Here is a 53,211-nt window from a genome sequence, read left to right as displayed (position 1 = left end):
CGCTCCCTGAGGTCGACGAGGCAGCCGATACGGGCTTTTTCGCCGCGATAGAGGATGTCGCGGCCGCGCGCCTCGACGGGGATTTCCTCGCCGCTCGCCAGCGCCACGAGAATCTCATGGCTGTTGTCGTCGTTGAGTTTCATCATGTCGACGACGGGGATCGTCTCGCCATCATGCAGGAAGTCGAAGACGGAACGGCCGATGATTTCGAGAAGCGGCAGGCCGATCATCTTGCCGAGCTGCTCGTTGCCATCAACGATGATACCGTCCCGGTGGATCAGGATCGCCTCGAACGTGGCGTTCGCCAGCGCTGCAACGCGCTCGGATTCCTCGTTGTCGCGTCGGAGCTCGGTCAGTTCTCCCCGGCTGCGCTCCTCCTCCTCGACATTATCCATCAGCCGGTTGAAGAGGCCGGTCAGCTTTTCCGCCTCGTCGCCCTTGACCATGGGAAGGCGCTTGCGCAGGTCGGCATTGCCGCCGAGAAGATCGGCCATTGCATCCTCCACATGTCCGACGCCGAGGCGGGTTGCGTGTTCGGCAAGGTTCAGCCCGTCCTCTTCGTCCTTGGCCGAAACGCGGATGTGCATCAGCCGGTCGGCCGCCCAGAAGAAGGCGTAACCGAGACCGAAGGACCAGTAGAAATTGACGCCAACGCCGACCAGCTGCACGTGCAGCTGTGCCAGCCTGCCGCCAGCCGGAAGCTGATCGACCGGCGCGAGAAGCGCCAGGAGCAGGGTTCCGGCGACACCAGCAAAGGCATGCACACCGATGGCGCCGACCGCGTCGTCGATCTTGAGCGTTCTCTCGACGAAGGCGTTGCCGAAGATCGCCACTGCGCCGCCGATGGCACCGACCATCAGCGCGTTTGCCGGATCGAGGATATGGCAGCCGGCGGTCACCGCCACCAGCCCGCCGAGCATGCCGGAGTTCGACTTTTCGGGAAGGATGACGCCGTCCTGGTAGAATCCGATGACATAACCGACGCAGGTGCCCATGCCGCCGGCCAGCACCGTGTTCATGATGATCGGCGCTAACTGGTCGGACACGCCGAGCGTCGAACCGCCGTTGAAGCCGATCCAACCTATGAAGAGAAGCAGTGCGCCCGTGGTCGACAGGACGGGGCTATGGCCGGCGATCCTGACCGGCGTTCCGTCGGCATTGAACTTGCCGATGCGCGGGCCGATGACCATGCAGGCCGCAAGCGCCACCCAGCCGCCGGTCGAATGGACGACCGTGGAGCCGGCGAAATCGACAAAACCCATCTGCGACAGGAAGGCGGATGCGTTCGGGAACAGCGCGGCGCCCCAGACCCAATGCACGAAGACCGGATAGATCAGCCCCGACATGAACAGCGAGCCGAACACATAGGCCGGCAGCTTCATGCGCTCGGCAACGGCGCCCGACACGATCGTCGCGGCGGTGCCGCAGAACATCACCTGGAAGACGAAAAAGGCCGACTGCCAGCTGTCGAGATCCCGCAGGAAATAGAACTCGCTCTGCTTCCCGAACAGGAAACCGTTCGAACGGCTGAAAGCGATCATGAAGCCGACTGCGGCGAACGCGACGACGCCGAAGACGAAATCGAGAAGGTTCTTCTGCGCGACGTTGATCGAGTTCTTCGAGCGCACCATGCCGGCTTCGAGCAGAAGGAAACCGACCTGCATCATCATCACCAGTCCGGCGGCGACGAGCATCCATGTCATATCCAGTCGGGAAGCCTGTGAAAGGAGATCATCCGCGAAGGCAAAGCTTGGAATAAGGCCACCGGAAAGCCCGGAGCCTATAAAGAGCATAAAATATGACCAGCGAGATCGCATTAAAAGTCGACCGCAGAAAAGACATCGGAACAGATGCTTCAAGCTATCGCTAATGATTTAATTTTGAGTGTGACTCACAATTTTTGCGATCACAATGCGGAACGCATGTCACGCAGAGCGCGACTTTTCCCCATCGGAAAACAGCGCCGGACCATTCTGGTCGATGATCTGCTGAGCCTTGCGGACGGTATATTCGACCGCGTCATCCATGGAGGTGAACACGTCAGCGCGGACGAAGGTGCGCACCAGCGTCTCACCGTTCACATCCTTCTCGATACGCCCTGCCAGCCGGAACTGCGAACCCTCGCGGATCGGCGCCGGATGGATGATGCAGCCGCTATGTTCGACCGGTTTTGCGGAAGCAGCAGGTGCTTCGGCAGCTTTGCCGCCGCCGGAAAACATCGAGAAAATATTAGACAGGAACGAAGCCATGGCGGCTGCCTAGCATATTCCCGCGCCGCCCGGAAGCAGGGCACCCAAGGAAAAGTCACAATCCAACGTCTTAGATCCACCCGCACGATTGAGGAGCCTGTCCGCATGAAATGGAAGATCGCCACAGCATTCCTCCTAGCGGTCATCGCCGCGCTTTGGATCGGCAATACCTCCCTGTTCTCCCGCTTTCCGACCGACAGGCCGCTCAGGATCATTGCCCATCGCGGGCAGCACCAACTTTTCGACGCCTCCCATGTCGAGAACGATACCTGCACCGCAAGCCTGATGCTGCCGCCGACGCATGCTTTTCTGGAGAATACCATTGCCGGCATGAAGGCCGCCTTCGATGCCGGCGCCGATGTGGTCGAACTCGACGTGCATCTGACGCCGGACAAACAATTCGCCGTCTTCCACGACTGGACGCTCGATTGCCGCACCGACGGCAAGGGCGTTACCGAACAGACGCCGATGCCGGTCCTGAAGACACTCGACATCGGCTACGGCTACACCGCCGACGGCGGCCGGACCTTTCCGTTTCGGGGCCAGGGCAAGGGCCTGATGCCGACTTTGACGGAAGTCTTCTCCGCCCTTCCGGATGGACGTTTCCTGATCAATTTCAAGAGCCGCCGCCGGGAAGAAGGTGAAGCTCTGGCAACGCTTCTCAAGACCGACCCCGGCGCGCGGGCAGCGGCGTTCGGCGTTTATGGCGGAAACGAGCCGACCGAAAAAGCGGTGGCGCTTGTCCCCGGCCTTCCCGGCTATTCCAACCGCACGGCCAAATCCTGCCTCCTCAACTACCTGGCGTTCGGCTGGAGCGGCCATGTGCCGGAAACCTGCCGCAATACCCTTGTCCCGGTCCCGGCCAATCTTGCCTTCCTGCTCTGGGGCTGGCCGGAGCGTTTCTACAACCGGATGCAGGCGGCCGGGTCGGACGTCGTGCTGATCGGCCCGTTCGAGGCTGGCGATGCCGGATCTTCCGGCATAGACGACCGGGATGCGTGGGATCTGGTGCCTTCAGGCTTTCCGGGCCTCGTCTGGACCAACGTGATCGAGAAGACACGGCCCGAGGTGGAGCGCCGCGGCTTCTGCGCCCTACCCTCCCGACCGCAGATCTGCGGTTAGGCCACTAATCTGCGCCAGATACACTTCCCGCCGTCACCAAGCCCGCCTATCATCTCCCCTGGGTTCGGAGGGAGCGCCGGATGCAGAGGAGATTGTTGTCATGGCGGACGGTCATTTATGTCTGCGCGATCCTGATCGCCGCCTTCGGAGTGCTGCTGATGTCCGGCCCGCGCATGCCCGCTGACGGTTTTCCCACTTTCGACAAAGCCCGCCTCGGCGCCGATATCGACGCGTATCTCGGCGCAAGCGAAAGCCGTTTTCCGGATATAAGGCCCGGCGCCGCCAAACACGTCGTCTGGGCCGATCCGGCGACGAAGGCAAAGACATCCGTTGCCATCGTCTACCTGCACGGTTTCTCAGCTTCGGCCGAGGAGATACGCCCACTGCCCGACCGTGTCGCGGCAGCGTTCGGCGCCAATCTCTATTTCACCCGGCTCGCCGGCCACGGCCGCAGCGGCGAAGCGATGGGCGAAGCAAGCCTTAAAGACTGGTTGGCGGATTTTTCCGAAAGTCTCGCGATCGGTGAAGCGCTTGGCAATCGCGTCATCGTCATCGGCACCTCGACCGGCGCCTCGCTTGCGACACTGGCGCTTGCCGATCCGAAGATCGCATCGCGCATCTCGGCGGCCGTGTTCGTATCGCCGAACTACGGCATCAACAGCTTTGCCGCATTTCTGCTGACGACACCGGTCGCGCCGCAGCTTTCAAAACTGCTGCTTGGTGAAAGCCGCAGCTTCACGCCCTATAACGACCGCCATGCCGCCCACTGGACGACGCGCTATCCGACAAAAGCCCTGCTGCCGATGGCAGCGCTGGTGAAACTCTCGGTCGAGAGCCCGGTCGAGCAGGTCAGGACGCCGGCGCTGTTTCTCTATTCGTCGCTCGATCAGGTCATCCGCCCCGACAAGGTACGCGAGGTTGCCGGCCGCTGGGGCGGGCCTCACGGGCTTTTCGATGTCGGCCAGACCGGCGATCCCGGCAATCACGTGATTGCCGGCGACATCATCTCGCCGGCGACCACCGCACCGCTTGCTGAGCGGACCGTGGCCTGGCTACAGACCGTGCTCAGATGACGAGGTTCGCCAGGATCTCGTTCTCGGTAATGTCCTGATAGCCCATGCCGGCGGCTTCGAAGCGTTCGAGCAGGCTAGCGAAGTTCTCCGGCCTTGCGGTTTCGATACCGATCAGGATCGAGCCGAAATTGCGTGCCGATTTCTTCAGATATTCGAACCGGGCGATGTCGTCTTCCGGCCCCAGAAGGTTGAGGAAGTCGCGCAGCGCGCCAGGGCGCTGGGCGAGCCGCAGGACAAAATATTTCTTGACGCCGGAATAGCGCATGGCGCGTTCCTTGACGTCCGGCAGGCGCTCGAAATCGAAATTGCCGCCCGAGACGACGCAGACCACCGTCTTGCCGGCCAGCTTTTCGCGTCCGAGCATTTCGAGCGCGGTGATCGACAGGGCGCCGGCCGGTTCCAGCACGACACCTTCGACATTGAGCATTTCGGTGATCGTCACGCAGATGGCGTTTTCCGGCACCAGCAGGACCTGATCCGCCGAAAAGCCCTTCAAAGCTTCGAAATTCAGGTCGCCGATCCGCGCCACCGCAGCACCGTCGACAAAATTGTCGAGCTTGGCGAGCGTGATCGGCTCGCCGGCTTCAAGGCTTTTCTTGAGGCTCGGCGCGCCCTCCGGCTCAGTGAAGAGAAAGTCTTCCCGCTTGACGATGTCCTTCAAATAACCCGTCGTTCCGGAGGAAAGCCCGCCGCCGCCGACCGGCAGGATGATCAGATCGGGTGTTACGCCGTCGGGCAGTTGTTCGAGCAGTTCGGCCGCGACCGTCGCCTGGCCCTCGATGATGTCGGCGTCATCGAAAGGCGGCACCATGACGCCGCCGGTCTCTTCCACGTGGGCGCGGGCTGCCGCATAGCACTGGTCGAAAATGTCGCCGATCAGCCGGATGGTGATGAAGGGGCCGCCGAACATGCGGGTCTTGTCGATCTTCTGCTGCGGCGTCGTCACCGGCATGAAGACCACGCCCGGCACTTCGAAATGGCGGCAGACGAAGGCGAACCCTTGCGCGTGATTGCCGGCCGAGGCGCAGACGAAAGTCTTGCCCTTGGCACCCGACGCGATCGCCTTGCGCAGGAAGTTGAAGGCGCCGCGGATCTTGTAGGAGCGGACAGGAGACAGGTCCTCGCGCTTCAGCCAGATTTCGGCACCATAACGGCGGCTGAGGTGCTCGTTCATCTGCAGCGGTGTCTCGGGAAAAATCTCCCGCATCGCAACTCTCGCGTCGTTCACGCCCGCTTTCGTCACGCCCGCCTTGGTCACGTCTGCCTTGGTCAACTCTGCCTCGGTCACATCGGCCATCCATTGAATTTCAAGAATGGTCCCGCTATGCCATAGGCTTACGGCTGAGACAAAGCTTCTTTCAGTTGCCGCGAAATTCGGGACAACCATTTTTGAACGCCAATCTTTTCCGGTCGGTCATCTACATGACGGCGCTCTGCGCACTCTACCTGTCGCTGGCAATGTTCCTGCCGGCTATGGTGGACCTCTATTACGGGCACCGCGACTGGCAGGTCTTCGCCATGTCCGGCTTCATGGTCGGCGGGCTTGCGGCGGCAGCGGCACTCGCGACCCATGGCCCCCCGCCGGTCTTCAACAAGCGGCTGGGTTTCCTGCTGGTCAACGTGTTGTGGGCGATGTTTTCGGTGGTGGGCGCGATCCCGCTTTTTCTTGCCGAACACGAACTCTCGTTTGCACAGGCGCTGTTCGAATCGATCTCCGGCATCACCACTACCGGCTCGACGGCGATCGTCGGGCTGGATACCATGCCGCCCGGCATCCTGCTTTGGCGCTCGCTGCTCTCCTGGCTCGGCGGCATCGGCATCGTCGGCCTCGGCCTGTTCGTCCTGCCGTTCCTGAAAGTCGGCGGTGCCTCGATCTTCAAGCTCGAATCGTCGGAGACAAACGACAAGCCCTTCGCCCGGCTTGCGAGTTTCACCCGGGCCTTCCTGATCGTCTACGTGCTGCTGACGCTTGCCTGCACCGTCGCCTACGATCTTGCCGGCATGGACCATTTCGATGCGCTGAACCATGCGATGTCGACGATCGCCACGGCCGGTTTCTCGACGCACGACATGTCGTTTGCCTATTTCGACAACAACGCGCTGCTGGTCTTCGGCACCGTCTTCCTGGCGATCTGCAGCCTGCCGTTTTCGGTGCTGATCCTGCTTGCCGTACGCGGGCGGCTGGATACGCTGCGCGATCCGCAAATCCTGGTTTTCCTTGGTTATCTCTGCGTCATCTCGATCGCCGTTGCGGTCTACCATCACCTGAGGAGCGGCATCGAACTCGACGACGCACTGATCCATTCGTTCTTCAACATCACCTCGATCCTGTCGACAGGCGGCTTTGCGAGCGACGACTACACGCTCTGGGGACCATTCGCGGTGCTCGTCGCCTTCTTCGCCACCTTCATGGGCGGCTGCTCCGGTTCGACTGCCGGCGGCATCAAGGCCTACCGTTTCGTGGTGATGGTCAACGTCATCCGCGCCGGGCTCAACAAGCTCATCTATCCGAACGCGATCTATCCGGTGCGTTACGGCAGCCTGACGGTGGATGCGGAGACCCAGCGTGCAGTCTTCCTGTTCGTCAGCCTCTACATTTTCCTCTGGGTGGTCGGCAGCATCGGCATGACGCTGTTCGGCTACGATATCCTGACCGCCACGTCCTCGGTCATCACCGCGCTGTCGAATGTCGGTCCCGGCATCGGCCCGATCGTCGGCCCCGTCGGCAACTTTTCCACGATCAGCGATCCAGCGCTCTATCTACTGTCGCTGATGATGCTGCTCGGGCGTCTCGAAATCCTGACCGTGCTGGTCCTGCTGACGCCGGTTTTCTGGCGGCACTAGCCCGGCACGCGCAGGAATTCGACCGGCCCGCCCGGCTCGTCATCGTCGAAGACGGCGCAGGTCAGCTCGTCGCCGAACACGCAGCCGCTGTCGATATTGGTGCGATTGCCGATCGTCTGCGGATTGCCGGGAAGCGGCGTGTGGCCGTGGCAGAGATGCCGGCCCCAGAATTCGCCGTCGTCGTCGCTCGCAAATCGCTTCCAGATCAGGTCGCGCTCGCGTTGACCGTCGAGCGGCAGCGTCTCGTCGACGCCCGCATGCACGAAGATGCGATGCTCGTCGACATGCATCAGTGGACGATGCGCGCACCATGACAGCACCTCGGGCGGCACGTAACCGTCGAAGGAAACCATCGTCTCGCGGCCGCCATTGTCGATCCAGAGGATCTCGTCGTGCCCACCGTTCTGGTGGGCGCGGACCATCATGTCCTCATGATTGCCCTTGAGCGCCGTCCACCGCCATCCCTCCTTGCGCGGGCCCGCCATGACGAGGTCGAGCACGCCTCTGCTCTTCGGCCCGCGATCGATATAGTCGCCGATGAACACCACGTGCCCGCTGGGCGCATGGTCCTCCACCTGCGCGAGCAGTTCCTTCAACTGTGCAAGACAGCCATGGATATCGCCGATCGCAAAGGTAAAGCCCAAAGCACACCTCCATCGAAGTGGATATCAAACGGTCTTCATGGAAAACGGTTGCAGGCAAGGTCAGGTTTGGTGCGGACGGCGGGGATCGAACCCGCATGACCAAAGGCCGAGAGATTTTAAGTCTCTTGCGTCTACCAGTTTCGCCACGTCCGCATGGGCGTCCTGTTTCTTGAACTTGCGCGACGCCGTCAAGCACCGAAATTGCGGAAGCGGTTCGCGGTCACGAAAAAAGCGAGACGGTCGGATGGCGGGACGCGAAAAGGGCGCGGAGATCTCTCGCCACGCCCTTTCGGAGATTATCGCAATTCGATCAGCCGGCGAGCTTGGCAGCCAGCTTGGCGACGTGGGCGCCCTGGTACTTGGCGCCTTCGAGTTCGATTTCCGAAGGCTGGCGCGAGCCGTCGCCGTTGGTGATCGTGCTGGCGCCGTAGGGGGAGCCGCCCTTGACTTCTTCCGTGCCCATCTGGCCGGCAAAGGCGTAGGGCAGGCCGACGACGGCCATGCCCTGGTGCAGGAAGGTGGGGATGAAGCCGAGGATGGTGGATTCCTGGCCGCCGTGCTGGGTGGCGGACGAAGTGAACACCGAGCCGATCTTGCCGACCAGCTTGCCCTGTGCCCAGAGGCCGCCTGTCTGATCCCAGAAATTGCGCATCTGCGAAGCGACCGTGCCGAAGCGGGTGCCGGCACCGACGATGATCGCATCGTATTCGGTGAGTTCGTCGACGGTTGCGATCGGAGCCTGCTGGTCCATCTTGTAATAGGAAGCCTTTGCGAGCTCGTCCGGAACCAGTTCCGGAACGCGCTTGACCGTCACGTCGGCGCCTGCCGACGTTGCGCCTTCCGCAACGGCATAGGCCATCTTTTCGATGTGGCCGTAAGCGGAATAATAAAGCACGAGAACCTTTGCCATGATCTTCTCCATTCGATGTCTGGTGTGTGAACAAGGCCGTCTGCGGCCAGAACCAGACCCATATGTAACGGCTTCACGGATCGGCGACAGCCCGTGCGAGGTCTACGCACTGTTCAACATTTGGAGACGATATTTCGCTTGCGGATCATAAATTCGTAACGGACCTCCTTTCTGCGCTCATCACGACAAAATCGCTTCTGCCTTGAAAAATTTGGGCTTAGGAGTGTGGCATTTACGGAGGAATTTCCATGTCCGAAGCGCCCCAGCCGTCCTTGATCGTCACCGCCGCCATGCTCGCCATCGGCGACGAACTTTTGTCCGGCCGGACGAAGGACAAGAATATCGGCCATCTCGCCGATCTGCTGACGCTTTCCGGCATCGACCTCAAGGAAGTGCGGATCGTCGCCGACGAGGAGGATGCGATCGTCGAGGCGCTGAACGCGCTGCGCGGCCGTTACGACTACGTCTTCACCTCGGGCGGCATCGGCCCGACCCATGACGACATCACCGCCGATGCGATTTCGAAGGCCTTCGGCGTGCCCTGCATCCACGATCCCGAAGCGATGAGGCTGCTTGCCGACATGTACAAGCGCCGGGAGATGGAATTCACCGAAGCCCGCCAACGCATGGCCCGCATGCCTGAAGGCTCCATGCACATTCCCAACCCGGTCTCGACCGCCCCGGGCTTCATCATCGGCAACGTCTACGTGATGGCCGGCGTGCCGCAGGTCTTCCAGGCGATGGTCGACAACGTGTTGCCGATGCTACGCTCGGGCACAAAAATGCTGTCGCGGGCGCTCCCCTGCCCCTATGGCGAAGGCGATATCGGTACGCTTCTGTCGGCCGTGCAGAAAGCGCACCCGGAGACCAGCATCGGCTCCTATCCGAAATATGACGGGCAGCGGTTCTCGACCGAAATCGTGGTGCGCGCCCGCGATCCGCAGGTTCTCGATGCGGCTGCGCAAGCCGTGGCGGAGATGATCGCCGGCATCGACCGGGCCAAGATCGCCACCAATCCGACAGCCGACGCCTGACCCGCGGCACTCTGTTTCCTCATTGCCGGGGTGCCCTCCTTGACCGGGATCAAAGTGCGACACACGTATTTATGAGACACTGGTTTCCAATTCCGTGGAACCAGTTGATGAGGAGACACAGCCATGGCCTACAGGACCATTCTCGCCGTTCTCGACACCCCTCAAAACGCTAGGCAGATCACCGATTTCGCGATAGCGCTCGCCGAGCGGTTTTCCGCCCACCTGATCGGCGTGCATGCCGAAACGCTCGCCGCCGTGCCGCTGATCGCGCCGATGGAAATTCCAGACCCCGCCGCCGTGCAGATCCTTCAGGACGCCGCGCAGAAGGAAACCGCCGAGGTCGAGCGGATTTTCAAGGACCAGGCGTCTCGCGATGGTCTTTCCATCGAATGGCGCAGCTTCACGTCGTCGGCCGGTTACGGCTCCCATTCGGTGATGGATACCGCCCATGCGGTCGACCTGATCGTCGCGAGCCAGAGCGACCCGGCCCATGCCGATCATCGCGCCGATATCGAAACATTCCTCTTCGACAGCGGCCGGCCGATGCTGCTCATCCCCTACACGATGAAGGTGCCGCAGCCGATCAAACGGGTACTGGTCGCCTGGAACGGTTCGCGGGAGGCGGCGCGGGCGACCTTCGATTCGATGCCGTTCCTTAAAGCTGCCGAAAGCGTCGAGGTGTTCTGCGTCGATCCGAGCGACCGTGGCGGCCAGACGCCGGAAATGGCGGGCGCCGAGATCGCCGCAACCCTTGCCCGGCACGGCGTCAACGTAACACTGTCGACGCAGGGAAAGAGCGGCATCTCTGCCGCAGCGGCGATCGAGAACCATCTCTCGGAAGGCAGCGTCGATCTTCTGGTGATGGGCGGCTACGGCCATTCGCGCTGGTGGGAAATGCTGTTTGGCGGCGTTACCCGCAGTCTGCTCGATTCGATGACGGCGCTGACTTTGCTTTCCCGCTGACAAATCCTTGCGTCGACCGGGGAATTGCCGCTATTAGCGAGAGCCAACAATATGCTCTCGCAAATGGTGGCCAGCCCTATGTCTCTTCCCGAAAAAGCCTTCCCCGTTTCCTGGGACCAGTTCCACCGTGATGCCCGGGCACTTGCCTGGCGGCTCGCCGGCCTTGGCCGGGAATTCCGTGCCATCGTCTGCATCACCCGCGGCGGCCTTGTGCCGGCGGCGATCATTTCGCGCGAACTCAATATCCGCTTGATCGAGACGGTCTGCATCGCCTCCTACCACGACTACGTCAACCAGGGCGAAATGAACCTCCTGAAGGGAATCACGCCCGAACTGACGGTCGACGAAGGCGCCGGCGTCCTGGTCATCGACGACCTGACCGATACCGGCAAGACGGCGTCGGAAGTGCGCGCCATGCTGCCGAAGGCCCATTTCGCCTGCGTCTATGCAAAACCCTCCGGTGTGCCGACCATCGACACTTTCGTCACCGAAGTCAGCCAGGACACCTGGATCTATTTCCCTTGGGACATGGGCTTCACCTATCAGGAGCCAATCGCCAAGGGCGCCAAGGGCTGATTCTTTCCGGCCCCTTTCAAAAATCTCGGTCCTTGTCACGAGCCCGCCCGGTTAAAAAACCGCGCGGGCTTGTCTATTACTAGTGGCCGCAGATTCTTGATGTGTCTCAATATGGTACGGCTCAGCCTTCAAAACCCTGCTGAACCGGGCTTCTGGCACCGGCCGCCGCTCACGAAATATTTCTCGGCTTCGTAACACAAGTTTCAGGCCATCCCTGCAACTGCCTGAGAATCCTCGGCTATTTCTTCATCCCCGTTATCCACAGCCAAGAACCACAATATCTTGTGGTTATAAAAGCGTTGCAATCTACGCCTTGACGAATCTCTCGGCTCGTTCGACAGTGTTCCTTACGTTGCGGCGGCGACTGGACCGGAATTACGAGGCCGGTTCTTCTTCGAGTTTGACGGGAAAAGATCACGCAGTCCGGCTATGAGGGGCGGGCTGCTATCAGGGTCTCCGTGCGTGCTCGATTTTCCGCTCCGAAACAACGGCTGGGACTGGCGGAAAGATTCTGTTAATACTATATGTAGTAGTGTTGCAGCCGTTATCACCACAACATACAGGTTGGCATCGAAAGATGATTCACCTGGGATCGGGAACATTCAACCGGCTGCGCGCGTCGAACGTGTGGGCTGGAGCGGCACATCTGCGCCTTATCATCAGGCGCCAACGGACGAGGATTTAAGGCAATGCGCATCGAACGTCGTTTCACCAAGCCGGAGACAGGTGCTTACGGGGAAATCGAATTCCGCAAGGGGATCAGCGAGATCCGCAATCCGGACGGCTCGATCGTCTTCCGGCTTGCCGATATCGACGTGCCGGCGCAGTTCTCCCAGGTTGCGACGGACGTTCTGGCGCAGAAGTATTTCCGCAAGGCCGGCGTTCCTAAGATCCTGAAAAAGGTCGAAGAGAATGACGTCCCCTCCTTCCTGTGGCGCTCTGTAGCTGACACGGAAGCGATGAAGGCGTTGCCTAAGGAAGAGCAGTACGGTTCCGAAACCGACGCGCGCCAGGTCTTTTCGCGCCTTGCCGGCACCTGGACCTACTGGGGCTGGAAGGGCGGTTATTTCACCTCCGAAGAAGACGCGGCCGCCTTCATGGACGAGCTTGCCTACATGCTCGCAACCCAGCGCGTCGCCCCGAATTCCCCGCAATGGTTCAACACCGGCCTGCATTGGGCCTATGGCATCGACGGCCCCGGCCAGGGCCATTTCTATGTCGACCCCTTCACCGGCAAGCTCACCAAGTCGAAGTCGGCCTATGAGCATCCGCAGCCGCATGCCTGCTTCATCCAGTCGGTCGAAGACGATCTCGTCAACGAGGGCGGCATCATGGACCTTTGGGTCCGCGAGGCGCGCCTCTTCAAATACGGCTCCGGCACCGGCTCCAACTTCTCGATGCTGCGCGGCGCAGGCGAAAAACTGTCCGGCGGCGGCCGTTCGTCGGGCCTGATGAGCTTCCTCAAGATCGGCGACCGCGCTGCGGGCGCCATCAAGTCGGGCGGCACCACCCGCCGTGCAGCCAAGATGGTCGTCGTCGACATCGACCATCCGGATATCGAGGAATATATCAACTGGAAGGTCAAGGAAGAGCAGAAGGTGGCAGCCCTCGTCACCGGCTCAAAGATCGTCTCCCGCCACCTGAAGGCGATCATGAAGGCCTGCCTGAACTGCGAAGGCGGATCTGGCGACGATTGCTACGACCCGCTCAAGAACCCGGCCCTGAAGCGCGAGATCAAGGCTGCCAAGAAGAATCAGGTTCCGGAAAACTATATCGGCCGCGTCATCCAGTTCGCCCGCCAGGGCTACAAGGACCTGGAATTCAAGACCTATGACACGGACTGGGATTCGGAAGCCTATCTCACCGTCTCCGGCCAGAACTCCAACAACTCCGTCTCGCTCAAAGACGACTTTTTGCGCGCTGTCGAGCAGGATAGCGACTGGAACCTGACCGCCCGCAAGGACGGCCGGGTGATGAAGACGCTGAAGGCCAAGGATCTCTGGGAACAGATCTCCTACGCCGCCTGGGCGTCCGCCGATCCGGGCATCCATTTCAATACGACGATGAACGACTGGCACACCTCGCCGGCCGGCGGCCCGATCCGCGGCTCGAACCCGTGCTCGGAATACATGTTCCTCGACGACACGGCCTGCAACCTCGCTTCCATGAACCTGCTGCAGTTCAAGGACAAGGCAACCGCCCGCATCAACATCGCCGATTACGAACATGCCACGCGGCTGTGGACCGTCGTGCTCGAAATCTCGGTGATGATGGCGCAGTTCCCGTCGCGCCAGATCGCCGAACTTTCCTATCAGTACCGCACGCTCGGCCTCGGCTACGCCAATATCGGCGGCCTCCTGATGTCGACCGGCATCGCCTACGACTCTCCGGAAGGCCGCGCCATCGCCGGTTCGCTGACCGCGATCATGACCGGCATTTCCTATGCGACGTCTGCTGAAATCGCCTCCGAACTCGGCCCCTTCCCGAACTTTGCTCCGAACCGCGACAGCATGCTGCGGGTCATCCGCAACCATCGCCGCGCCGCCCACGGCGAAACCTCCGGCTATGAGCAGCTGTCGGTCAACCCGGTGGCGCTGATCCATTCGGAAAACCCGGACCAGGATCTGGTCGCCCATGCCAAGGCTGCCTGGGACAAGGCGCTTGTCCTCGGCGAACAGCACGGCTACCGCAACGCGCAGGTCTCGGTTATCGCCCCGACCGGCACGATCGGCCTCGTGATGGATTGCGACACGACCGGCATCGAGCCCGATTTCGCGCTCGTCAAGTTCAAGAAGCTCGCCGGCGGCGGCTACTGGAAGATCATCAACCGCGCCGTTCCGGAAGCCCTGCGCACGCTCGGTTATTCGGAAAGCCAGATCGCCGAGATCGAGGCCTATGCCGTCGGCCACGGCAACCTCAACCAGGCCCCCGGCATCAACTCCGGCTCGCTGAAGGCCAAGGGCTTCACCGACGAGAAGATCGAAGCCATCAACGGCGCCACCAAGGCCGCCTTCGACATCAAGTTCGTCTTCAACCAGTGGACGCTTGGCGCAGACTTCCTGAAGGGCACGCTTGGAGTCACCGACGAGCAGCTCGCCGACGTGAGCTTCAACCTGCTCGAACATATCGGCTTCTCCAAGAAGGACATCGAAGCCGCCAACATCCATGTCTGCGGCGCGATGACGCTCGAAGGCGCTCCCTTCCTGAAGGCCGAACATCTGGCCGTCTTCGATTGCGCCAATCCCTGCGGCAAGATCGGCAAGCGTTATCTCTCGGTCGAAAGCCATATCCGCATGATGGCGGCTGCCCAGCCGTTCATCTCGGGTGCGATCTCCAAGACGATCAACATGCCGAACGACGCGACCGTCGAGGACTGCGGCTCCGCCTACATGCTGTCCTGGAAGCTCGGCGTAAAGGCGAACGCGCTTTATCGCGACGGCTCGAAGCTCTCCCAGCCGCTCAACTCGTCGCTGATTGCCGATGACGATGCGGAAGACGCCGTCGAGGAACTGCTGGCCCAGCCGGCGGCAGCCCAGGCGGTGACGATCACCGAAAAGATCGTCGAGCGGATCATCGAAAAGGTCGTCCGCAGCCAGGAAAAGCTGCCCGGCCGCCGCAAGGGTTATACCCAGAAGGCGAAGATCGGCGGCCACACGATCTTCTTGCGCACCGGCGAATACGACGACGGCCGTCTCGGCGAAATCTTCCTCGACATGAACAAGGAAGGCTCGGCCCTGCGCGCCTTCATCAACAACTTCGCGATCTCCGTCTCGCTCGGCCTGCAGTATGGCGTGCCGCTCGAGGAATATGTCGATGCCTTCACGTTCACCAAGTTCGAGCCGGCCGGCATCGTCACGGGCAATGACGCGATCAAGAACGCCACGTCCATCCTCGACTACGTGTTCCGGGAACTGGCGATCTCCTATCTCGGCCGCCACGACCTCGCGCATGTCGACACATCGGACTTCTCCAACACCGCGCTCGGCCGCGGCGTCTCGGAAGGCAAGGCGGATGTGGTCTCCAAGGGCCTGACCCGCGGTTACAAGCCGACCCTCGTCTCCGGCACCGGCGGCGACCGCCCGGCCGACATCAAGGGTGCGACGACCGCCGCCCCTGCCCGCGCCTCGGCCGGCACCAACGTCACCGCCTTTGCCGGTGCAGCCGCCCGCAAGCTGGAACCGACCGTCGCCATCTCCACCTCCGAAATCGTCTCCTTCAAGCGGGACTACGAGGAGCGCGCCAAGGAACTCGCCGAAGAGATCGTCGAGGAATTGACCGAAGAACAGGCAGCCACCACGGCCCTCTTCTCCGACAAGGCCGCCGACGAGGCAGCGACCGCGAAGACGGAAGCCAAGAAGGTCGAAAACGAACGTCGCATGCGCTCGATCGCCCAAGGCTACACCGGCAACATGTGCGGCGAGTGCCAGAACTTCACGATGGTGCGCAACGGCACGTGCGAGAAGTGCGACACTTGCGGTGCGACGAGCGGCTGCAGCTGATGAATGTGAATGGCTGATCGGATCGTGAGAAACGGTCGGTTTGTCCAGAATCAGCCTCATCGAGAATTTTTCAGGCACTCCGGTGCCTGAAAAACTATATGCCTTTGCAAGACCCGGTGCGGGAGATTGCGCAGCAGGCGGACGTAAGGCCGATCAACTTCGGCATCTACGCCGAAGATGGGATTGAAACGATCCCCGGCCGTCCGAGGTGGGCGAAGCCAGCTTTGCCCGGCGTGCCCGCACACTCGAGCCAGATAATTCCGACACTTGAGATCAAAACCATTGGCCGTGTAGCGCTATGGCAATTTTGCGCCGCGGCCATTGCCAGCGCAGTTCCGCGTGCCGGTAAAAGCGAGCATCCCGTTACGGCACGTATTTGATTGCAAGCTGGTCCAGAGCGCTCATAGTGTATCACCCGGCCGACCGGGAGGTCTATCATGGAAGGAGCGACGGGCATGCCTGGAAACCTCGATGATATCCGCGACCAGCAGCGCGACACATGGGATCGTTTTTCCGCGGGCTGGAAAAAATGGGACGAGCCGGTTCTCCGCTGGCTGGCCCCGTTTGGTGATGCGATGCTGCGGCTCGCGAACTTGCACGAGCACTCGCACGTCCTTGACGTTGCCGCCGGCACCGGCGAACCTGGCCTTACCGCGGCCGCGATGGTGCCGCGTGGAAGAGTGACGGTAACCGATCTCTCCGAGCGCATGCTGGCGGTAGCCGCCGAGAATGCGGCGCGCCGGGGCCTGTCGAATTTCGAAACCAAAGCCTGCGATGCGGGAGCGCTGCCATTTCCCGATGCACATTTCGACAGCGTTCTGTGCCGCTTCGGGTTCATGTTCTTTCCCGATATCTCGCTTGCGGCTCGAGAATTTGCCCGGGTGGCGAAGCCAGGGGCGCGTATCTGCGCGGCCGTCTGGAGTGGGCCGGACAGCAACCCCTGGGCAACGACGATCATGTCAACGATCGCTCGTCATGTGGAGATGCCTGCGCCACCGCCCGGATCGCCGGGGCTCTTTCGTTGCGCCCCGTCTGGTTTGATGCGCAGCGCCTTCGAGGGGGCCGGCCTGAAGGACATAAACGAGGAGGAAGTGTCGTCCGTCATGACCCACGAGTCGCCGGAGAGGTACTGGGACTTCATGACAGACATCGCCGCCCCCGTAGTGGCGGGACTTGCGAAAGCCGACCCGGAGACGAAAACGCGGATCCGCGACGAGGTCCTGGCTCTGGCACGACAATCCGTTCGGGACGGACAGGTGCAGCTTCGTTCGACCGCGTCTGTAATTGTCGGTACACGGTAGATTGTCGTCCCGCGGAAGCGGAGGTGGAGATCGGGGAGGCCTGGCCAACGATTGGCTCGGTTGAAATGCGCCCATACAGGGGGCACGCGGACCTGCTGATCGGCTGGCTATGCGCCGCCCCATGACGAAATCTCAACGCAGCAGCCGTCGCCCTTTCGCGCGATTTCCGGGTCAAGCGGACCGCCTCTCGCGGTACGCTTGACCCGGAACGTTGTGCGCTCAGTTCGGGCCAGCCGCTCCGATCAGCCCAGTCCTTCCTCGGCGAGCGCCTGGATCACGGAGGGCAGCGCCCGCATGCGGTCGAAGGCCCTGCGGAGGTTTTCCGGCAGGTCGACGCCGCTCTTGGGCGCGACCATCAGGATCCAGAACAGGTAGCAATCTGCAATCGTCATCTCGTCGCTGACGAGGAATTTCTTGTCGCCCATCTGGTCGGCGAGAATAGCGAAGGCTTTCGCAAGCTTTTCGCGGACGCGCACTTTCTCCGGCTCGGGGAAATCCCTGAAGAAGGGCTGGTAACTTGAATGGATTTCGGATGCCATGAAAGCGAGAGACTCGAGCGCCCGCCACCGAATCATGCCGTCCTTTGGAAGAAGCTTGCCGCTCTTTTCGGCGATATAGTTCAGAATGACCGGGTTCTCCGTCAGAAACACTCCGTCTTCCAACTCGAGGGTTGGGATGTAGCCCTTTGGGTTGATGGACAGGAAATCCCGGCCGTCCTCGGTCTTTCTCTCATGGTTGATGCTCAGGAGCTTATAGGCAAGCCCGGTCTCGATGAGCGCGATGTGATCGGCCAGACTGCAGGCGGCGGGATAATAGAAGAGGTTCATGGTGGTCTCCTTGTGGTGGACCCGTCTCGGCTTTTCTTTGCAGAGACACGGTCTACAATGTTGACCACGACCATTTATGTGACCTAAAAATGCCCGTCAAAAGCATATCTTTGGGAGTTGGTCAGATGGATGTGACTGTTTCGCACGCGGAAGCCGATTGCAGAGGGGTGAGTGAAATCCTGAGCCGCGTCGGCGACAAATGGACGATCCAGGTCGTCGTGTCGCTTCGGCTGGGTGCCCGACGGTTCAACGAGCTGAAGCGGCAGGTGGGCGGTATTTCGCAGCAGATGCTGACACGGACGCTCAAGACGCTGGAACGCGACGGACTGGTCGATCGAACCGTCCATCACAGCACACCGCCTCAGGTCCAATATACTTTGACGCCGCTTGGGCATTCCCTGTCGGAAACCGTGCGGCAGCTCGCCGAGTGGGCCGTCATGCACCGGGGAACGATCGAAGACAACCGCCTTCAGTATGACGCCAGCGGAAAGCTGCAAGCTTTTCCGACTTAACGATTTCTCCGCACCCCCGGACACCGCGCGGGACTAGCTCGGCATCCCGATGCCGCGGAGGATGAGGTCGATCCCGGCGACGAAGTCGGCACGGTCGTCATGCTGCGGCAGATAGAGGGCGATGCTTCGCGCGAACGGGAACTCGTCCGGATCCAGCCTGGACCACTCGTCGGCAACCTCCTCCAGGAATTTCGATCCGTCGAGACCGTGCTGCCCCGCAAACTGAGCATTGGCCGCGTTCTGTCCGCCGACGCCGAGGATGTAGCTGAGAATAGCCGAGGCGGTCGTCCATTCGGCGTCCTGTGGCACCCCGAGGGCGCGCACCTGCTGGCCCAGACCCTCTAGGATGCGCAATATCGGCATCTTCCCGCCGGCCCGTGCCAGCGCCGAGCCTATCCAGGGATGTTCGTCCATCGCATCGAACAATCCGACGGCCAGGGCGCGGATTGTCGCCCCGGGCATGGCACCGCCCTCAGCCGCGTCCAAGGTTCGAGCGACGACGGCGTCGCAAGCCGCCGTCAGCAGATCGTTCTTGTTCTCGACGTGCCAGTAGATCGCCCCGGCGCCAGTCGCGAGCGTCTTCGCGAGCGCCTGGAATGTCAGCCCCGTCTCGCCATCGCTATCCAGGATCCTGATCGCCGCGTCGATGATGCGATCCCTCGAGAGGGAATCCTGCCGTCTTGTCCCAACTGCTTTCTTCATGCCGTCACCTTGACATATATGGAACGTCATTCCAAATATGGAATGTCATTCCATTGTCGTTCTGAACTGCGAAAGGCTCGTCATGAGTACACATGTCGCCATCATCGGCGCCGGCCTCGGCGGCCTGACGCTTGCCCGCGTCCTCCACGTTCACGGCATCTCCGCCACTGTCTACGAGGCGGATCCTTCAGCGAACGCGCGTCCTCAAGGCGGCATGCTCGACATCCACGAGTTCACCGGCCAGCTCGCGCTGAAGGACGCCGGGCTCCATGAGGAGTTCGTAAAGCTCATTCATCCCGGAGGCCAGCAGTCACGCGTCCTCGACAAGCACGGCAACGTCCTCATGGACAATTCCGACGATGGCACGGGCGGGCGCCCGGAGGTGCCGCGCGGGGAGTTGCGTGGGATCCTGCTGGAGTCGCTTCCCCGCGGCACGGTCCGCTGGGCAAGCAGGCTTGTGGCTGCGTACCCACTTGGCGACGGACGTCACGAACTGGAGTTCGCGGATGGCTTCAAGCTCACCACCGACGTCCTCGTCGGGGCAGACGGCGCCTGGTCGAAGGTGCGCGCCCTCGTCTCCGATGCGAAGCCGACCTATGTCGGAACGACGTTTGTGGAAACCTGGCTGTTCGACGCCGATATGCGCCACAAGGCGAGCGCCGAGGCGGTCGGCGGCGGCTCGCTGTTCGCGCTGTCGCCGGGCCAGGGCATCATGGCGCATCGCGAGCCCAATGCGACGCTTCATGCATATGTGGCGCTGAACAAGCCGAAGGCGTGGATCGACGGCCTCGACTTCTCCGACGCAGCGTCTGCCACGGCCCGGATCGCGGCCGAGTTTCACGACTGGGATCCGGCACTGACCGCTCTCATCACCGATGGCGAGACAGCTCCTATGGCTCGTGTCCTCCATCAGCTTCCACAAGACCATCGATGGGATCGGGTCCGGGGAGTGACGTTGCTCGGCGATGCCGCGCACCTGATGGTACCGTCCGGCGAAGGGGCGAACCTCGCGATGTATGACGGGGCGCAGCTCGCCAAGGTGCTTGCCGCCAACGGCGCAGATGTCGAGGCTGCACTGCTGGCCTACGAGACGGATCTCTTTCCTCGTAGTGCCGTGGCCGCTGCCGAAGCCACCCAACTCGTCGGGACACTGTTCGGCGACAACTCGCCTCACGGGCTGGTCGAGGCGTTTCTCGATAGCGGATTGGGCTCTTAGATAAGTCAGCTGGACGGACCTCGCCATTTGCCGCAGACACAGGACAGACCACCGCGTCCGCCGCCGCTCGGGAACGGCCCCTTGAGACCAAGGTCCCGCCCCCACCCGACCTTGGTCCCGAAGGCGGGATCATTGGTCCTAATCCCATGGATTTATATTCGCCGCTGCTCCAGAATGCCCGGCATCTGAAGGCCCTGAAGCGCGGAGCGTCTCCCGGTTTGGGCAGGGTATATCGAGGAGATCGGTGATTATGAACAAGGTCCTCAAGAACGGCATCGTTGTCTTGGCGCTTGCTGCAGTCTCCGTCGGCGGCGGCGTAGCCGGATTTTCAGACCTCGCTTTCGCCAAAGACGGAAATGGTGGCGGAAACGGCGGCGGTAATGGTGGCGGCCATGGCGGTGGAAACGGCGGCGGCAGCGGCACCGATCGCGACAATCTCTCGAACCATGGCCATTCCGGCAAGAGCCGGTCGACGTCGGCCGGTCTCGGCTCCGGCAAGGAGCGGACGAAGAAGGATGCTGGCCGACAGGTCTCGAAGGTGACGCCCGCCGAGAAAGCTAAGCCGCAAGCCTCGGAATTGGCCGGCCTCAACTCGCTGCGGCGCAACTTCCACGCCTATCTCAACACCAGCGATCCGCGGATGACCTCGCTTTCGGCCTATATGACGGCCTATGCGCAATACGAGAAGACGAACGGCATGGCCCCGGCAGCCACGGATCCCGAACTCGGCGAAGCTGCGCTGCGCGATGCACTGAAGGATTTCGCAGGTGCCCCCGTGAGCGACGAAGCTTTCGGATGGGCGCAGGACGAGCTTGGCGTCGGTCCGGCGGTCGGTAAGATCGATCAGCTCCGTGACCATCTCGACACCCAGGCGGCTCGCTGAGAACTGCCGCTATAAACCGGCAGCGCCGCGCGCCTTTTCGGCGCACGGCGCTTTGAGTTTCTCTAGCGATAAAATCCCGCCACCGTATCCGACCGATCCGGCGGGCTTGCGTCCTAGAACTTGTAGTTTACGCCAGCCTTGAGCGTCTGGTCGCGCACGTCGGTCCTGGAGGAGACGCCGCCGGAGGTGCTGCGGACGTCGTTGGTCATGGTGTAGTTGTATTCGACCCGGGCCGACAGGTTGTCGGTGAGCTTCTGCTCGACGCCGGCGCCCAGGACCCAACCCGGCTTCCAGCCGTCCGGACCGGACGTACCGTTCTTGCCGCCGAAGCTGGTGAGCGCGGCGCCTGCGGTGCCGTAGACAAGCGTCTGATTGAAGCCGACGCCGGCCTTGGCCTTGGCCGCGACCCGGCCCTTTTCGGTGATCTTGCCGCCGGGCACGCGGCTTTCGACGTTGCCGAGATGCGAAGCTTCGATTTCCGCGCCAACGACGCCGGAATCGAGGTCGATATTGTAGCCGCCGTGACCGCCGAGAACGAGGCCCTTGTCGCCATCGAACGGGTTCAGCTTGCGGGATGCCATGCCGAGATCGGCACCAACATAGGCACCACCCCAGCCCGCCTTCGGCGCGCCGGCAGGTTCGTTATAGGTCGGCGGCTCGGAATAAGGCGCCAGGTCGGCGGCCCAGAGAGGCGTGGCAGCGAATGCGGCGAGGATCGCCAGGGCGAATGGCCTGTTGTTCATGGTCTTGGTCTACTCCGTACAGCGCCTGCATCTCAAACATCAGCAGGCGGTTACTCAAAGGTTACACACCGCGCGACGGTCACGTTCATCCCACCCAAGCCCTTGAGGCCCGGACCGCCGGCAAGTTTCCATTCATTTTTCATGAATTCATAAACACTTCCTTAATCCGCAGGCCACGAGTGCCCAACAGCCGATCAACAAGTGTAACAGTCTCGGGAGCAAGCCTCGGTGCCGGCGAGATATGAAGCGGCATCGCACGGAACCGCTCGATCCGGATGGGGCAGATATCAGTGGGCTTCAGAATCCGTCTGCGCCTCATTAATCCGTTGCAGCCGCGAGAATTTGGCCACCATTGCGTTCCTGAACGAGCAGAGCACGTTTCTGGTTGGACTTTGCCGCCGGCATCGTCAGACTTTGCGCCTTGCCGTTCCACAGCCCGAGATGCGTCAGTTCGCGCACCACATGCGCATGGGGCAATGTCTCGCCGGCATTTTCGCCGCGTGCGACGGGAACTTCGATAAGGCCCGCATCATAACGGACCAGCCAGATATCGGCAGGCGAAGCCGGTTTGCCGCCGCCCTCGATCGCGGCCGTATCGCCTTTCAGGCTGACCGCAGGTCCGGCAAGCGGCTTTTCTGCCGCAATCAGGCTACGAACTTCACCAAGATCCTGCCCGACAGTCGAGGTGCGACCGTTAATAACCATCTGCGGCGTGAACGGGCTCGACTGACCCAGCGCCGGTTCGTAGGTCGCCTGGCGCCGCGTGAACTCCTCCCTGCCGAAAATGTCCTTCCAGCCGAGGTAGTCCCAATAGGTCACGGCGAAGCTGAGCGCCAGGATGTCGGGATCGCGGCTCAGCTTGACCAGATTGGCATTGGCGGGTGGGCAGGATGAGCAGCCCTGGCTGGTGAATAGCTCGACCACGACCGGATTTCGCGCGCCGGCCAGGGCGGGTGCTGCACCTAGGAGGCTCAGAGACACCGCGGCGAATGCGAGACGAAAGGAATTCTGGTTGTTCACGGGGGTGCTCCTTGCAGCATGGCCATTGCAGCCTCATTCGCGGCAGGCAGCACCCCGGTTACAGGCTCACGCTTTAGTGACCATTCGGACTGCGTGGCCGCTCTTTTCGCGTCTAGGGTTTACCGGCGCGGATATGCAGGAAGATCGGTGCCACGCGAGTGTCGGCGACAACCGGTTCGGCCTTCGCCACCTCTTCGGATGCCATCGGCTCGCCGAAGGCCTCGATCACCAGTCCGGCGCCGACGACCATCGACACCCAGGTGGTCAGCGTGCGGTGGAAACGCGGCACCGAAAACGGCGTCAGCTTCGCCCGCTCCTCGGCCGGAATTTCAGAAAACAGCCAGCGTTCGATCCGCCCGTCCGTCTCGTCGAAATAATCGGCGATCTGCACCGCCACCGCCTCTCCGCTCTCATCGCGGATATTCTTGCGCGTCGGCGGCACGAAACAGGGATGCAGGATCGAGAACTGCAGGAAACCGCCCGGCTTCAGGATGCGGTAAATGCCCTTCAGCACTTGGCGCTGATCGGCCATGTCCATCATCGACATGAAGGCCGTGACGAAATCAAAACTCTCGTCCGGAAAGTCGATCCCCTGCCCGTCGCCGAGCGCATAGGCGATGCCGAGCGGATCGGCAGCCTCGGTCTCGCGAGCGTAGCGGATGAAGGTCGGGGCGATGTCGAGGCCGGTCATCTCGGCGCCGAGCCGGGCGACTGCGCGGGTATTGGTGCCCTCGCCGCAGCCGAGATCGAGGCCTTTCAACCCGGCAACCGGCGGCAGCATGTCGAGAAAGGCCGGGGTGTTCAGCACGTCCCGGTATTTGTCGTAACCGGCCCGCGAATAGATCGTCCAGGTCTCGGCATTGCTCTCCCAATGGGAGCCGACATCAGTCGCATCCATGCTCTTCCTCCTCTCAATCGTCGAATGGGCGGCGAGCTATATCCGCGACGGATGACAATGAAAAGACGTCGGAACCCGGAAAGCAGAAGCCTTCCGGCAGCAAAAACCGCCGGAAGGCTTCTGTTGGAACGAATCTCCTGGCCCGGAGGCCGGGGCGGTTACTGCAGCGTGCGCTGGAACGTCTGCATGTCCGCCGGGGACCCCGGAGCAATGCCCGCATCGCCGCCGTCGAGGCCGGTCGCGACGACGGAGACACGGAACTTGCCGTCGAGGCTGCGGTCGAAGATTGCGCCGACGACGATATCGGCATCGTCCATGACCTCGTCGCGGATGCGGCTTGCGGCTTCGTCCACTTCGAACAGGGTCATGTCGGAACCGCCGGAGATCGAGATCAGCACGCCCTTGGCGCCCTTCATCGAGATGTCGTCGAGCAGCGGATTGGCGATCGCAGCTTCCGCGGCGAGTAGCGCACGACCGTCGCCGGAGGCTTCGCCCGTGCCCATCATCGCCCTGCCCATGCCCTTCATCACCGATTTCACGTCGGCGAAATCGAGGTTGATGAGGCCTTCCTTGACGATCAGGTCGGTGATGCAGCCGACGCCAGCAAACAGCACTTTGTCGGCGGTCATGAACGCGTCGGCAAACGTGGTCTTGGCGTCGGCGATGCGGAAGAGATTCTGGTTCGGAATGACGATGACCGTATCGGCGGCGCGACGCAGTTCCTCGATGCCGGCATCGGCCGTCTTCATGCGGCGATTGCCTTCGAAGGTGAAGGGCTTGGTAACGACACCGACGGTCAGGATGCCGGCATTGCGGGCAGCCTGGGCGATGATCGGCGCCGCACCGGTACCGGTGCCGCCGCCCATGCCGGCCGTCACGAAGCACATGTGCGAGCCGGAGAGGTGATCCATGATCTCGTCGATCGATTCTTCTGCTGCAGCGCGGCCGATCTCCGGCAGCGAGCCGGCGCCGAGACCTTCGGTCACGTGGGCGCCGAGCTGGATGCGGCGGGATGCCTTGGAAGTCGCCAGGACCTGTGCGTCGGTATTGGCGGCGATGAAATCGACGCCTTCCAGCTCCTCGGCAATCATGTTGTTGATGGCGTTGCCACCGCCGCCGCCGACGCCGATCACGGTGATCTTCGGCCGCATTTCGGTAATCTGGTGTTTTTTGGCGTCCGTCATCGCAATCTCCTTGGCATCGGCACCCGCCGGCCGGGCGGCCTCGTGGCACCCGAATCACATGTATTTTAGCTGGGCAACAAGGCAGAGGCTTGGCGAAAGAACAAGCTTTGAGCCGCAGAAACCGTCCGGATGAAATTTTCCACAAGTTGCGTGGAACTTTTCCCGCTCACAGCAATTGTGAGGATTCGATCACAAAAGAGAGAGGAGCCGAGCGTATCATGCCTACGTCCGCTGCACGTACGTCTATTGCCCCGCCGGATGAACATATCCTCACCGTTCAGGAGGCCCTTGAACCGCTCTTTCTTGCGCTCGAAGAGGAAGCGGAGATCAAGATGATCGCCGCCGCCGTCAAGGCCGGCTGGTCTGTCGAAGACGCCGTCACCGCGATCGACGAGCTTCGCCGGACAGAGCTCGTATCCGCCAGCTGGGCCCATTGACCCATCACAAAAACTCGTTCGCCTGAATCCCGAAGATGTCCTAAACCTACCGCACTGCATATAAGCGTTGCGAGGATATCATGACCATCAGGAATATCTGCATCTATGGTGCGGGCGCTCTCGGGGGCACGTTTGCGACGAAGATTGCCAACGGGCTTGGCCCTGAGGCGGACGTCTCCGTCGTGGCGCGCGGCGCACATCTCGCCGCCATCCGCGACAAGGGCCTGACCGTCGAGCCGGGGGGCGATGCCGCGCCGCTCCGTGCGCGTGTCACCGCCACCAGCGATCCGTCGGATCTGCCGAGCCAAGACCTGATCATCACCGGTCTCAAGGGACACCAGCTTGCCGATGCCGCCGAGGGCCTCGCCGGCCTTCTCAAGGAAGGCACTCGGATCATCATGATCCTGAACGGCATCCCGTGGTGGTATTTCCATCGGGACGCGGAAAGCGGGCATGCGGAACGCCAGCTTTCGGAGCTAGATCCCGATGGAAAGCTATGGCGGCTCGTCGGGCCGGAACGGGTGATCGGGTGCGTCGCCTATCAGGGTGCTGAGGTAGTCGAGCCCGGCACTATCCGTCTCAACGGCGATGGCCGCTTCTTCCTCGGCGAACCCTCCGGCGAACTCTCGCAGGACCTCCAGTCGATCTCGGCGCTTCTCGGCCGCGCCGGCCTCAACATCCTGCCGACAGAGCGGATCCGGGACGCGATCTGGACCAAGCTGATGGGTAATGCCGCCTACAACCCGATCAGCGCGCTCACCCGCGGCCGAATGAACAGCATCATGGAAAACGCGGCGCTGGTAGAGCAGGTCGGCAAGGTGATGACGGAGACCAGGGCTGTCGGCGAGGCGCTTGGCGCGGTCTTCAGCGGCAGCGTCGAAGAGCAGCTCAGCCGGTCGGGCGGTTTCGGCCCCGTCAGGACCTCGATGCTGCAGGACCTGCTTGCCGGCAAGGCGCTGGAGATCATGCCCCTGACCGGTATGGTGGTGGCGCTCGGAAAGCTCGCCGGCGTGCCGACGCCGACCTGCGAAACGGTGTTGGCGCTGACCCTCCAACTCGACCGCGAAAACCTCAGAAACTGATTCAAGGTTTTATGAACCAGAATCCGCAAACCCACACAAGCGCCTGAAAAGATGAGGCGATGCCGACTTTCGACCGGCATCGCGTTTAGCGATTTCACTTCTTGACCTGTTCCGCCCAGTTCGGCGCATTGCTCTTGCCATCCAGGAAGGGCAGCACGGTCGGCACCAGGGCCGGCGATGCGAATGCCTCGTAATGGGTAAGATCGGGCAGGATCGCCAGCCGGTTCTTCGGCATGTTCTCGCGCATCCAGCCGGCATCCTTCAGGCCGCCGCCGAGCTTGTGATAGAATTCGACGATGTGCTCCGGGCGGATCATGTCGCTGTCGCCGAAGACCAGCATGACTGGCATGGTCAACCTGGCGACCGCATCGGAGAAATCGTAGTCCCGGCGCATCAGGTCGCCCATCGCGTCGAGGAGCCGCGGGAATTCGGAGACATCCGGCGCTACCGCCTTGTAGGAGATGAACATCGGCGTCTCCTTCATCATCTCGGCCATGGCACCGCTGACGGCTTCCTGCTGGGGGATCATTTCCGGGAAGAAGCCGTTCTTGGCAAAGGGTGCCGAGGCGATGACGAGCCGCCGCACCTTTTCGGGTGACTGTGCGGCCATCTGCAGGGCGATGCCGCCGCCCATCGAATAACCCAGCACATCGACCTGCCCGTAGCCGAGTTCGGAGACGATCTTGCCCATGTCGGCGCCCATGGCTTCCAGGCTGAACGGCTGCTTGCCGAGCGACGTGCGGCCATGACCCTGGAGGTCGACGCCGATGACCTGGCGGTGCTGCGTCAGCGCCGGCATGATCGGCGCGAACATATCGACGGAGCCCAGACCGCCATGAAGCAGCAGCAGCGGTTCGCCCTCCCCGCGGATCTCGTAATAATAGTTGATGCCGCCGACCTCGACATAGCCCTTCTTCGACGGCTCGGCGGCGATCGCCTGGGGTGTGGCCGCTTTCGGTTCCTGCGCTTCGGCCGGAGCCGGAACGAACGATGCGACGACGGCTGCAATTGCGGTGGCCAATATCCTGATCGACATGATGTCCCCCTCGATGGATTGGTTGGTGATGCCCCAAGGACGAAGAGGATAAGCCCGGGCCGACAATCCACGCCGAAATTTCTTCGCGCAAAAGAAAGTCCCGCCGCGAGGAGACGGCGGGACAGGTAGATTGGAGGTCAAAGTATTATTCTTGTGCGGCGGCTGCAGGGGACGAAAGCCGCCTGATTGTCTTCGGCGCGGCCTAGGGATATGCCGGCCGAAGCTGGTCTTCACGGAAGTAAACACACGGGAAACCGCAATGTTCCACTATTCGTTAACGACGTATTGTTAAGATTGATGAACTTCTATGCTGGCATCAATGAGGCAGGAATGGCCGTACCGAATTTCCGCTTTACCCACTACGACTTGAAGCCGCAGCGCGCGGGGACGACGATCGAGGTGACGTTGAATGCGGTCAACAACGTGCGCCTGATGAATGCCGCCAATTTCCAGCGCTTCACGGAACTGCTCGATTTCAAATATGTGGGCGGCATCGCCAAACGATCCCCTATCCGCCTGGTCATCCCGGAGGCGGGCCATTGGCACGTCATCGTCGACATGGAAGGCCATCACGGTCTGGCGGAATCCTCCGTTAGGCTGATCGGAGCGCCGGCCAACGTCGTGGCTCAGAAACACGCCTCCTGATCGGCTGCCAGAAGAGTTTCACTTCGGATTTCGTTCCTTGCGAAGCTTGGCCCACCAGTCGAGCCGTTTGCGGATGTCGCGCTCGAAGCCGCGTTCCGGCGGATCGTAGAACGTCTGCCGGCCCATCTTTTCCGGAAAATAGTCCTGACCTGAAAAGGCCTCCGGCTCGTCGTGATCGTAGCGGTAACCCTCGCCATACCCCTCGCCCTTCATCAGCTTGGTCGGGGCATTGAGGATGTGCTTGGGCGGCAGGAGCGAACCGTTTTCCTTGGCGGCGCGGGTGGCAGCCTTGAAGGCGGTATAGACCGCGTTGGATTTCGGCGCGGTCGCCAGATAGACGCAGGCCTGCGCAAATGCCAGCTCGCCTTCCGGCGAACCGAGATAATCATAGGCATCCTTGGCGGCGTTGCAGATGACCAGTGCCTGCGGATCGGCAAGACCGATATCCTCGATGGCCATGCGAACCAGCCGACGGCCGAGATAAAGCGGGTCCTCGCCGGCATCGAACATCCGCGCCAGATAATAAAGCGCCGCATCCGGATCCGAGCCGCGCACCGACTTGTGGAGCGCCGAGATCAGATTGTAGTGGCCATCCTGCGCCTTGTCGTAGACCGGGGCGCGGCGCTGGACGATCTGGGTGAGGCCGGTCGTATCGAAGACCTCCCCTTCCCTTGCGGCGCGCCAGACCTCTTCGGCAAGCGTCAACACGGCGCGGCCGTCGCCATCCGCCATGCGGATCAGGCTTGCGCGGGCGTCGTCGTCGAGCGGCAGCGGCTTGCCTTCGGCCTGTTCCGCGCGGGTGAGAAGTTCGCTCAGGCTCTCCTCGTCATGGCTGCGGAAGGTCAGCACCCGGGCACGCGACAGAAGAGCGGCGTTGAGTTCGAAGCTCGGGTTTTCGGTGGTCGCACCGACCAGGATGACGGTGCCATCCTCCATGACCGGCAGGAAACTATCCTGCTGGGCACGATTGAAGCGATGGATCTCGTCGACGAACAGCAGCGTCTGGCGACCGTCCATACGGCGCAGGCGGGCGGTCTCGAACACTTTCTTCAGGTCCGCGACGCCGGAGAAGATCGCCGAGATTTGCTCGAACGCCAGCCCCGCCTCGCCCGATAGCAGCCGTGCGACTGTGGTCTTGCCGGTGCCGGGCGGTCCCCAGAAAATCATCGAGCCGAGCGAACCCGAGTCGATCATTCGGCGTAGCGCGCCATCTTCGCCGGTCAGGTGCGGCTGACCAGTGACTTCGGCAAGCGACTTCGGCCGCAGGCGGTCGGCGAGCGGCCGCCGGTTGGCGACCTCTTCCGGGACCTTCGGCGCGAAAAGATCACCGCTCATCGAAAGAACTGCCTGATACGCTGGCCGTCGCGCTCGATCTCGACCCGCCAGAAACCCGGATCATCGTTGAGCATGGCTTCCATGCCCTTGGTGCTGGTGACGGCAGTGCCGTTGAGCGAGATCAGGATGTCCTTCGGCTGGAAGCCCAGGCGCGCAGCGGGAGAGTTGCGCGTCACGTCGGTCACGATCACGCCGCTCTTTTCGGCCGGAATGTGCAGCTCGGTCGCGAGCTTCGGCGAGAGGTTGGCGATCCTCAGGCCGGCGAAGGGATTGCGGCCCTCGACAAGCCGCTCGTCGCGCGGCGTGGTTTCCGGCGCAGTGTTGAGTGCGAGGTTCACCTGCCGCTGGCCGTCCGCCGTCTGGACGGTGAGCGTCGCCTGCTTGCCGAGACCGGCGGTCGTCAGCCGGTAACCGAGCGCATCCGGATGCTCGACCGCAATGCCGTTGACGGCGATGACCACTTCGCCGGGCTTGAGGCCGGCCTTGTCCGCCGGTCCGCCCTCGACAACGCGGGTCACCAGAGCGCCGCGCGCGGTCTTGAGGCCGAGCGCTTCGGCAACATCCGAATTGACCGCATCGAAGCTCGCGCCGACGAAGGGGCGTTCGAAGCTCTTCTTGCCCTCGGAAGCTGCTGCCAGAAAGACTTTGACGAGGTTGGCGGGGATCGCAAAACCGATGCCGTTCGAACCGCCGCCGCGCGAAAAGATCGCGGTGTTGATGCCGATCAGCTCGCCGTTCATGTTCATCAGAGCGCCACCGGAATTGCCCGGATTGATCGAAGCATCGGTCTGGATGAAGAAGCCGAAATCGCCCGTGGTGATCTGGTTGCGGGCAAGTGCGGAGACGATCCCGCTCGTCACTGTCTGGCCGACGCCGAACGGATTGCCGATCGCCAGCACGAGGTCGCCCACCTCGACGCGATCGGAATCGGCGACCGGCAGCACCGGGAAGTGCTCCTTCGACTTGATCCTGAGCACCGCAAGATCGACACTCTCGTCCTTCAGCACGACATCGCAGGGGAATTCGCGGCCATCCGCAAGCGCGATCTTGATGTCGTCGGCACCTTCGATGACGTGGTTGTTGGTAACGACGAGGCCATCTGCCGCAAGGATCACGCCCGAGCCGAGCGAGGACTGCTTTTCCGAACGGTTCGGCATTCGCTGGCCGAAGAACTGCTCGAAGAAGGGGTCCCCCGCAAACGGATTGAGGCGCTGCACGACCCGTTCGGCATAGACGTTGACGACGGCGCCGGCGGTCTGCTTGACCAGCGGCGAGAAGGAGAGCTGCATTTCCTGGCGGCTCTGTGGCACCACCTTGTCCTGGGCGAGTGCCGCGACTGGCATCAGGAAAGCGAGAGCGAGAAGGCCGGTCGTCACGCATTTCGGCATGGTCAGCATGTAAGTCCTCATTTGAGAAAATCCGGATCGATTTGTAGCGTGGAAAACTAGAAAGGAAAGGTGGCGGAACAACGGAGATTGTGGCGAAAACCGTCAACCTTTTTCCCTATATAGGTTCAAAATCGGGAGAAAGACATGAACTGGCTGACAGGTATGAAAGGCTGGGCAAAGCGGCTGAAACGCGACATTCTGGCGTTGTGGCTCGCTTCGCGCGACCGCCGCGTGCCATGGCACGCCAAGCTGGTGGCCGGCGCGGTCGCGGCCTACGCCCTGTCGCCGATCGACCTCATTCCCGATTTCATTCCCATTCTCGGTTATCTGGACGATCTGCTGATCGTGCCGCTCGGCATTCTCCTTGCTATCAGGTTGGTGCCTGCGCCGCTGATGAGCGAGTTCCGCAGCCAGGCCGAACGTTGGGCCGAAAGACCCACGAGCCGCACCGGCCTCGCCTTCATCCTTTCCATCTGGTTCTGCTGTCTCGTCTTCGCTCTCTGGAGCCTCTGGGAACTGAGCTGATCTCCAGGCGTTGCGCATCGAGATCAGGAGTGCAGCCATGAGACATTTGACCATCGCCATCGCCTCGACGTGCCTTCTTATCGGCCTGACGGTCGCAGCCAGCCCTCGGACCGCGTCGGCAGCGAGCTTCGACTGCGAGCGCGGCGATCTTGCCGCCGACGAGAAGGTGATCTGCGACACGCGCACGCTCAACGACGCCGACGTGAAGATGGTGACAAGTTTCGACATCCTCACCGGCCTGATGGCAATGGGAAACCGCGGCAAACTGCAGGACGAACAGAGCGCCTGGCTGAAGAAACGCCAGGCCTGCGGCGAGGATGTCGAATGCATCCGGTCAGCTTATACCGAGAGGCTGAAGCAGCTGGACGAGGCGTATAAGAATTTGAACCGGCCGCTTTAGGAGTTTTCGCCCTGACCACTCGGCGTTACGGCGAGAATGTCGCGCCCGGCTCAAAGATCGACATAGGCCTTTCGATCCTCGTCGCTACCCCACTCATCGAACGTGGCAAAGGGATCGTCGACCGATGGGAAAGCACGGGAGATCAGCACGCGGCCATCTGGCTCGAGCGTGTAAACAGGCTCATCGCCCCTCCGAAGCTTCAGGGTTGTACAATCGGGCTGTGGAATGGTCGCTTGCGCATCGCTTAGCGCGATATGATCGCTTTGACGGGCGGCGTATTCGAGCGCGGCAACAATGTCCGGCGCTTCCAGCGACGGGTGGTCTTCTAGAATTTCTTCATGCGTTGCCCCTGAAGCCAACAGTTCCAGGACATCTTTCACCCGGATGCGCAGCCCGCGGATTGTCGGGCGTCCCGAACAGATGTGCGGATCGAAAGTGATGCGATGAAGCTCGGACATTTCTCACCCCTCGGGCAATAGAAACATCAACATAACACAAAGCGCCGACAGGAGAACCCGACGGCGCCTTGTGAATTTTCAACACAGCTGCCTGCCGTGTCTTATTCCGGCAGAATCCGCACCGCGCCCTTGTCAGCGCTCGCAGCAAACGCAGCATAGGCCTTCAGCGCGGTGGTAACGTTGCGCTTGCGGGGCTGCGACGGCTTCCAGCCCAAGGCGTCCTGCTCTCTGCGGCGCTTGGCGAGTTCGGTGTCCGAAACGGCAAGGTTGATCGTGCGGTTGGGGATGTCGATCTCGATCTTGTCCCCTTCCCGCACCAGGCCGATCGTGCCGCCGTTTGCCGCTTCCGGGGAAGCATGGCCGATCGACAGGCCGGATGTGCCGCCGGAGAAGCGGCCGTCGGTGATCAGAGCGCAGGCCTTTCCGAGGCCCTTCGACTTCAGATAGCTGGTCGGATAGAGCATTTCCTGCATGCCAGGGCCGCCCTTGGGGCCTTCGTAGATGATGACCACGACGTCACCCGCGACGATCTCGTTGGAGAGGATCGCCTTGACGGCGGCATCCTGGCTTTCGAAGACGCGCGCCGGACCGGTGAACTTCAGGATCGAGTCGTCGACGCCGGCCGTCTTCACGATGCAGCCATCGATGGCGATATTGCCCTTGAGGACCGCCAGGCCGCCGTCCTTCGAGAACGGATGTTCAACGGAGCGGATGACGCCCGCCTCGCGATCCGTGTCGAGGTCGTCCCAGCGGGCTTCCTGGCTGAACGCCACCTGGGTCGGTATGCCGCCAGGTGCTGCGCGGAAGAAGTTGCGGACCGTCTCGCTGTTGGTGCGGGTGATATCCCAACGGTCGATCGCATCGCCGAGCGTTTCGGCATGCACCGTGTAGCAATCGCGGTTGAGCAACCCGCCCTTGTCCAGCTCGCCGAGGATCGACATGATCCCGCCGGCGCGGTGGACGTCTTCCATGTGCACGTCGGCCTTGGCCGGTGCTACCTTGGAAAGGCACGGCACGCGGCGCGAGAGCTGGTCGATATCGTCGAGGTTGAAATCGACCTCGCCTTCATAGGCGGCGGCGAGGATGTGCAGGACGGTGTTGGTGGACCCCCCCATGGCGATGTCGAGCGTCATGGCGTTCTCGAAAGCCTGCTTGGTGGCAATCGAGCGCGGCAGGACGGAATAGTCGTCCTGCTCGTAATGACGGCGGGCGATATCGACGATCAAATGACCGGCCTCGACGAACAGGCGCTTGCGGTCGGCATGGGTCGCGAGCACCGAGCCATTGCCGGGCAGCGACAGACCGAGCGCTTCGGTCAGGCAGTTCATCGAATTGGCGGTGAACATGCCTGAGCACGAGCCGCAGGTCGGACAGGCCGAACGTTCGATGACCTTGACGTCCTCGTCGCTCATCTTGTCGTCGGCGGCGGCAACCATGGCGTCGATCAGGTCGAGCGAATGGGTCTTGCCCTTCAGCACCACCTTGCCGGCTTCCATCGGGCCGCCGGAGACGAAGACGGCCGGGATGTTGAGGCGCATCGCGGCATTCAGCATGCCGGGGGTGATCTTGTCGCAGTTGGAAATGCAGACCATGGCGTCGGCACAGTGGGCGTTGACCATGTATTCGACCGAGTCGGCGATGATTTCGCGCGACGGCAGCGAATAGAGCATGCCGTCATGGCCCATGGCGATGCCGTCGTCGACGGCGATCGTGTTGAATTCCTTGGCGACGCCGCCTGCCGCTTCGATCTCGCGGGCGACGAGCTGGCCCAAATCCTTCAGGTGCACGTGACCGGGCACGAACTGGGTGAAGGAGTTGACCACCGCAATGATCGGCTTGCCGAAGTCCGAATCCTTCATGCCCGTCGCGCGCCAAAGCCCGCGCGCGCCTGCCATGTTGCGGCCATGGGTCGTGGTTCTCGAGCGGTAAGCTGGCATGGTGTTGTCCTCGATCTCTTCTTGCGGGCCGGCACAGTCTACCGTTTTCGGGAGGCGCGCGCAAAAAGCCCGTGGTTTTGCGGCTTTCCTAGCGCAAAGCGTCCGGAGTGTCACTATCACGACAGGCCAAAGCGGTACGGTTGGAGCCGGCTGTCCGACGACGCCTCACTTCACCCGCAGTTCATCCGGATGGATGTCGAAGTGGTCGAGGATCATCTTGACGTTGCGGCGGTGTGATTTGAAGAAAAGGTCGAAGACATCGCCCGCCAGCGGCACGCTGCCGAGCAGGGAGTCCGCGGCAATGTTGCCGAGCATCCAGGTAAGCTTTGCCGGCGGCAGGCCGAGCTTTCGGGCTTCGTTGACGATGTAAAGGCCGACCAGCGCGCCGCCCGCATCGCCGACGAGCGGGATGAGGCCGAAGACCGAATCGGCGCCGAAACGGATGCGGGTGCCGGGAATGCCGATTGCCGTATCCATCAGCCGCGCAATGCCCGAAAGGCGGCGCAGGCGCCGTAGTCTCTCAGTGCGGTCGGCGAAGGTTTCGTGGCTTCCGGCATCCCATGTGCGTGCCGTCATCTGCAATCTCCTCTTATTCGGCGAATGGCCCTGCGATGAGAACTGAAGAACTCGAAATGGGGTTCCATCGACGGCATTTCCATCCGCAAACCTCCGGTTTTTCACGCAAACGTGGTTCGAACCAATCTTCCCGCCGCTGTGAAACCTTTCGGTTCCGCGTTACGTATAGGAGCAAGAAGGCACTCGTTGCCGTAGAGGAGATTTTCGACATGCTCGCCTATCGTCCGCCGCATATTCCGGCTTCCGAAATCACCCCCCGCGATATCTACATGTCGCGCCGGAATTTTATGGGCGCTGCGGCCGTCGCCGGGCTTACCTTTGCAGGAGCCGACAGCGCGTTTGCCGCGCCGCTGACGGCCAGCCCCGGCGCCTATAAGGTGGACGAGAAGCTGACCCCCAAAGAGGYGGTCACCACCTACAACAATTTCTACGAATTCGGCGTCAACAAGGAAGATCCGGCCGCCAATTCCGGCGACTTCAAGCCGACGCCGTGGTCGGTCAAGGTCGATGGGATGGTCGGCAAGCCGAAGGAATTCGGGCTCGAGGAACTCATGAAGATGAAGCTCGAGGAGCGCACCTACCGGATGCGCTGCGTCGAGGGCTGGTCGATGGTGATCCCGTGGATCGGTTTCCCCCTGTCTGCCCTTCTCGACCAGGTCGAACCGCTCGGTAGTGCAAAATACGTCGCGTTCGAAACCGTGGTGCGGCCGGAGCAAATGCCGGGCCAGAAGGGCTTTTTCCAGGCACTGCCTTGGCCCTATGTCGAAGGCCTGCGGCTTGACGAGGCGCGCCATCCGCTGGCGATCCTCGCGGTCGGCCTTTACGGAGAGACGCTGCCGAACCCCAACGGGGCGCCGATCCGGCTCGTCGTGCCATGGAAATACGGTTTCAAGAGCATCAAGTCGATCGTCAAGATTTCGCTGGTCGAGAAGCAGCCGCAAACCACCTGGAAGAATGCCAACGCACGCGAATACGGCTTCTATTCCAACGTCAATCCGGCAGTCGATCACCCGCGCTGGAGCCAGGCGACGGAACAGCGGATCGGCGAAGGCGGCTTCTTCGGCGCCAACCGCCGCCCCACGCTGCCCTTCAACGGCTACGCTGATCAGGTGGCGAGCCTCTATGACGGTCTCGACCTGAAGGCGAATTATTGAGGATGGCGAGCTTTCCTACCCTGCCCCGCCGCTATCACAAGGCAAGCGTCTGGGCACTTTACGTCATCGGTCTCGTTCCGGCTGCCTGGTACTTTTACCTCGGGTTGACCGGTGGCCTCGGCTTCAATCCGACCAAGGAGTTCGAACATCAGCTCGGCATCTGGGCACTGCGGTTCATCATCGCGACGCTTGCGATCACGCCGCTGCGCGATCTCGCCGGCATCAACTGGATCCGTTATCGCCGAGCGCTCGGGCTGATCGCTTTCTATTACGTGCTCCTGCATTTTTCGGTCTACGTGTCGCTCGACCTGCGCTTCGATCTAGGCGCAGTCGGCGGCGATATCGCCAAACGGCCCTATATCACCATCGGCTTTGCCTGCCTGCTGATGCTGATCCCGCTTGCGGTCACCTCCAACAACTGGTCGATCCGCAAGCTCGCCCAGGGCTGGAACAAGCTGCACAAGCTGATCTACCTGATCGCCGCCGGCGGGGCGCTCCACTATGCGCTGGCGGTCAAATCCGTGACATTGGTGCCGTTCATCCATATCGGGTTGATTGCCCTGCTGCTGGCCTATCGATCCTTCAGACGGCCGGTCCTGAATTGGAAAAGGACCAATAACAAACCGGTAAAACCCGTGGCCTCGCAGAGGGCAAGGCAGAACAGCTGACGCGAAGGGCGGATCGAGCGCCTCGGCATTTTAACGGATGCCCCCTCAACGCAAGGAGCCGGATCCATCGATCCGGCTCCTGTCATGTTCAAGGTCTTTGAGGCCCGTTCAGAAATGCTTGCGGAACAGCAGCCTGTCGAGCGACAGGTATCCTCCTCCAAAGGCGGCGTAAAGGAAGGCGCCGCCTGTCCAGAACAGCGAAGCCAGTTCTGCCTTGCTCTGAACCTGTTCCAGGAAGATGTGACCGCCATCCTTCAGCCGCGCCAATGCCTGCGGCGTGAACAACAGCTGGCCGCCGGCCTTCAGCGCCTCAATGCCGGCCGGGGTCAGGAAAGCGTCGCCATAGGGATGGGTGACGTGGAACCAGAGGGTCATGGCCAGCATCACGCCGTTGGCGAGCGCAATGGGGCGGGTGAACAGGCCGGCTGCGATGAACATGCCGCCGAAGAATTGCAGGGCGGCCAGGAAGGGCGACCAGAACCAGCCCGGATACATGCCGATATTTTCGACGAAGCCTACCTGCGCCAGCGGCGCAATGATCTTCGGCCACCCCTCGATCACCAGCATACCGCCGACCGCCAGCCGGAATATGCTCCAGGCCATGGGCTGCGCCAGCTTCTCATAGACAGGGGCCAAAGCGGGAATGACGAGTTCGTCTTTCGCATTTTCAAAAACTACATGCTCAACCATTTTCGTACCTCACGATCTTGTCTCAATGCCGAGACCCTATCGCTTTGGCCGGGTGAGCTCTTGACGCAGGTCAAGCCGTTCGATCGATCGGTAAGGTCGCCACCATAGTTGGCCGGAAACGCGAAAAAGCCGGGCGTCTCCACCCGGCTTTTTCAATTCCGACGATGCGGAAAATTATGCGGCTTCGGCAGCGTCTGCTTCAGCAGCAACACGAGCCTTGTCGGCTGCGCCCTTGGCGTCGACATCGCGTTCAACGAACTCGATGACGGCCATGGCGGCGTTGTCGCCCTGGCGGAAGCCGGCCTTCATGATACGCAGGTAACCGCCGTTGCGGGTTGCGTAACGCGAAGCGATGGCGTCGAACAGCTTCTTGACAGCGTCCTGGTCCTGGATCTGCGAGATCGCCTGACGACGAGCGTGCAGGTCGCCGCGCTTGCCGAGGGTGACAAGCTTTTCAACGATCGGACGGATTTCCTTCGCCTTCGGAAGGGTCGTGACGATCTGCTCGTGAGTGATGAGCGAAGCCGCCATGTTGGCGAACATCGCCTTGCGGTGGCTGGCGGTACGGTTGAGCTTGCGGCCGGCTACTCCGTGGCGCATGGCTATTCTCCTTTAATGCAGGTACCCATCTATTTTCGGGCCTGCCGTTTCCTGGCACATACGGGCACTCATCTCTTTCGATCAGAGGCCCGCTGTTTGACGGGGAAAGGCAGTCAAAACCTGCCTTTGTTGATTTCAGTACTGGTCTTCGTAACGCTTGGCGAGATCTTCGATGTTTTCCGGCGGCCAGGCGGGAACTTCCATACCCAGATGGAGGCCCATGGATGCCAGAACTTCCTTGATCTCGTTCAGCGACTTGCGACCAAAATTCGGAGTGCGCAGCATTTCCGCCTCGGTCTTCTGGATGAGGTCGCCGATATAAACGATGTTGTCGTTCTTCAGGCAGTTGGCCGAACGGACCGAAAGTTCCAGTTCGTCCACCTTCTTGAGAAGCGCCGGGTTGAACGCGAGTTCGGTAACCGATTCTTCTTCGACGTCCTTCTGCGGTTCGTCGAAGTTGACGAAGACCGAGAGCTGGTCCTGAAGGATGCGAGCAGCGAAGGCAACGGCGTCTTCACCCGTGACCGAGCCATCGGTGTCGATGGTCATGGTCAGCTTGTCGTAGTCGAGAACCTGACCTTCGCGGGTGTTTTCCACCTTGTAGGACACTTTCTTGACCGGCGAATAGAGGCTGTCGACCGGGATCAAGCCGATCGGAGCATCTTCGGCACGGTTGCGATCGGCAGGAACGTAGCCCTTGCCGTTGTTGACCGTGAATTCCATGCGAATCTCGGCGCCCTCGTCGAGGGTGCAGATGACATGGTGCGGGTTGAGGATCTCGATATCGCCAACCGTCTGGATGTCGCCGGCGGTTACCGAGCCCGGGCCCTGCTTGCGCACGACCATGCGCTTTGCGTCGTCGCCATCCATCTTGATGGCGATTTCCTTGATGTTGAGCACGATGTCCGTCACGTCTTCCCGGACGCCCGGGATCGAGGAGAACTCATGCAATACGCCGTCGATCTGCACGGCGGTCACAGCCGCACCGCGCAGAGACGACAGAAGCACGCGACGAAGCGCATTGCCGAGCGTCAGGCCGAAGCCGCGCTCGAGAGGTTCGGCAACCAGGGTTACCTTGGTACGGCCGGAGGAGGAGAATTCCACCTTGTTCGGCTTGATCAGTTCCTGCCAGTTCTTCTGGATCATCACTAAATACCTTCCGTTCGTTGCCACCATCCAATCGTGGCAACCGAGCATGAGGAGCACCGATCGAAACGATGTCCATCGGCGATATGGGTAAAGCCGCCGAACCTCCAGGGAGGGTCAGGCGGCTATTCCCGAGTTCAGACAGAGGCCACCCGCCGGTAGCCCCTTCGCTTTCCGACGATCAGACGCGGCGCTTCTTGCGCGGGCGGCAGCCGTTGTGCGGGATCGGGGTCACGTCGCGGATCGAGGTGATCATGAAGCCGGCAGCCTGCAGAGCGCGCAGAGCCGATTCACGGCCGGAACCCGGGCCGCAGACTTCGACTTCCAGCGACTTCATGCCATGTTCCTGAGCCTTCTTGGCGCAGTCTTCGGCAGCGATCTGGGCTGCGAACGGGGTCGACTTGCGCGAACCCTTGAAGCCCTTTGCACCAGCGGACGACCAGGCAATTGCATTGCCCTGCGCGTCGGTGATGGTGATCATCGTGTTGTTGAAGGTGGAATTGACGTGGGCAACGCCCGACGTGATATTTTTACGCTCGCGTCTACGGACGCGGGTGGCTTCCTTGGCCATTTTATCCCTTTCGTTGATCTCTGCACCGCCGTAATTCCAGCGGCTCCACCTCAAGTGAGCAGTCGTTAGTCGTTAATGAGCGGGACTAATCACCGCTCACCAATCACTGCTCACTTGAAAATTACTTCTTCTTACCAGCGATCGCCTTTGCCGGACCCTTGCGGGTGCGGGCATTGGTGTGCGTGCGCTGACCGCGGACCGGAAGGCCACGGCGATGACGCAGGCCGCGATAGCAGCCGAGGTCCATCAGACGCTTGATGTTCATCGCGGTTTCGCGACGAAGGTCACCTTCGACCTGATAGTCGCGGTCGATGGTTTCGCGAATCTGAAGGATTTCCGAGTCCGTCAACTGATGGACGCGCTTTTCAGCCGGAAGACCGACCTTCTCCATGATTTCCGATGCGAATTTCGGGCCGATCCCGTGAATGTAGGTCAGCGCGATGACAACGCGCTTCGCAGTCGGGATGTTGACGCCAGCGATACGTGCCACGCCTATTCTCCTTGTTCCAGTTGCCATCCGGCAAGTGGTACTTCTTCCATGAAAGCAGCCAGATCTATGGCCGCCAGTTCAAACACCATACGGAACAGGTCAAAACGACCGGTCTCGGATGTCCTTGCGGGAAATCCGCGCCGATCGCTAAAGCTGTCGCGAGTTGGCGCGGTGTTTAACGGAATCAGTGCTGAAATGCAACCGCTCCGCCCAAGATTCTTTAACAGATCGATGACGGCTCAAAGAGCCGCCAGGATATTTTCGATATCGGACGTGACTTTGTCCATGTCCGCCATGCCATCGACAGCCTTAAGCTTGCCCTTGGCATGGTAATAACCGATCAGCGGCGAGGTTTCCTTGTAGTAGACCTCGAGGCGCTTGGTCATGGTCTCGGCATTGTCGTCCGGACGGCGCTTGAAATGCGTCGAACCGCATTTGTCGCAGACACCTTCCTGGGACGGCTTCTTGTCCGTGTCGTGGTAGACCGTGCCACACTGGGCGCAGGAATAACGGCCGGAGACGCGACGCACGAGTTCCTTGTCGTCGACACGCAGTTCGATGACGACCGAAAGATCAAGACCCTTGGCCTTCAGCATCGCCTCGGTCGCGTCCGCCTGCACGAGCGTGCGCGGGAAGCCATCCAGGATGAAGCCATTGGCGCAGTCGGGCTGGTCTATACGCTCGGAGACAATCGCATTGACGATTTCGTCGGAGACAAGGTTGCCGGCGTCCATGACGGCCTTGGCGCGCTTGCCGACTTCCGTCTCCGCGGCCACCGCCGCACGCAGCATATCGCCCGTGGAGAGCTGCGGGATACCGTGCTTCTCCACGATCCGCTGGGCCTGGGTCCCCTTCCCCGCACCCGGCGGCCCTAAAAGAATCAATCTCATCGTCCCCTCTTTCCTCCGCGCAGTTTCGACTTCTTGATCAGACCCTCATACTGCTGCGCAATGAGGTGCCCCTGAATCTGTGCTACCGTATCGAGGGTTACACTGACAACAATCAAAAGCGAAGTCCCACCAAGGGCTAATGGCACGCCGGTGCGGGCCACCAGGAATTCCGGCAGGATGCAGACGAAGACAAGGTAGACCGCGCCGATGACCGTGATTCGGGTCAGCACGTAATCGATGTATTCGGCGGTGCGCTCGCCAGGACGGATACCCGGAATGAAGCCGCCATGCTTTTTCAGATTATCGGCGGTATCCTTCGGATTGAAGACGATCGCCGTGTAGAAGAAGGCAAAGAAGGCGATCAGCAGGCCGTAGAACAGCATGAACAGCGGCTGGCCGTGGCCGAGCGCCGAGATGATCATCGTCGCCCAGCCCGGCAGACCGGAATTGCCGGCAAAGCCGGCGGCAGTCGCCGGCAGAAGCAGCAGCGAGGAGGCGAAGATCGCCGGGATGACGCCCGAAGTGTTGAGCTTCAGCGGCAGGTGCGACGTATCGCCTTGGAACATGCGGTTGCCGACCTGGCGCTTCGGATACTGGATCAAAAGGCGGCGCTGGGCGCGTTCGACGAAGACGATCAGCGCGATAACGCCGATGGCGACGACCAGCACAGTGAGAATCAGTGCGGTCGGCAGAGCGCCGGTGCGACCGAGTTCCAGCGTGCCGGCAAGCGCCGTCGGCAGGCCGGCGGCAATGCCGGAGAAAATGATCAGCGAAATGCCGTTGCCGATGCCGCGCGACGTAATCTGCTCACCGAGCCACATCAGAAACATGGTGCCGCCCAGCAGCGTGACGACCGTCGAAAGCTTGAAGAACCAGCCCGGATCGACCACCAGGCCCTGGCCACTTTCGAGGCCGGCCGCGATGCCATAGGCCTGCAGCGTGCCGAGCAGCACCGTTCCGTAGCGGGTATACTGGTTGATGATCTTGCGGCCGGCTTCGCCTTCCTTCTTGAGGTTTTCAAGCGAAGGGACGACCGAGGTCATCAGCTGCACGATGATCGATGCGGAAATATAGGGCATGATCCCGAGCGCGAAGATCGCCATGCGCTCCACTGCACCGCCCGAAAACATGTTGAAAAGTCCGAGGATGCCGCCAGCCTGGCCGCGGAAGGCCTGCGCATAGGCTTCGGGGTTCAAGCCCGGAAGCGGGATATGGGTGCCGAGGCGATACACGAGAAGTGCCGCAAGGGTGAACCAAAGCCGCTTCTTGAGATCCTCCGCCTTGGCGAAGGTCGCAAAATTCAGATTGGAGGCAAGTTGTTCCGCTGCAGAAGCCATGCAATTCTCCGCCCGACCAATTCTCCGGCGGCGGGGGAAATGCCAGGTCCGGAAAGCAGTCTAAAAATTCAGGTTCACAAAAACCGGGCGCGCGAGATTGCCAATGCAATCGGATGCCTCACCCTGTTTTCCGTATGATCCCGGTCAGGCGACCAACAGGATCGCTTCGGGATCGTGAGGCTCACATATGGAGATAAAATCGCCCGGTGTGAAGCACAAACCGGGCGATTTCTAAACGATTTATTCGGCTGCTGCTTCGGCTACGACGAGCAGCTTGATCGAAGCGCCGGCCTTCTCGATCTTTTCGACGGCAGCCTTGGAGGCGCCGGCAACTTCGATCGAAACCTTGGTCGTCAGCTCGCCGTCGGCGAGGAGGCGAACGCCGTCCTTGGGGCGACGGATGACGCCGGCAGCCTTGAGGGCGGCGGCATCGATCGTTGCCTTCGGGTCGAGCTTCTTGGCATCAATCGCGGTCTGGATACGGCCGAGCGAAACGACGGCGTAGTCAGTCTTGAAGATGTTGGTGAAGCCGCGCTTCGGCAGGCGACGATAGATCGGCATCTGGCCGCCTTCGAAGCCCTTGATGGCGACGCCGGAACGGGCCTTCTGACCCTTCACGCCGCGACCACCGGTCTTGCCCTTGCCCGAGCCGATACCGCGACCTACGCGGATACGGTCCTTGGAAGAGCCTTCGTTGTCCTTGATCTCATTCAGTTTCATGGTCAATTCCTCCGTCTCACTTCTCGTCGACGACGCGAACGAGATGCTGGACAGCCCGGATCATGCCACGAACGGAAGGAGTATCTTCCAGCGTACGGGTCCGGTGCATCTTGTTGAGGCCGAGACCGATCAGCGTCTGACGCTGGACGGCCGGGCGGCGGATGGGGCTACCGGTCTGCTCGACCGTAACCGTCTTCTTGGCTTCTGCCTGAGTGGCTTTCTTGGCCATTATCGCTCTCCTTATTCTTCCTGCGCATTGCCGGAAGCGGCGCGGCGAGTCTGCAGCGTTGCATACTTGATGCCGCGCTGAGCTGCTACGTCCTTCGGATGCACCTGATGCTTCAGGGCGTCGAACGTTGCGCGAACCATGTTGTACGGGTTCGACGAACCGGTCGACTTGGCGACGACGTCATGGACGCCGAGCGTTTCGAATACGGCGCGCATCGGGCCGCCGGCGATGATGCCGGTACCAGCCTTGGCCGAGCGCAGCAGAACCTTGCCGGCGCCGTGGCGGCCGTTGACATCGTGATGCAGCGTACGGCCATCACGCAGGGGAACGAAGATCAGATCGCGCTTTGCGCTTTCGGTCGCCTTGCGGATGGCTTCCGGCACTTCGCGTGCCTTGCCATGGCCGAAGCCGACGCGGCCCTTCTGGTCGCCGACGACGACGAGGGCTGCAAAACCAAAACGACGGCCGCCCTTGACGACCTTGGCGACGCGGTTGATCGCGACCAGCTTGTCGACGAACTCGCTATCGCGCTCTTCGCGGCTCTGGCGATCTTCGCGCTGGCCTCTTCTTTCTTGTGCCATTGTTCTTTTCCTTTTTCTTTTCCGGGTGCAATGGGCAATTTCCGGGAGCCAACCATCCCCTGCCCACGAAGGACTAGGATGGAACGACTTATGAGTGCGGCGAACCGCATTTCGCCCGCCTCCCCTATTTCAGGGATGCGGGCGAAAATTCTTAGAAGCTCAGGCCGCCTTCGCGGGCAGCTTCGGCCAGGGCCTTGATACGGCCGTGATAGATGAAGGCGCCGCGATCAAACACGACTTCCGTCACGCCGGCCTTGGTGGCGCGTTCTGCAACCAGCCTGCCGACAGCGGCAGCAGCCGCAACGTCAGCACCGGTCTTCAGCGACGTGCGCAGACCGGCATCGAGGGTGGAGGCGGCAGCAAGCGTGCGGCCGGCCACGTCATCGATGACCTGGACATAGATGTTCTTGGACGAACGGTGAACCGACAGACGCGGACGGCCATTTGCGACCTTCTTGATCTGGCGGCGAACACGGCTCGCACGCTTGGTGAGTGCTTCTTTTCTGGTAGCCATGATCCGTCGTCCTTACTTCTTCTTGCCTTCCTTGCGGACGATCCGTTCCTCAGCGTACTTGACGCCTTTGCCCTTGTAGGGCTCTGGACCGCGGTATTCGCGGATTTCCGCGGCAACCTGACCGACCTGCTGTTTATTGATGCCGGTGACGACGATTTCCGTCGGCTTCGGCACGGCAATGGTGATGCCTTCCGGGGTCTGGTAGACCACGTCGTGGGAAAAACCGAGTGCCAGCTGCAGGTTCTTGCCCTGCAGCGATGCGCGGTAACCGACGCCGTTGATTTCAAGCTTGCGCTCGAAACCGTCCTTCACACCCTTGAAGATGTTTTCGATCATCGTGCGGGACATGCCCCACTTCGAACGAGCATCCTTGCTGTCGTTGACCGGGGTCACCGAGACAGCATTGTTTTCGAGTTCCAGCTTGATTTCGTCGTTTGCGACGAAGAAAAGCTCACCCTTCGGGCCCTTGGCAGTCACTTTCTGGCCATCAACAGTGGCCGTGATCCCTGCAGGAACCTGAACGGGCTTTTTACCGATACGAGACATGTTTCAATCCTGTCTGTTCGCTATGGAGTTCCCCTACCCTGCCTTAGAAGACAGAGCAGAGAACCTCGCCACCAACGTTCTGTTCGCGAGCCTGGTGATCGGCCATCACGCCCTTCGGAGTCGAAAGGATGGTGATGCCGAGGCCGTTCGCGACCTGCGGAATGGACTTTACCGAGACATAGACCCGGCGGCCCGGCTTGGACACGCGGCCGATCTCACGGATCACCGACGCGCCTTCGTAGTACTTGAGTTCGATTTCGATCTCGGCCTTGCCGTTACCGAAGTCGATTTCCGAATAACCGCGGATATAGCCTTCAGCCTGCAGGACGTCGAGAACGCGTGCACGCAGCTTGGAAGCAGGCGTGGAAACGGTCGACTTGCGGCGGGCTGCGCCGTTGCGGATACGGGTGAGCATATCGCCCAAGGGATCAGTCATGGTCATCTAACGATCTCCTTACCAGCTCGACTTGACGATGCCCGGCACCTTGCCGAGATTGCCGAGCTCACGAAGCGCGATACGCGACATCCTGAGCTTGCGATAGAAAGCGCGCGGGCGACCGGTGACTTCGCAACGGTTGCGGATACGCGTCTTCGAGCCATCGCGCGGCAGAGAAGCGAGCTTCAAAGTTGCCTTGAACCGTTCTTCGATCGAAAGTTCCTGGTTCATGATGGTTGCCTTCAGGGTCGCACGCTTGGCGGCCTGGTTGGCAACTGTCTTGCGGCGGCGCTTGTTCTTTTCAACTGCGCTGGTTTTCGCCATATGGGAGTTCCTTCTAAACGCTCGTCGTTACGGTTACTGGCGGAACGGGAAGTTGAACTCTTTCAAGAGAGCCCGTGCTTCGTCGTCCTTGGTAGCCGTCGTGCAAACGATGATGTCCATGCCCCACATCTGATCAACCTTGTCGTAGTTGATCTCTGGGAACACAATGTGTTCCTTGATGCCCATGGCGAAGTTGCCACGGCCGTCAAAGCTTTTCGGGTTCAGGCCGCGAAAGTCGCGAACGCGCGGGAGCGCGATGTTGATCAGACGGTCCAGGAATTCGTACATGCGGGCGCCGCGAAGCGTGACCTTGGCACCGATCGGCATGAATTCGCGAACCTTGAAGCCCGCGATGGAATTCCGTGCCTTGGTGATCACCGGCTTCTGGCCAGCGATGGCAGCCAGGTCGGCAGCAGCCACGGAAGGCTTCTTCGAGTCAGCCGTCGCTTCGCCAACACCCATGTTGATGACGATCTTGTCCAGCTTGGGGATCATCATGTCGTTTGCGAAGGAGAACTGCTCCTTCAGCGCGGCGCGGATGCGGGAATTGTATTCCGCCTTGAGCCGCGGCTCATACTTTGCCTCAGCCATCGATCACATCTCCCGTACGCTTGGCTACACGCACCTTCTTGCCGTCGACGACGGAGAAGCCAACGCGGGTCGGCTTGCCGTCTTTCGCGGCGATCGCGATGTTCGACAGGTGAATGGACGCTTCCTTGTTGATGATGCCAGCTTCCTGCGTCTGAGACTGACGCTGGTGGCGCTTCACCATGTTGATGCCACGCACGACGGCGCGGTCTTCCTTCGGCATAACCTGAAGGACTTCGCCGGTACGGCCCTTGTCCTTGCCGGCGAGTACGACGACGCTGTCGCCCTTCTTGATCTTGTTCATCGCATGAGCTCCTTACAGTACTTCCGGAGCCAGCGAGATGATCTTCATGTGGTTCTTGGCGCGAAGTTCGCGCGGAACCGGTCCGAAGATACGGGTGCCGATCGGCTCTTTCTTGTTGTCGATGAGGACCGCTGCGTTGTTGTCGAAGCGGATGACGCTGCCGTCCGGACGACGGATGTCCTTGGCGGTACGCACAACAACCGCCTTCATCACGTCACCCTTCTTGACGCGGCCGCGCGGGATGGCTTCCTTGATCGAAACGACAATGATGTCGCCGATGGAAGCGTACTTGCGCTTGGAGCCGCCCAGCACCTTGATGCACATGACACGACGTGCGCCGGAATTATCCGCCACGTCGAGGTTTGTTTGCATCTGAATCATGTCAGGTCGCCTTTTTCTAATGACCGAAACGACCGGGCGTCAAAGACGCCCCGTTTCGGCTTATGGACAGAATCTCATTGTGCGCGGGTGGGTCTTGCCAAGGTGGTTTCCTTAAAAGGACCTTCCCTGCGCTCAAAGCAAAAGAACGCTCGTTTCCGAGCGTCCTGCGCCAGTGGGGTGCTTCTTACAGGATTCTACGCCGGGCGCAAGGCCCAGACGCAGGTCCGAAGCAAATTAAGCCTGGGCGGAAACGACCGTCCAGGTCTTGTCCTTGGAGATCGGTGCGCATTCCTCGATGGAAACGACATCACCTACCTTGTACTGGTTGTTCTCGTCATGCGCCTTGTACTTCTTGGAACGGCGGACCGTCTTCTGAAGCAGCGGATGCGCGAAGCGGCGCTCGACCCGGACAACAACGGTCTTCTCGTTCTTGTCGGAAACTACGACGCCCTGCAGAATGCGTTTCGGCATATTATTTTTCCTTAGGCCTTGGCTTCTGCCGCCTTCTGGCGGGCAATGGTTTTCACGCGGGCGATGTCCTTGCGAACTTCGGTGATGCGCGAGGACTTCTCGAGCTGGCCGGTGGCCTTCTGGAAGCGCAGGTTGAACTGCTCCTTCTTCAGGTCGGCGAGCTTGTCCTTGAGCTGGTCGGCCGTGAGGCCGCGAACGTCTTCGGCTTTCATGTGCCTTGCTCCTTACTCTGCGATGCGCTGTACGAAGCGCGTCTTGACCGAGAGCTTGGCAGCACCGAGACGAAGCGCCTCGCGGGCGAGCTCCTCGGAAACACCGTCGATCTCGAACATCATGCGGCCGGGCTTGACCTTGCAGGCCCAGTATTCGACGCCGCCCTTACCCTTACCCATGCGGACTTCGGTCGGCTTTGCGGTGACCGGAACGTCCGGGAACACGCGGATCCAGACACGGCCGGCGCGTTTCATCGCGCGGGTGATCGCGCGGCGGGCCGCTTCGATCTCGCGGGCGTTGACGCGGTTGGGTTCCTGGGACTTCAGACCAAATTCACCGAAGGCCAGGTCGAAGCCGCCCTTGGCCACACCCTTGATGCGACCCTTGAACTGCTTGCGGTACTTGGTACGCTTTGGCTGCAACATTTTCTTACTTCTCCGAGCTTATCTTTCGCCAGCGTTGATCAAGCGTTTTCGCGGCGGCGATCACCACGGTCACCACGATCGCCGCGTTCGCGGCTTGCGGGACCCTGTGCATCGCCTTCCATGGCGCGACGTTCAGAAGCCATCGGATCGTGCTCAAGGATTTCGCCCTTGAAGATCCAGACCTTGATGCCGCAGATACCGAATGCGGTTTCGGCTTCAGCCGTACCGTAGTCGATGTCTGCACGCAGCGTATGAAGCGGAACGCGACCTTCGCGGTACCATTCGGTACGGGCGATTTCAGCACCGCCGAGACGGCCGGCGCAGGTGATCTTGATGCCTTCTGCGCCGAGACGCATAGCCGACTGAACGGCACGCTTCATCGCACGGCGGAAGGCCACGCGACGCTCGAGCTGCTGGGCGATCGACTGGGCGACGAGCGTCGAGTCGATTTCCGGCTTGCGCACTTCAACGATGTTGAGATGCGTTTCCGAATTGGTCATCGTCGCGATCTTCTTGCGAAGCTTCTCGATGTCAGCGCCCTTCTTGCCGATGATCAGGCCCGGGCGAGCCGAGTGGATCGTGACGCGGCACTTCTTGTGCGGACGCTCGATGACCACCTTGGCGATACCGGCCTGCTTCAGTTCCGACATCAGGTAGGCGCGGATCTTCAGGTCCTCATGGAGGAGCTGACCGTATTCCGCGTTGTCGGCGAACCAACGGCTGTCCCAGGTGCGGTTAATGCCGAGGCGGAAACCGATCGGATTAATTTTCTGGCCCATTATGCAGCCTCCCCTTTTTCCTCGACTTCGCGAACGACGATCGTCAGATGCGAGAAAGGCTTCTCGATCCGCGATGCACGGCCGCGGCCGCGAGCGTGGAAGCGCTTCATCACGATCGACTTGCCTACATAGGCTTCCGATACGATCAACGCGTCGACGTCGAGGTCATGGTTGTTTTCGGCATTGGCGATTGCAGACTCGAGGGTCTTCCTCACCGTGCCGGCGATGCGCTTGCGCGAGAATTCGAGTTCTGCAAGCGCGCGTTCTACCTTCTTGCCACGGATCATGGCGGCAACGAGGTTCAGCTTCTGGGGGCTGACGCGGAGCGTACGCGCAACTGCCTGCGCCTCGTTATCCTTCAGCCGGCGTTCGGTCTTAGCCTTCGCCATGATTACTTCCTCTTCGCCTTCTTGTCCGCGCCGTGACCGTAATAGGTACGGGTGGGAGCGAATTCACCGAACTTGTGTCCGACCATGTCTTCGTTGACGCTGACCGGAATGTGCTTGCTGCCGTTGTAGACGCCGAACGTCAAGCCAACGAACTGCGGCAGGATGGTGGACCTACGGGTCCACATCTTGATTACTTCACTCCGTCCGCCTTCGCGCACCTTCTCAGCCTTCTTGAGAAGATAGCCGTCAACAAACGGACCTTTCCATACTGAACGAGCCATTAGTGACTTCCTCTCTTACTTCTTGCGCTGGTGGCGCGAACGCATGATGAACTTGTCCGTGGACTTGTTCGAACGTGTGCGCTTGCCCTTGGTCGGCTTGCCCCAGGGGCTGACCGGATGACGGCCGCCCGAGGTGCGGCCTTCACCACCGCCGTGCGGATGGTCGACCGGGTTCATGACGACGCCGCGGTTATGCGGACGCTTGCCGCGCCAGACGGTACGACCGGCCTTGCCGTCGTTGATGTTGCCGTGATCCGGGTTGGATACAGCACCGATCGAAGCCAGGCAGGAGCCCGGTACGAGGCGCTGTTCGCCGGAGTTCAGGCGCAGGATCGCCATACCGGCATCGCGGCCGACGAGCTGAACGTAGGTGCCGGCGGAACGAGCCATCTGGCCACCCTTGCCCGGCTTCATCTCGACGTTGTGAACGATCGAGCCGACCGGGATGTACTGCAGCGGCATAGTGTTGCCGGGCTTTACGTCGACGGCCTTTTCGGACGCGATCACCTTGTCGCCAGCAGCAAGACGCTGCGGAGCCAGGATGTAGGCCTGCTCACCGTCGGTATAGGTGACGAGAGCGATGAAGGCCGTACGGTTCGGGTCGTATTCCAGACGCTCGACCGTGCCTTCGACGTCGAACTTGCGACGCTTGAAGTCGACCAGGCGATAGGTACGCTTGTGACCGCCGCCGATGAAGCGGGCGGTTATGCGGCCGTAGTTGTTGCGACCGCCGCTCTTGGAGAGACCCTCGGTGAGCTTCTTGACGGGCTTACCCTTCCAGAGGCCGGACCGGTCGACGATGACCAGCTGACGCTGGCTCGGGGTCGTCGGGTTGTAGCTTTTCAATGCCATTATCTTATACCTCAGAGACCGGTGGAGACGTCGATCGTCTGACCTTCGGCCAGGGTGACGACAGCCTTCTTGACGTCCTTCTGCTTGCCGATGAAGCCGCGGAACCGCTTCACCTTGCCCTTACGGACAAGCGTGTTGACGGCCGTGACCTTCACACCGAAAAGCGCCTCTACGGCAGCCTTGATTTCCGGCTTGGAAGCAGTCTTGGCAACGTTGAAGACGACCTGGTTCTGTTCGGATACCAGCGTCGACTTTTCGGTGATCGAGGGAGATACGATCACATCATAGTGGCGGATGTCGGTCACTTGAAACGCTCCTCTAGAGCTTCCACCGCGGCCTTGGAAAGCACCAGCTTGCCGCGACGCAGGATGTCGTAAACATTGATGCCCTGAACCGGCAGAACATCGACGTTCGGGATGTTCTGGGCTGCGAGCTTGAAATTGCTGTCGAGCTCAACGCCGCCGATGAACAACACGTTGGTGAGGCCGAGCGAAGCGAACGAACCGGCAAGCGCCTTGGTCTTTGCTTCGGCGGCAACCAGGTTGTCGACGATGATGATGTCTTCAGCCTTCATCTTTGCAGAGAGGGCGTGACGGAGAGCCAGCGCGCGAACCTTCTTCGGAAGGTCATGCTCGTGGCTGCGAACGACCGGGCCGTGAGCCTTGCCGCCGCCGCGGAACTGCGGAGCGCGAGCCGAATGGTGACGAGCGCGGCCCGTACCCTTCTGCTTGTACATCTTGGCACCGGTGCGGGATACTTCAGCACGACCCTTGGTCTTGTGCGTGCCCTGCTGCTTCTTGGCGAGCTGCCAACGAACCATACGGGCCAGAATGTCTTCGCGGGGATCGAGGCCGAAAATCTCGTCCGACAGGGCTACCTTGCCGGCGTCTTTTCCCTCGAGGGTCTTGACGTTAAATTCCATGTGCTTGGCTCCCTTACTTCGCGGCCGACTTGACGGCATCGCGAACGACGATCCAAGCGCCCTTGGAGCCGGGAACGGCACCCTTGACGAGGATCAGGCCACGGTTCTCGTCGGTGGAAACGACTTCGAGGTTCTGGGTGGTGATACGCGTCTGGCCCATGTGACCAGCCATGCGCTTGCCCTTCCAGACCTTGCCCGGATCCTGGTTGTTACCAGTCGAACCATGCGAACGGTGCGAAACGGACACACCGTGCGTGGCGCGGAGACCACCGAAGTTATGGCGCTTCATGGCGCCGGCGAAACCCTTACCGATCGAGGTACCGGTGACGTCCACCAGCTGACCCGCCGTGAAGTGACCCGCCGTCAGCTCGGTGCCGACGTCGATCAGATTGTCTTCGGAAACGCGAAACTCGACGAGCTTCGCCTTCGGCTCGACTTCGGCAACGGCGAAATGGCCGCGCAGCGCCTTGGTGGTGTTCTTCACCTTGGCAGTGCCGGCACCCAGCTGAACGGCAGTGTAGCCATTCTTGTCTACGGTGCGCTGAGCCACGACCTGGCAGTTTTCCAACCGCAATACGGTTACAGGGACATGCTCGCCTGCGTCGTTGTAGACGCGCGTCATTCCCACCTTCTGTGCAATTACACCTGAACGCATCGGTTCAATCCTTCTCACTCAGCCCGAGACAGAAGTCTCAGAGCTTGATCTCAACATCGACACCAGCGGCGAGGTCGAGCTTCATCAGCGCGTCCACCGTCTGCGGTGTCGGGTCAACGATATCGAGAAGGCGCTTATGCGTGCGCATCTCGAACTGCTCGCGGCTCTTCTTGTCGATGTGGGGGGACCGGTTAACCGTAAACTTCTCGATGCGGGTCGGAAGCGGAACGGGGCCCCGGACGCTTGCGCCGGTGCGCTTCGCCGTCGACACGATCTCGCGCGTCGACGCGTCGAGAATGCGGTGATCGAACGCCTTCAGGCGAATGCGGATATTTTGGCCGTTCATTCGACGTTATCCTTGTTGTCTTGTTTATCCACGTGCCAACCCAATAGGGCACGGGTTGTTCTCTTACCTTAAGGCGGACCACCGGTTTCAAAGATCGAAGGGGACACCGAAATACGGCGTCCCTTTCCAGTCTTCGGGCCTTCGGCCCACCTTGTCTGTTCATTACCTGCCTCGAACCCGAAGCAGAGGGCAAATCACGCTCGCGCGCCATTTGCTACATTTTTGTGTCATACGCAAGCGGCCAAGGCCGCCTGCGTTAAAACTTACTCGACGATCGAAGCGACGATGCCGGCGCCGACGGTACGGCCGCCTTCGCGGATGGCGAAGCGCAGCTTTTCTTCCATCGCGATCGGGTTGATCAGCGTCACCTTAACGGTCACGTTGTCGCCAGGCATGACCATTTCCGTGCCTTCCGGAAGTTCGACGATGCCCGTCACGTCCGTCGTGCGGAAATAGAACTGCGGACGGTAGTTGGTGAAGAACGGTGTATGACGACCGCCTTCTTCCTTCGTCAGGATGTAGGCTTCTGCCATGAACACCGTGTGCGGCTTGACCGAACCCGGCTTGCACAGGATCTGGCCACGCTCGACGCCGTCACGCTGGACGCCACGGATCAGCGCGCCGATGTTGTCGCCGGCCTGGCCCTGGTCGAGCAGCTTGCGGAACATTTCAACGCCGGTCACCGTCGTC

At 61.2% G+C, this 53,211-nt stretch carries 65 protein-coding genes and 1 tRNA gene (1 of these 66 only partly in view); 19 read left to right on the top strand and 47 right to left on the bottom strand.

Going from position 1 to position 53,211, the window contains the following annotated elements; translation table 11 throughout:
• Together amt and AC1DLT_RS29125 are read right to left on the bottom strand one after the other, a co-directional pair.
• On the bottom strand, positions 1-1,694 hold the 5' portion of the coding sequence (gene amt, locus AC1DLT_RS29130; protein WP_247037910.1) for an ammonium transporter. 1,396 nt of this gene lie to the left of the window's left edge; 1,694 of the gene's 3,090 nt are visible here — the first part of the coding sequence; the start codon lies at positions 1,692-1,694; its stop codon lies off the left edge, out of view.
• A 231-nt stretch (positions 1,695-1,925) separates the two neighbouring features.
• Positions 1,926-2,249 (bottom strand): HlyU family transcriptional regulator, encoded by a 324-nt coding sequence (locus AC1DLT_RS29125; RefSeq protein WP_038542269.1) that lies wholly within the window; start codon positions 2,247-2,249, stop codon positions 1,926-1,928.
• A gap of 105 nt (positions 2,250-2,354) precedes the next feature.
• Here AC1DLT_RS29125 and AC1DLT_RS29120 point away from each other — a divergent pair, with 105 nt between their 5' ends.
• Together AC1DLT_RS29120 and AC1DLT_RS29115 are read left to right on the top strand one after the other, a co-directional pair.
• Positions 2,355-3,371, top strand: coding sequence for a glycerophosphodiester phosphodiesterase family protein (locus AC1DLT_RS29120; protein WP_247037913.1), 1,017 nt, complete (start codon positions 2,355-2,357; stop codon positions 3,369-3,371).
• 80 nt (positions 3,372-3,451) lie between these two features.
• Positions 3,452-4,444: an alpha/beta hydrolase gene (locus tag AC1DLT_RS29115; RefSeq protein WP_247037914.1), complete on the top strand. Its 993-nt coding sequence runs from the start codon at positions 3,452-3,454 to the stop codon at positions 4,442-4,444.
• Here AC1DLT_RS29115 and ilvA read toward each other — a convergent pair.
• Complete coding sequence (gene ilvA / locus AC1DLT_RS29110; protein ID WP_477489046.1) at positions 4,437-5,651, bottom strand: threonine ammonia-lyase; 1,215 nt, start codon at positions 5,649-5,651, stop codon at positions 4,437-4,439. The genes AC1DLT_RS29115 and ilvA overlap by 8 nt on opposite strands.
• A gap of 182 nt (positions 5,652-5,833) precedes the next feature.
• Here ilvA and AC1DLT_RS29105 point away from each other — a divergent pair, with 182 nt between their 5' ends.
• Positions 5,834-7,288 carry a TrkH family potassium uptake protein gene (locus AC1DLT_RS29105; RefSeq protein WP_477489036.1) on the top strand — a complete coding sequence of 485 codons (1,455 nt, stop codon included), beginning with the start codon at positions 5,834-5,836 and terminating at the stop codon, positions 7,286-7,288.
• On the opposite strand, the gene AC1DLT_RS29100 is transcribed toward AC1DLT_RS29105, so the two are convergent.
• The 3 genes from AC1DLT_RS29100 to wrbA form a co-directional block, all read right to left on the bottom strand.
• Positions 7,285-7,932, bottom strand: a complete 648-nt coding sequence (locus AC1DLT_RS29100) for a metallophosphoesterase family protein (protein WP_477489035.1) — start codon at positions 7,930-7,932, stop codon at positions 7,285-7,287. The genes AC1DLT_RS29105 and AC1DLT_RS29100 overlap by 4 nt on opposite strands.
• Positions 7,933-7,999: 67 nt before the next feature.
• Positions 8,000-8,085 (bottom strand) — tRNA-Leu (locus tag AC1DLT_RS29095).
• Between the two features lie 157 nt (positions 8,086-8,242).
• On the bottom strand, positions 8,243-8,842 hold the full coding sequence (gene wrbA, locus AC1DLT_RS29090; RefSeq protein WP_477489034.1) for an NAD(P)H:quinone oxidoreductase type IV: 600 nt from the start codon (positions 8,840-8,842) through the stop codon (positions 8,243-8,245).
• 248 nt (positions 8,843-9,090) lie between these two features.
• Between wrbA and AC1DLT_RS29085 the strand changes: the two genes are divergently transcribed.
• The 6 genes from AC1DLT_RS29085 (at position 9,091) to AC1DLT_RS29060 (ending at position 17,215) form a co-directional block, all read left to right on the top strand.
• On the top strand, positions 9,091-9,876 hold the full coding sequence (locus AC1DLT_RS29085; protein WP_477489033.1) for a competence/damage-inducible protein A: 786 nt from the start codon (positions 9,091-9,093) through the stop codon (positions 9,874-9,876).
• A gap of 123 nt (positions 9,877-9,999) precedes the next feature.
• Positions 10,000-10,839 (top strand): universal stress protein, encoded by an 840-nt coding sequence (locus AC1DLT_RS29080; RefSeq protein WP_247137500.1) that lies wholly within the window; start codon positions 10,000-10,002, stop codon positions 10,837-10,839.
• Between the two features lie 78 nt (positions 10,840-10,917).
• Entirely contained in the window at positions 10,918-11,415 is a 498-nt protein-coding gene (gpt, locus tag AC1DLT_RS29075; RefSeq protein WP_038593180.1) for a xanthine phosphoribosyltransferase, read from the top strand.
• 689 nt (positions 11,416-12,104) lie between these two features.
• Positions 12,105-15,914: a vitamin B12-dependent ribonucleotide reductase gene (locus AC1DLT_RS29070; protein ID WP_477489032.1), complete on the top strand. Its 3,810-nt coding sequence runs from the start codon at positions 12,105-12,107 to the stop codon at positions 15,912-15,914.
• 98 nt (positions 15,915-16,012) lie between these two features.
• Positions 16,013-16,294, top strand: a complete 282-nt coding sequence (locus AC1DLT_RS29065; protein WP_477489031.1) for a hypothetical protein — start codon at positions 16,013-16,015, stop codon at positions 16,292-16,294.
• Between the two features lie 75 nt (positions 16,295-16,369).
• On the top strand, positions 16,370-17,215 hold the full coding sequence (locus tag AC1DLT_RS29060; RefSeq protein WP_309493807.1) for a class I SAM-dependent methyltransferase: 846 nt from the start codon (positions 16,370-16,372) through the stop codon (positions 17,213-17,215).
• Positions 17,216-17,457: 242 nt separating this feature from the next.
• Here AC1DLT_RS29060 and AC1DLT_RS29055 read toward each other — a convergent pair whose 3' ends face one another.
• On the bottom strand, positions 17,458-18,042 hold the full coding sequence (locus tag AC1DLT_RS29055) for a glutathione binding-like protein (protein ID WP_477489030.1): 585 nt from the start codon (positions 18,040-18,042) through the stop codon (positions 17,458-17,460).
• A gap of 125 nt (positions 18,043-18,167) precedes the next feature.
• On the opposite strand from AC1DLT_RS29055, the gene AC1DLT_RS29050 reads away from it, so the two are divergent.
• Positions 18,168-18,554: a winged helix-turn-helix transcriptional regulator gene (locus AC1DLT_RS29050; protein WP_151041750.1), complete on the top strand. Its 387-nt coding sequence runs from the start codon at positions 18,168-18,170 to the stop codon at positions 18,552-18,554.
• 33 nt (positions 18,555-18,587) lie between these two features.
• Here AC1DLT_RS29050 and AC1DLT_RS29045 read toward each other — a convergent pair whose 3' ends face one another.
• On the bottom strand, positions 18,588-19,256 hold the full coding sequence (locus AC1DLT_RS29045; RefSeq protein WP_477489029.1) for a TetR/AcrR family transcriptional regulator: 669 nt from the start codon (positions 19,254-19,256) through the stop codon (positions 18,588-18,590).
• Positions 19,257-19,338: 82 nt separating this feature from the next.
• Here AC1DLT_RS29045 and AC1DLT_RS29040 point away from each other — a divergent pair, with 82 nt between their 5' ends.
• Together AC1DLT_RS29040 and AC1DLT_RS29035 are read left to right on the top strand one after the other, a co-directional pair.
• Positions 19,339-20,472 (top strand): FAD-dependent oxidoreductase, encoded by a 1,134-nt coding sequence (locus AC1DLT_RS29040; protein WP_477489028.1) that lies wholly within the window; start codon positions 19,339-19,341, stop codon positions 20,470-20,472.
• A 250-nt stretch (positions 20,473-20,722) separates the two neighbouring features.
• Positions 20,723-21,355, top strand: coding sequence for a hypothetical protein (locus tag AC1DLT_RS29035; RefSeq protein WP_477489027.1), 633 nt, complete (start codon positions 20,723-20,725; stop codon positions 21,353-21,355).
• Positions 21,356-21,468: 113 nt separating this feature from the next.
• On the opposite strand, the gene AC1DLT_RS29030 is transcribed toward AC1DLT_RS29035, so the two are convergent.
• From AC1DLT_RS29030 to ftsZ, 4 genes are all read right to left on the bottom strand, one after another.
• Entirely contained in the window at positions 21,469-22,098 is a 630-nt protein-coding gene (locus tag AC1DLT_RS29030) for an outer membrane protein (protein ID WP_051899688.1), read from the bottom strand.
• Between the two features lie 318 nt (positions 22,099-22,416).
• Entirely contained in the window at positions 22,417-23,118 is a 702-nt protein-coding gene (locus AC1DLT_RS29025) for a DUF1223 domain-containing protein (protein ID WP_477489026.1), read from the bottom strand.
• Positions 23,119-23,230: 112 nt separating this feature from the next.
• Positions 23,231-24,016 (bottom strand): class I SAM-dependent methyltransferase, encoded by a 786-nt coding sequence (locus AC1DLT_RS29020; protein ID WP_477489025.1) that lies wholly within the window; start codon positions 24,014-24,016, stop codon positions 23,231-23,233.
• A 158-nt stretch (positions 24,017-24,174) separates the two neighbouring features.
• Entirely contained in the window at positions 24,175-25,200 is a 1,026-nt protein-coding gene (gene ftsZ / locus AC1DLT_RS29015; RefSeq protein WP_038542227.1) for a cell division protein FtsZ, read from the bottom strand.
• Between the two features lie 218 nt (positions 25,201-25,418).
• Here ftsZ and AC1DLT_RS29010 point away from each other — a divergent pair, with 218 nt between their 5' ends.
• Together AC1DLT_RS29010 and AC1DLT_RS29005 are read left to right on the top strand one after the other, a co-directional pair.
• A complete protein-coding gene (locus AC1DLT_RS29010; RefSeq protein ID WP_038542223.1) occupies positions 25,419-25,637 on the top strand; it encodes a hypothetical protein in 219 nt (72 codons plus the stop codon).
• Between the two features lie 80 nt (positions 25,638-25,717).
• Positions 25,718-26,719 carry a ketopantoate reductase family protein gene (locus AC1DLT_RS29005; RefSeq protein WP_247033991.1) on the top strand — a complete coding sequence of 334 codons (1,002 nt, stop codon included), beginning with the start codon at positions 25,718-25,720 and terminating at the stop codon, positions 26,717-26,719.
• 94 nt (positions 26,720-26,813) lie between these two features.
• Here the strand turns inward: AC1DLT_RS29005 and AC1DLT_RS29000 are convergent, their stop codons facing one another.
• Complete coding sequence (locus AC1DLT_RS29000) at positions 26,814-27,755, bottom strand: alpha/beta fold hydrolase (protein ID WP_477489024.1); 942 nt, start codon at positions 27,753-27,755, stop codon at positions 26,814-26,816.
• A 330-nt stretch (positions 27,756-28,085) separates the two neighbouring features.
• Here AC1DLT_RS29000 and AC1DLT_RS28995 point away from each other — a divergent pair, with 330 nt between their 5' ends.
• Positions 28,086-28,400: a DUF1883 domain-containing protein gene (locus AC1DLT_RS28995; protein ID WP_038585897.1), complete on the top strand. Its 315-nt coding sequence runs from the start codon at positions 28,086-28,088 to the stop codon at positions 28,398-28,400.
• Positions 28,401-28,418: 18 nt separating this feature from the next.
• Here the strand turns inward: AC1DLT_RS28995 and AC1DLT_RS28990 are convergent, their stop codons facing one another.
• Both AC1DLT_RS28990 and AC1DLT_RS28985 read right to left on the bottom strand, forming a co-directional pair.
• Positions 28,419-29,735, bottom strand: coding sequence for a replication-associated recombination protein A (locus tag AC1DLT_RS28990; RefSeq protein WP_477489023.1), 1,317 nt, complete (start codon positions 29,733-29,735; stop codon positions 28,419-28,421).
• On the bottom strand, positions 29,732-31,132 hold the full coding sequence (locus tag AC1DLT_RS28985) for a DegQ family serine endoprotease (RefSeq protein ID WP_477489045.1): 1,401 nt from the start codon (positions 31,130-31,132) through the stop codon (positions 29,732-29,734). Before AC1DLT_RS28985 ends, AC1DLT_RS28990 begins: the two co-directional genes overlap by 4 nt.
• A gap of 135 nt (positions 31,133-31,267) precedes the next feature.
• On the opposite strand from AC1DLT_RS28985, the gene AC1DLT_RS28980 reads away from it, so the two are divergent.
• Together AC1DLT_RS28980 and AC1DLT_RS28975 are read left to right on the top strand one after the other, a co-directional pair.
• A complete protein-coding gene (locus AC1DLT_RS28980) occupies positions 31,268-31,648 on the top strand; it encodes a YkvA family protein (RefSeq protein ID WP_477489022.1) in 381 nt (126 codons plus the stop codon).
• 37 nt (positions 31,649-31,685) lie between these two features.
• Positions 31,686-32,048 (top strand): lysozyme inhibitor LprI family protein, encoded by a 363-nt coding sequence (locus AC1DLT_RS28975; RefSeq protein ID WP_477489021.1) that lies wholly within the window; start codon positions 31,686-31,688, stop codon positions 32,046-32,048.
• A gap of 50 nt (positions 32,049-32,098) precedes the next feature.
• Here the strand turns inward: AC1DLT_RS28975 and AC1DLT_RS28970 are convergent, their stop codons facing one another.
• From AC1DLT_RS28970 to AC1DLT_RS28960, 3 genes are all read right to left on the bottom strand, one after another.
• Positions 32,099-32,506, bottom strand: a complete 408-nt coding sequence (locus AC1DLT_RS28970; RefSeq protein WP_477489020.1) for a DUF433 domain-containing protein — start codon at positions 32,504-32,506, stop codon at positions 32,099-32,101.
• Between the two features lie 101 nt (positions 32,507-32,607).
• Positions 32,608-34,443 carry a dihydroxy-acid dehydratase gene (gene ilvD, locus AC1DLT_RS28965; protein WP_477489019.1) on the bottom strand — a complete coding sequence of 612 codons (1,836 nt, stop codon included), beginning with the start codon at positions 34,441-34,443 and terminating at the stop codon, positions 32,608-32,610.
• Between the two features lie 165 nt (positions 34,444-34,608).
• Positions 34,609-35,019: a DUF4112 domain-containing protein gene (locus AC1DLT_RS28960; RefSeq protein WP_477489018.1), complete on the bottom strand. Its 411-nt coding sequence runs from the start codon at positions 35,017-35,019 to the stop codon at positions 34,609-34,611.
• A gap of 209 nt (positions 35,020-35,228) precedes the next feature.
• Between AC1DLT_RS28960 and msrP the strand changes: the two genes are divergently transcribed.
• A complete protein-coding gene (gene msrP, locus AC1DLT_RS28955) occupies positions 35,229-36,173 on the top strand; it encodes a protein-methionine-sulfoxide reductase catalytic subunit MsrP (protein ID WP_477489017.1) in 945 nt (314 codons plus the stop codon).
• Between the two features lie 2 nt (positions 36,174-36,175).
• Complete coding sequence (msrQ, locus tag AC1DLT_RS28950) at positions 36,176-36,841, top strand: protein-methionine-sulfoxide reductase heme-binding subunit MsrQ (protein WP_038542187.1); 666 nt, start codon at positions 36,176-36,178, stop codon at positions 36,839-36,841.
• 108 nt (positions 36,842-36,949) lie between these two features.
• On the opposite strand, the gene AC1DLT_RS28945 is transcribed toward msrQ, so the two are convergent.
• The 29 genes from AC1DLT_RS28945 to AC1DLT_RS28805 all read right to left on the bottom strand — a co-directional run.
• Positions 36,950-37,531 (bottom strand): DoxX family protein, encoded by a 582-nt coding sequence (locus AC1DLT_RS28945; RefSeq protein WP_038542183.1) that lies wholly within the window; start codon positions 37,529-37,531, stop codon positions 36,950-36,952.
• A gap of 174 nt (positions 37,532-37,705) precedes the next feature.
• A complete protein-coding gene (gene rplQ / locus AC1DLT_RS28940; RefSeq protein ID WP_007766870.1) occupies positions 37,706-38,131 on the bottom strand; it encodes a 50S ribosomal protein L17 in 426 nt (141 codons plus the stop codon).
• Positions 38,132-38,266: 135 nt separating this feature from the next.
• Positions 38,267-39,277, bottom strand: coding sequence for a DNA-directed RNA polymerase subunit alpha (locus tag AC1DLT_RS28935; RefSeq protein ID WP_038542179.1), 1,011 nt, complete (start codon positions 39,275-39,277; stop codon positions 38,267-38,269).
• A gap of 181 nt (positions 39,278-39,458) precedes the next feature.
• Positions 39,459-39,848 carry a 30S ribosomal protein S11 gene (gene rpsK, locus AC1DLT_RS28930; protein ID WP_007766864.1) on the bottom strand — a complete coding sequence of 130 codons (390 nt, stop codon included), beginning with the start codon at positions 39,846-39,848 and terminating at the stop codon, positions 39,459-39,461.
• A gap of 121 nt (positions 39,849-39,969) precedes the next feature.
• Complete coding sequence (rpsM, locus tag AC1DLT_RS28925) at positions 39,970-40,338, bottom strand: 30S ribosomal protein S13 (protein ID WP_037084707.1); 369 nt, start codon at positions 40,336-40,338, stop codon at positions 39,970-39,972.
• 239 nt (positions 40,339-40,577) lie between these two features.
• Positions 40,578-41,228 (bottom strand): adenylate kinase, encoded by a 651-nt coding sequence (locus tag AC1DLT_RS28920; protein ID WP_038542174.1) that lies wholly within the window; start codon positions 41,226-41,228, stop codon positions 40,578-40,580.
• The gene (gene secY / locus AC1DLT_RS28915) at positions 41,225-42,565 is read right to left on the bottom strand and encodes a preprotein translocase subunit SecY (RefSeq protein WP_038542171.1); all 1,341 of its coding nucleotides are present in this window, start codon (positions 42,563-42,565) and stop codon (positions 41,225-41,227) included. The genes AC1DLT_RS28920 and secY overlap by 4 nt, the downstream gene beginning before the upstream one ends.
• A 240-nt stretch (positions 42,566-42,805) precedes the next feature.
• On the bottom strand, positions 42,806-43,285 hold the full coding sequence (gene rplO, locus AC1DLT_RS28910; protein ID WP_038542167.1) for a 50S ribosomal protein L15: 480 nt from the start codon (positions 43,283-43,285) through the stop codon (positions 42,806-42,808).
• Positions 43,286-43,301: 16 nt separating this feature from the next.
• Positions 43,302-43,514: a 50S ribosomal protein L30 gene (rpmD, locus tag AC1DLT_RS28905; protein ID WP_037084714.1), complete on the bottom strand. Its 213-nt coding sequence runs from the start codon at positions 43,512-43,514 to the stop codon at positions 43,302-43,304.
• A gap of 11 nt (positions 43,515-43,525) precedes the next feature.
• Positions 43,526-44,095, bottom strand: a complete 570-nt coding sequence (gene rpsE / locus AC1DLT_RS28900) for a 30S ribosomal protein S5 (protein ID WP_038542164.1) — start codon at positions 44,093-44,095, stop codon at positions 43,526-43,528.
• A 151-nt stretch (positions 44,096-44,246) separates the two neighbouring features.
• Positions 44,247-44,609 carry a 50S ribosomal protein L18 gene (rplR, locus tag AC1DLT_RS28895; RefSeq protein WP_477489016.1) on the bottom strand — a complete coding sequence of 121 codons (363 nt, stop codon included), beginning with the start codon at positions 44,607-44,609 and terminating at the stop codon, positions 44,247-44,249.
• Positions 44,610-44,621: 12 nt separating this feature from the next.
• A complete protein-coding gene (gene rplF / locus AC1DLT_RS28890; protein ID WP_247034003.1) occupies positions 44,622-45,155 on the bottom strand; it encodes a 50S ribosomal protein L6 in 534 nt (177 codons plus the stop codon).
• Between the two features lie 43 nt (positions 45,156-45,198).
• Positions 45,199-45,597: a 30S ribosomal protein S8 gene (rpsH, locus tag AC1DLT_RS28885; RefSeq protein ID WP_038542158.1), complete on the bottom strand. Its 399-nt coding sequence runs from the start codon at positions 45,595-45,597 to the stop codon at positions 45,199-45,201.
• A 12-nt stretch (positions 45,598-45,609) separates the two neighbouring features.
• Positions 45,610-45,915, bottom strand: a complete 306-nt coding sequence (gene rpsN, locus AC1DLT_RS28880; RefSeq protein WP_007770129.1) for a 30S ribosomal protein S14 — start codon at positions 45,913-45,915, stop codon at positions 45,610-45,612.
• A 33-nt stretch (positions 45,916-45,948) separates the two neighbouring features.
• A complete protein-coding gene (gene rplE, locus AC1DLT_RS28875) occupies positions 45,949-46,506 on the bottom strand; it encodes a 50S ribosomal protein L5 (protein ID WP_038542155.1) in 558 nt (185 codons plus the stop codon).
• Positions 46,499-46,807 carry a 50S ribosomal protein L24 gene (gene rplX / locus AC1DLT_RS28870; RefSeq protein WP_038542152.1) on the bottom strand — a complete coding sequence of 103 codons (309 nt, stop codon included), beginning with the start codon at positions 46,805-46,807 and terminating at the stop codon, positions 46,499-46,501. The genes rplE and rplX overlap by 8 nt, the downstream gene beginning before the upstream one ends.
• A 12-nt stretch (positions 46,808-46,819) precedes the next feature.
• On the bottom strand, positions 46,820-47,188 hold the full coding sequence (gene rplN / locus AC1DLT_RS28865) for a 50S ribosomal protein L14 (protein WP_007770138.1): 369 nt from the start codon (positions 47,186-47,188) through the stop codon (positions 46,820-46,822).
• A 234-nt stretch (positions 47,189-47,422) separates the two neighbouring features.
• On the bottom strand, positions 47,423-47,659 hold the full coding sequence (gene rpsQ / locus AC1DLT_RS28860) for a 30S ribosomal protein S17 (protein WP_037084728.1): 237 nt from the start codon (positions 47,657-47,659) through the stop codon (positions 47,423-47,425).
• An 11-nt stretch (positions 47,660-47,670) separates the two neighbouring features.
• Positions 47,671-47,871, bottom strand: coding sequence for a 50S ribosomal protein L29 (gene rpmC / locus AC1DLT_RS28855; RefSeq protein WP_007770142.1), 201 nt, complete (start codon positions 47,869-47,871; stop codon positions 47,671-47,673).
• A 12-nt stretch (positions 47,872-47,883) separates the two neighbouring features.
• Positions 47,884-48,297: a 50S ribosomal protein L16 gene (gene rplP / locus AC1DLT_RS28850; RefSeq protein ID WP_007770145.1), complete on the bottom strand. Its 414-nt coding sequence runs from the start codon at positions 48,295-48,297 to the stop codon at positions 47,884-47,886.
• A 38-nt stretch (positions 48,298-48,335) separates the two neighbouring features.
• Entirely contained in the window at positions 48,336-49,076 is a 741-nt protein-coding gene (rpsC, locus tag AC1DLT_RS28845) for a 30S ribosomal protein S3 (protein ID WP_007770147.1), read from the bottom strand.
• Complete coding sequence (rplV, locus tag AC1DLT_RS28840; RefSeq protein WP_247034005.1) at positions 49,076-49,465, bottom strand: 50S ribosomal protein L22; 390 nt, start codon at positions 49,463-49,465, stop codon at positions 49,076-49,078. The genes rpsC and rplV overlap by 1 nt, the downstream gene beginning before the upstream one ends.
• Positions 49,466-49,467: 2 nt before the next feature.
• Positions 49,468-49,746, bottom strand: coding sequence for a 30S ribosomal protein S19 (gene rpsS, locus AC1DLT_RS28835; RefSeq protein WP_007770151.1), 279 nt, complete (start codon positions 49,744-49,746; stop codon positions 49,468-49,470).
• Positions 49,747-49,761: 15 nt separating this feature from the next.
• The gene (rplB, locus tag AC1DLT_RS28830; RefSeq protein WP_046636975.1) at positions 49,762-50,598 is read right to left on the bottom strand and encodes a 50S ribosomal protein L2; all 837 of its coding nucleotides are present in this window, start codon (positions 50,596-50,598) and stop codon (positions 49,762-49,764) included.
• An 11-nt stretch (positions 50,599-50,609) separates the two neighbouring features.
• On the bottom strand, positions 50,610-50,903 hold the full coding sequence (locus AC1DLT_RS28825; protein ID WP_007761057.1) for a 50S ribosomal protein L23: 294 nt from the start codon (positions 50,901-50,903) through the stop codon (positions 50,610-50,612).
• The gene (rplD, locus tag AC1DLT_RS28820; protein WP_037084733.1) at positions 50,900-51,520 is read right to left on the bottom strand and encodes a 50S ribosomal protein L4; all 621 of its coding nucleotides are present in this window, start codon (positions 51,518-51,520) and stop codon (positions 50,900-50,902) included. The genes AC1DLT_RS28825 and rplD overlap by 4 nt, the downstream gene beginning before the upstream one ends.
• A gap of 13 nt (positions 51,521-51,533) precedes the next feature.
• Complete coding sequence (gene rplC, locus AC1DLT_RS28815; protein WP_037084734.1) at positions 51,534-52,175, bottom strand: 50S ribosomal protein L3; 642 nt, start codon at positions 52,173-52,175, stop codon at positions 51,534-51,536.
• A gap of 37 nt (positions 52,176-52,212) precedes the next feature.
• Positions 52,213-52,521, bottom strand: coding sequence for a 30S ribosomal protein S10 (gene rpsJ / locus AC1DLT_RS28810; RefSeq protein ID WP_003547547.1), 309 nt, complete (start codon positions 52,519-52,521; stop codon positions 52,213-52,215).
• Positions 52,522-52,784: 263 nt separating this feature from the next.
• A partial coding sequence (locus AC1DLT_RS28805; RefSeq protein ID WP_477489015.1) for an EF-Tu C-terminal domain-related protein occupies positions 52,785-53,211 on the bottom strand: 427 nt, incomplete at its 5' end.

It is taken from the genome of Neorhizobium sp. 05N33 (genome assembly GCF_056397445.1).
The sequence above is the reverse complement of the archived record's forward strand: the minus strand, read 5'-3'. Positions and strand labels throughout refer to the sequence as shown.

What these genes read in the sequence shown, in the direction of transcription:
- AC1DLT_RS29125 (WP_038542269.1), bottom strand. Translation starts at nt 2,249, where the DNA reads ATGGCTTCGTTCCTGTCTAATATTTTCTCGATGTTTTCCGGCGGCGGC.
- AC1DLT_RS29120 (WP_247037913.1), top strand. Translation starts at nt 2,355, where the DNA reads ATGAAATGGAAGATCGCCACAGCATTCCTCCTAGCGGTCATCGCCGCG.
- AC1DLT_RS29115 (WP_247037914.1), top strand. Translation starts at nt 3,452, where the DNA reads ATGCAGAGGAGATTGTTGTCATGGCGGACGGTCATTTATGTCTGCGCG.
- ilvA (WP_477489046.1), bottom strand. Translation starts at nt 5,651, where the DNA reads ATGCGGGAGATTTTTCCCGAGACACCGCTGCAGATGAACGAGCACCTC.
- wrbA (WP_477489034.1), bottom strand. Translation starts at nt 8,842, where the DNA reads ATGGCAAAGGTTCTCGTGCTTTATTATTCCGCTTACGGCCACATCGAA.
- AC1DLT_RS29085 (WP_477489033.1), top strand. Translation starts at nt 9,091, where the DNA reads ATGTCCGAAGCGCCCCAGCCGTCCTTGATCGTCACCGCCGCCATGCTC.
- AC1DLT_RS29080 (WP_247137500.1), top strand. Translation starts at nt 10,000, where the DNA reads ATGGCCTACAGGACCATTCTCGCCGTTCTCGACACCCCTCAAAACGCT.
- gpt (WP_038593180.1), top strand. Translation starts at nt 10,918, where the DNA reads ATGTCTCTTCCCGAAAAAGCCTTCCCCGTTTCCTGGGACCAGTTCCAC.
- AC1DLT_RS29070 (WP_477489032.1), top strand. Translation starts at nt 12,105, where the DNA reads ATGCGCATCGAACGTCGTTTCACCAAGCCGGAGACAGGTGCTTACGGG.
- AC1DLT_RS29065 (WP_477489031.1), top strand. Translation starts at nt 16,013, where the DNA reads ATGCCTTTGCAAGACCCGGTGCGGGAGATTGCGCAGCAGGCGGACGTA.
- AC1DLT_RS29060 (WP_309493807.1), top strand. Translation starts at nt 16,370, where the DNA reads ATGCCTGGAAACCTCGATGATATCCGCGACCAGCAGCGCGACACATGG.
- AC1DLT_RS29055 (WP_477489030.1), bottom strand. Translation starts at nt 18,042, where the DNA reads ATGAACCTCTTCTATTATCCCGCCGCCTGCAGTCTGGCCGATCACATC.
- AC1DLT_RS29050 (WP_151041750.1), top strand. Translation starts at nt 18,168, where the DNA reads ATGGATGTGACTGTTTCGCACGCGGAAGCCGATTGCAGAGGGGTGAGT.
- AC1DLT_RS29045 (WP_477489029.1), bottom strand. Translation starts at nt 19,256, where the DNA reads ATGAAGAAAGCAGTTGGGACAAGACGGCAGGATTCCCTCTCGAGGGAT.
- AC1DLT_RS29040 (WP_477489028.1), top strand. Translation starts at nt 19,339, where the DNA reads ATGAGTACACATGTCGCCATCATCGGCGCCGGCCTCGGCGGCCTGACG.
- AC1DLT_RS29035 (WP_477489027.1), top strand. Translation starts at nt 20,723, where the DNA reads ATGAACAAGGTCCTCAAGAACGGCATCGTTGTCTTGGCGCTTGCTGCA.
- AC1DLT_RS29030 (WP_051899688.1), bottom strand. Translation starts at nt 22,098, where the DNA reads ATGAACAACAGGCCATTCGCCCTGGCGATCCTCGCCGCATTCGCTGCC.
- AC1DLT_RS29020 (WP_477489025.1), bottom strand. Translation starts at nt 24,016, where the DNA reads ATGGATGCGACTGATGTCGGCTCCCATTGGGAGAGCAATGCCGAGACC.
- ftsZ (WP_038542227.1), bottom strand. Translation starts at nt 25,200, where the DNA reads ATGACGGACGCCAAAAAACACCAGATTACCGAAATGCGGCCGAAGATC.
- AC1DLT_RS29010 (WP_038542223.1), top strand. Translation starts at nt 25,419, where the DNA reads ATGCCTACGTCCGCTGCACGTACGTCTATTGCCCCGCCGGATGAACAT.
- AC1DLT_RS29005 (WP_247033991.1), top strand. Translation starts at nt 25,718, where the DNA reads ATGACCATCAGGAATATCTGCATCTATGGTGCGGGCGCTCTCGGGGGC.
- AC1DLT_RS29000 (WP_477489024.1), bottom strand. Translation starts at nt 27,755, where the DNA reads ATGTCGATCAGGATATTGGCCACCGCAATTGCAGCCGTCGTCGCATCG.
- AC1DLT_RS28995 (WP_038585897.1), top strand. Translation starts at nt 28,086, where the DNA reads ATGGCCGTACCGAATTTCCGCTTTACCCACTACGACTTGAAGCCGCAG.
- AC1DLT_RS28990 (WP_477489023.1), bottom strand. Translation starts at nt 29,735, where the DNA reads ATGAGCGGTGATCTTTTCGCGCCGAAGGTCCCGGAAGAGGTCGCCAAC.
- AC1DLT_RS28985 (WP_477489045.1), bottom strand. Translation starts at nt 31,132, where the DNA reads ATGCTGACCATGCCGAAATGCGTGACGACCGGCCTTCTCGCTCTCGCT.
- AC1DLT_RS28980 (WP_477489022.1), top strand. Translation starts at nt 31,268, where the DNA reads ATGAACTGGCTGACAGGTATGAAAGGCTGGGCAAAGCGGCTGAAACGC.
- AC1DLT_RS28975 (WP_477489021.1), top strand. Translation starts at nt 31,686, where the DNA reads ATGAGACATTTGACCATCGCCATCGCCTCGACGTGCCTTCTTATCGGC.
- AC1DLT_RS28970 (WP_477489020.1), bottom strand. Translation starts at nt 32,506, where the DNA reads ATGTCCGAGCTTCATCGCATCACTTTCGATCCGCACATCTGTTCGGGA.
- ilvD (WP_477489019.1), bottom strand. Translation starts at nt 34,443, where the DNA reads ATGCCAGCTTACCGCTCGAGAACCACGACCCATGGCCGCAACATGGCA.
- AC1DLT_RS28960 (WP_477489018.1), bottom strand. Translation starts at nt 35,019, where the DNA reads ATGACGGCACGCACATGGGATGCCGGAAGCCACGAAACCTTCGCCGAC.
- msrQ (WP_038542187.1), top strand. Translation starts at nt 36,176, where the DNA reads ATGGCGAGCTTTCCTACCCTGCCCCGCCGCTATCACAAGGCAAGCGTC.
- AC1DLT_RS28945 (WP_038542183.1), bottom strand. Translation starts at nt 37,531, where the DNA reads ATGGTTGAGCATGTAGTTTTTGAAAATGCGAAAGACGAACTCGTCATT.
- rplQ (WP_007766870.1), bottom strand. Translation starts at nt 38,131, where the DNA reads ATGCGCCACGGAGTAGCCGGCCGCAAGCTCAACCGTACCGCCAGCCAC.
- AC1DLT_RS28935 (WP_038542179.1), bottom strand. Translation starts at nt 39,277, where the DNA reads ATGATCCAGAAGAACTGGCAGGAACTGATCAAGCCGAACAAGGTGGAA.
- rpsK (WP_007766864.1), bottom strand. Translation starts at nt 39,848, where the DNA reads ATGGCCAAGGAAGCCACCCGCGTCCGTAGACGCGAGCGTAAAAATATC.
- AC1DLT_RS28920 (WP_038542174.1), bottom strand. Translation starts at nt 41,228, where the DNA reads ATGAGATTGATTCTTTTAGGGCCGCCGGGTGCGGGGAAGGGGACCCAG.
- secY (WP_038542171.1), bottom strand. Translation starts at nt 42,565, where the DNA reads ATGGCTTCTGCAGCGGAACAACTTGCCTCCAATCTGAATTTTGCGACC.
- rplO (WP_038542167.1), bottom strand. Translation starts at nt 43,285, where the DNA reads ATGAAACTGAATGAGATCAAGGACAACGAAGGCTCTTCCAAGGACCGT.
- rpmD (WP_037084714.1), bottom strand. Translation starts at nt 43,514, where the DNA reads ATGGCCAAGAAAGCCACTCAGGCAGAAGCCAAGAAGACGGTTACGGTC.
- rpsE (WP_038542164.1), bottom strand. Translation starts at nt 44,095, where the DNA reads ATGGCACAAGAAAGAAGAGGCCAGCGCGAAGATCGCCAGAGCCGCGAA.
- rplR (WP_477489016.1), bottom strand. Translation starts at nt 44,609, where the DNA reads ATGGCTACCAGAAAAGAAGCACTCACCAAGCGTGCGAGCCGTGTTCGC.
- rplF (WP_247034003.1), bottom strand. Translation starts at nt 45,155, where the DNA reads ATGTCTCGTATCGGTAAAAAGCCCGTTCAGGTTCCTGCAGGGATCACG.
- rpsH (WP_038542158.1), bottom strand. Translation starts at nt 45,597, where the DNA reads ATGACCATGACTGATCCCTTGGGCGATATGCTCACCCGTATCCGCAAC.
- rpsN (WP_007770129.1), bottom strand. Translation starts at nt 45,915, where the DNA reads ATGGCGAAAACCAGCGCAGTTGAAAAGAACAAGCGCCGCCGCAAGACA.
- rplE (WP_038542155.1), bottom strand. Translation starts at nt 46,506, where the DNA reads ATGGCTGAGGCAAAGTATGAGCCGCGGCTCAAGGCGGAATACAATTCC.
- rplX (WP_038542152.1), bottom strand. Translation starts at nt 46,807, where the DNA reads ATGAACAAGATCAAGAAGGGCGACAGCGTCGTCGTACTCGCCGGCAAG.
- rplN (WP_007770138.1), bottom strand. Translation starts at nt 47,188, where the DNA reads ATGATTCAGATGCAAACAAACCTCGACGTGGCGGATAATTCCGGCGCA.
- rpsQ (WP_037084728.1), bottom strand. Translation starts at nt 47,659, where the DNA reads ATGCCGAAACGCATTCTGCAGGGCGTCGTAGTTTCCGACAAGAACGAG.
- rpmC (WP_007770142.1), bottom strand. Translation starts at nt 47,871, where the DNA reads ATGAAAGCCGAAGACGTTCGCGGCCTCACGGCCGACCAGCTCAAGGAC.
- rplP (WP_007770145.1), bottom strand. Translation starts at nt 48,297, where the DNA reads ATGTTGCAGCCAAAGCGTACCAAGTACCGCAAGCAGTTCAAGGGTCGC.
- rpsC (WP_007770147.1), bottom strand. Translation starts at nt 49,076, where the DNA reads ATGGGCCAGAAAATTAATCCGATCGGTTTCCGCCTCGGCATTAACCGC.
- rplV (WP_247034005.1), bottom strand. Translation starts at nt 49,465, where the DNA reads ATGGCGAAGGCTAAGACCGAACGCCGGCTGAAGGATAACGAGGCGCAG.
- rpsS (WP_007770151.1), bottom strand. Translation starts at nt 49,746, where the DNA reads ATGGCTCGTTCAGTATGGAAAGGTCCGTTTGTTGACGGCTATCTTCTC.
- rplB (WP_046636975.1), bottom strand. Translation starts at nt 50,598, where the DNA reads ATGGCATTGAAAAGCTACAACCCGACGACCCCGAGCCAGCGTCAGCTG.
- rplD (WP_037084733.1), bottom strand. Translation starts at nt 51,520, where the DNA reads ATGGAATTTAACGTCAAGACCCTCGAGGGAAAAGACGCCGGCAAGGTA.
- rplC (WP_037084734.1), bottom strand. Translation starts at nt 52,175, where the DNA reads ATGCGTTCAGGTGTAATTGCACAGAAGGTGGGAATGACGCGCGTCTAC.
- rpsJ (WP_003547547.1), bottom strand. Translation starts at nt 52,521, where the DNA reads ATGAACGGCCAAAATATCCGCATTCGCCTGAAGGCGTTCGATCACCGC.